Annotated in this window: 51 protein-coding genes, 2 tRNA genes and 1 riboswitch (2 of these 54 cut by a window edge); of the genes, 31 read left to right on the top strand and 22 right to left on the bottom strand. The window is 70.7% G+C overall.

Annotated elements, in window-relative coordinates; all coding sequences use genetic code 11:
- A protein-coding gene (nudC, locus tag ACGFWI_RS21995; protein ID WP_393907663.1) for an NAD(+) diphosphatase crosses the window boundary here: on the top strand, positions 1–659 show its 3' portion. It extends 277 nt beyond the left edge of the window; the window shows 659 of its 936 coding nt (coding positions 278–936); its start codon lies off the left edge, out of view; the stop codon is at positions 657–659.
- A gap of 283 nt (positions 660–942) precedes the next feature.
- On the opposite strand, the gene ACGFWI_RS21990 is transcribed toward nudC, so the two are convergent.
- Positions 943–1,185 (bottom strand): mycoredoxin, encoded by a 243-nt coding sequence (locus tag ACGFWI_RS21990; protein ID WP_030089449.1) that lies wholly within the window; start codon positions 1,183–1,185, stop codon positions 943–945.
- A gap of 230 nt (positions 1,186–1,415) precedes the next feature.
- Here ACGFWI_RS21990 and ACGFWI_RS21985 point away from each other — a divergent pair, with 230 nt between their 5' ends.
- The 5 genes from ACGFWI_RS21985 to ACGFWI_RS21965 all read left to right on the top strand — a co-directional run bounded on the left by ACGFWI_RS21985 (position 1,416) and on the right by ACGFWI_RS21965 (position 5,263).
- Positions 1,416–3,704: an ATP-dependent DNA helicase UvrD2 gene (locus ACGFWI_RS21985; RefSeq protein WP_393907662.1), complete on the top strand. Its 2,289-nt coding sequence runs from the start codon at positions 1,416–1,418 to the stop codon at positions 3,702–3,704.
- Positions 3,705–3,849: 145 nt separating this feature from the next.
- Complete coding sequence (locus ACGFWI_RS21980; protein WP_393907661.1) at positions 3,850–4,176, top strand: hypothetical protein; 327 nt, start codon at positions 3,850–3,852, stop codon at positions 4,174–4,176.
- 119 nt (positions 4,177–4,295) lie between these two features.
- Positions 4,296–4,649, top strand: a complete 354-nt coding sequence (locus ACGFWI_RS21975; protein WP_026169602.1) for a WhiB family transcriptional regulator — start codon at positions 4,296–4,298, stop codon at positions 4,647–4,649.
- Positions 4,646–4,963: a hypothetical protein gene (locus tag ACGFWI_RS21970; RefSeq protein ID WP_393907660.1), complete on the top strand. Its 318-nt coding sequence runs from the start codon at positions 4,646–4,648 to the stop codon at positions 4,961–4,963. The genes ACGFWI_RS21975 and ACGFWI_RS21970 overlap by 4 nt, the downstream gene beginning before the upstream one ends.
- Positions 4,964–5,065: 102 nt before the next feature.
- Complete coding sequence (locus tag ACGFWI_RS21965) at positions 5,066–5,263, top strand: hypothetical protein (RefSeq protein ID WP_393907659.1); 198 nt, start codon at positions 5,066–5,068, stop codon at positions 5,261–5,263.
- Positions 5,264–5,359: 96 nt separating this feature from the next.
- Here the strand turns inward: ACGFWI_RS21965 and ACGFWI_RS21960 are convergent, their stop codons facing one another.
- Together ACGFWI_RS21960 and ACGFWI_RS21955 are read right to left on the bottom strand one after the other, a co-directional pair.
- Positions 5,360–6,799: an ABC1 kinase family protein gene (locus ACGFWI_RS21960; RefSeq protein ID WP_393907658.1), complete on the bottom strand. Its 1,440-nt coding sequence runs from the start codon at positions 6,797–6,799 to the stop codon at positions 5,360–5,362.
- A 56-nt stretch (positions 6,800–6,855) separates the two neighbouring features.
- Positions 6,856–7,983 (bottom strand): ThiF family adenylyltransferase, encoded by a 1,128-nt coding sequence (locus tag ACGFWI_RS21955; RefSeq protein ID WP_393907657.1) that lies wholly within the window; start codon positions 7,981–7,983, stop codon positions 6,856–6,858.
- Between the two features lie 178 nt (positions 7,984–8,161).
- Between ACGFWI_RS21955 and ACGFWI_RS21950 the strand changes: the two genes are divergently transcribed.
- The 4 genes from ACGFWI_RS21950 (at position 8,162) to ACGFWI_RS21935 (ending at position 12,072) form a co-directional block, all read left to right on the top strand.
- Positions 8,162–8,785, top strand: coding sequence for a M48 family metallopeptidase (locus ACGFWI_RS21950; protein WP_393907656.1), 624 nt, complete (start codon positions 8,162–8,164; stop codon positions 8,783–8,785).
- A gap of 112 nt (positions 8,786–8,897) precedes the next feature.
- On the top strand, positions 8,898–10,598 hold the full coding sequence (locus tag ACGFWI_RS21945) for a TerD family protein (protein WP_393907655.1): 1,701 nt from the start codon (positions 8,898–8,900) through the stop codon (positions 10,596–10,598).
- A gap of 11 nt (positions 10,599–10,609) precedes the next feature.
- Positions 10,610–11,293, top strand: coding sequence for an AIM24 family protein (locus ACGFWI_RS21940; RefSeq protein WP_393907654.1), 684 nt, complete (start codon positions 10,610–10,612; stop codon positions 11,291–11,293).
- A gap of 20 nt (positions 11,294–11,313) precedes the next feature.
- Positions 11,314–12,072: an AIM24 family protein gene (locus ACGFWI_RS21935; RefSeq protein ID WP_393907653.1), complete on the top strand. Its 759-nt coding sequence runs from the start codon at positions 11,314–11,316 to the stop codon at positions 12,070–12,072.
- A gap of 84 nt (positions 12,073–12,156) precedes the next feature.
- Here the strand turns inward: ACGFWI_RS21935 and ACGFWI_RS21930 are convergent, their stop codons facing one another.
- Together ACGFWI_RS21930 and ACGFWI_RS21925 are read right to left on the bottom strand one after the other, a co-directional pair.
- The gene (locus ACGFWI_RS21930) at positions 12,157–12,687 is read right to left on the bottom strand and encodes an NUDIX hydrolase (protein WP_393907652.1); all 531 of its coding nucleotides are present in this window, start codon (positions 12,685–12,687) and stop codon (positions 12,157–12,159) included.
- Positions 12,684–14,147, bottom strand: a complete 1,464-nt coding sequence (locus tag ACGFWI_RS21925; RefSeq protein ID WP_393907651.1) for a zinc-dependent metalloprotease — start codon at positions 14,145–14,147, stop codon at positions 12,684–12,686. The genes ACGFWI_RS21930 and ACGFWI_RS21925 overlap by 4 nt, the downstream gene beginning before the upstream one ends.
- Positions 14,148–14,339: 192 nt before the next feature.
- On the opposite strand from ACGFWI_RS21925, the gene ACGFWI_RS21920 reads away from it, so the two are divergent.
- The 4 genes from ACGFWI_RS21920 (at position 14,340) to ACGFWI_RS21905 (ending at position 17,760) form a co-directional block, all read left to right on the top strand.
- Positions 14,340–15,491: an SDR family oxidoreductase gene (locus ACGFWI_RS21920; protein ID WP_393907650.1), complete on the top strand. Its 1,152-nt coding sequence runs from the start codon at positions 14,340–14,342 to the stop codon at positions 15,489–15,491.
- 103 nt (positions 15,492–15,594) lie between these two features.
- A complete protein-coding gene (locus ACGFWI_RS21915; protein ID WP_393907649.1) occupies positions 15,595–16,074 on the top strand; it encodes a molybdenum cofactor biosynthesis protein MoaE in 480 nt (159 codons plus the stop codon).
- A 279-nt stretch (positions 16,075–16,353) separates the two neighbouring features.
- Positions 16,354–16,536: a hypothetical protein gene (locus tag ACGFWI_RS21910; RefSeq protein WP_393907648.1), complete on the top strand. Its 183-nt coding sequence runs from the start codon at positions 16,354–16,356 to the stop codon at positions 16,534–16,536.
- Between the two features lie 126 nt (positions 16,537–16,662).
- Positions 16,663–17,760: a PDZ domain-containing protein gene (locus ACGFWI_RS21905; RefSeq protein WP_393907647.1), complete on the top strand. Its 1,098-nt coding sequence runs from the start codon at positions 16,663–16,665 to the stop codon at positions 17,758–17,760.
- A gap of 104 nt (positions 17,761–17,864) precedes the next feature.
- On the opposite strand, the gene ACGFWI_RS21900 is transcribed toward ACGFWI_RS21905, so the two are convergent.
- Positions 17,865–18,419, bottom strand: coding sequence for a PPA1309 family protein (locus ACGFWI_RS21900; RefSeq protein ID WP_393907646.1), 555 nt, complete (start codon positions 18,417–18,419; stop codon positions 17,865–17,867).
- Between the two features lie 136 nt (positions 18,420–18,555).
- Here ACGFWI_RS21900 and ACGFWI_RS21895 point away from each other — a divergent pair, with 136 nt between their 5' ends.
- From ACGFWI_RS21895 to ACGFWI_RS21880, 4 genes are all read left to right on the top strand, one after another.
- Positions 18,556–21,441 (top strand): UPF0182 family protein, encoded by a 2,886-nt coding sequence (locus tag ACGFWI_RS21895; protein ID WP_393907732.1) that lies wholly within the window; start codon positions 18,556–18,558, stop codon positions 21,439–21,441.
- A gap of 112 nt (positions 21,442–21,553) precedes the next feature.
- Positions 21,554–21,627, top strand: a tRNA-Met gene (locus tag ACGFWI_RS21890).
- Positions 21,628–21,834: 207 nt separating this feature from the next.
- Positions 21,835–23,685 carry a sel1 repeat family protein gene (locus ACGFWI_RS21885; protein ID WP_393907645.1) on the top strand — a complete coding sequence of 617 codons (1,851 nt, stop codon included), beginning with the start codon at positions 21,835–21,837 and terminating at the stop codon, positions 23,683–23,685.
- A 121-nt stretch (positions 23,686–23,806) separates the two neighbouring features.
- Positions 23,807–23,880: transfer RNA gene (locus ACGFWI_RS21880), tRNA-Met, on the top strand.
- Between the two features lie 49 nt (positions 23,881–23,929).
- Here ACGFWI_RS21880 and ACGFWI_RS21875 read toward each other — a convergent pair.
- The 4 genes from ACGFWI_RS21875 to ACGFWI_RS21860 all read right to left on the bottom strand — a co-directional run bounded on the left by ACGFWI_RS21875 (position 23,930) and on the right by ACGFWI_RS21860 (position 27,569).
- A complete protein-coding gene (locus ACGFWI_RS21875) occupies positions 23,930–25,063 on the bottom strand; it encodes an ABC transporter substrate-binding protein (protein ID WP_393907644.1) in 1,134 nt (377 codons plus the stop codon).
- Positions 25,064–25,111: 48 nt separating this feature from the next.
- On the bottom strand, positions 25,112–26,002 hold the full coding sequence (locus tag ACGFWI_RS21870; RefSeq protein WP_393907643.1) for an ABC transporter permease: 891 nt from the start codon (positions 26,000–26,002) through the stop codon (positions 25,112–25,114).
- Complete coding sequence (locus ACGFWI_RS21865; RefSeq protein ID WP_393907642.1) at positions 25,999–26,853, bottom strand: ABC transporter ATP-binding protein; 855 nt, start codon at positions 26,851–26,853, stop codon at positions 25,999–26,001. The genes ACGFWI_RS21870 and ACGFWI_RS21865 overlap by 4 nt, the downstream gene beginning before the upstream one ends.
- Positions 26,854–27,149: 296 nt before the next feature.
- Positions 27,150–27,569, bottom strand: coding sequence for a Fur family transcriptional regulator (locus ACGFWI_RS21860; RefSeq protein WP_393907641.1), 420 nt, complete (start codon positions 27,567–27,569; stop codon positions 27,150–27,152).
- A 161-nt stretch (positions 27,570–27,730) separates the two neighbouring features.
- On the opposite strand from ACGFWI_RS21860, the gene ACGFWI_RS21855 reads away from it, so the two are divergent.
- Positions 27,731–29,194, top strand: a complete 1,464-nt coding sequence (locus ACGFWI_RS21855; RefSeq protein ID WP_393907640.1) for a catalase — start codon at positions 27,731–27,733, stop codon at positions 29,192–29,194.
- 142 nt (positions 29,195–29,336) lie between these two features.
- Here the strand turns inward: ACGFWI_RS21855 and ACGFWI_RS21850 are convergent, their stop codons facing one another.
- Together ACGFWI_RS21850 and hisN are read right to left on the bottom strand one after the other, a co-directional pair.
- On the bottom strand, positions 29,337–29,738 hold the full coding sequence (locus ACGFWI_RS21850; protein ID WP_393907731.1) for a cyclic nucleotide-binding/CBS domain-containing protein: 402 nt from the start codon (positions 29,736–29,738) through the stop codon (positions 29,337–29,339).
- 151 nt (positions 29,739–29,889) lie between these two features.
- Positions 29,890–30,693: a histidinol-phosphatase gene (gene hisN / locus ACGFWI_RS21845; protein WP_393907639.1), complete on the bottom strand. Its 804-nt coding sequence runs from the start codon at positions 30,691–30,693 to the stop codon at positions 29,890–29,892.
- 176 nt (positions 30,694–30,869) lie between these two features.
- On the opposite strand from hisN, the gene ACGFWI_RS21840 reads away from it, so the two are divergent.
- A complete protein-coding gene (locus tag ACGFWI_RS21840) occupies positions 30,870–31,604 on the top strand; it encodes a TetR/AcrR family transcriptional regulator (RefSeq protein ID WP_393907638.1) in 735 nt (244 codons plus the stop codon).
- Between the two features lie 181 nt (positions 31,605–31,785).
- On the opposite strand, the gene ACGFWI_RS21835 is transcribed toward ACGFWI_RS21840, so the two are convergent.
- The 4 genes from ACGFWI_RS21835 to ACGFWI_RS21820 form a co-directional block, all read right to left on the bottom strand.
- Complete coding sequence (locus ACGFWI_RS21835; protein WP_393907637.1) at positions 31,786–32,109, bottom strand: DMT family transporter; 324 nt, start codon at positions 32,107–32,109, stop codon at positions 31,786–31,788.
- Between the two features lie 163 nt (positions 32,110–32,272).
- Entirely contained in the window at positions 32,273–33,280 is a 1,008-nt protein-coding gene (gene rsgA / locus ACGFWI_RS21830) for a ribosome small subunit-dependent GTPase A (protein ID WP_393907636.1), read from the bottom strand.
- Between the two features lie 14 nt (positions 33,281–33,294).
- Positions 33,295–34,659, bottom strand: coding sequence for a 3-phosphoshikimate 1-carboxyvinyltransferase (gene aroA, locus ACGFWI_RS21825; protein WP_393907635.1), 1,365 nt, complete (start codon positions 34,657–34,659; stop codon positions 33,295–33,297).
- A gap of 162 nt (positions 34,660–34,821) precedes the next feature.
- Positions 34,822–35,535, bottom strand: coding sequence for a M50 family metallopeptidase (locus tag ACGFWI_RS21820; protein ID WP_393907634.1), 714 nt, complete (start codon positions 35,533–35,535; stop codon positions 34,822–34,824).
- 35 nt (positions 35,536–35,570) lie between these two features.
- Between ACGFWI_RS21820 and ACGFWI_RS21815 the strand changes: the two genes are divergently transcribed.
- From ACGFWI_RS21815 to def, 8 genes are all read left to right on the top strand, one after another.
- Positions 35,571–36,404 (top strand): SOS response-associated peptidase, encoded by an 834-nt coding sequence (locus ACGFWI_RS21815; protein ID WP_393907633.1) that lies wholly within the window; start codon positions 35,571–35,573, stop codon positions 36,402–36,404.
- A gap of 81 nt (positions 36,405–36,485) precedes the next feature.
- A complete protein-coding gene (locus ACGFWI_RS21810) occupies positions 36,486–37,133 on the top strand; it encodes an alpha/beta family hydrolase (protein ID WP_393907632.1) in 648 nt (215 codons plus the stop codon).
- 471 nt (positions 37,134–37,604) lie between these two features.
- The gene (locus ACGFWI_RS21805) at positions 37,605–38,288 is read left to right on the top strand and encodes a sigma-70 family RNA polymerase sigma factor (RefSeq protein ID WP_393907730.1); all 684 of its coding nucleotides are present in this window, start codon (positions 37,605–37,607) and stop codon (positions 38,286–38,288) included.
- On the top strand, positions 38,285–38,686 hold the full coding sequence (gene rsrA / locus ACGFWI_RS21800; protein ID WP_393907631.1) for a mycothiol system anti-sigma-R factor: 402 nt from the start codon (positions 38,285–38,287) through the stop codon (positions 38,684–38,686). Before ACGFWI_RS21805 ends, rsrA begins: the two co-directional genes overlap by 4 nt.
- A 184-nt stretch (positions 38,687–38,870) precedes the next feature.
- Positions 38,871–40,391, top strand: a complete 1,521-nt coding sequence (locus ACGFWI_RS21795) for an HD-GYP domain-containing protein (protein ID WP_393907630.1) — start codon at positions 38,871–38,873, stop codon at positions 40,389–40,391.
- The gene (locus ACGFWI_RS21790; protein WP_393907629.1) at positions 40,388–41,728 is read left to right on the top strand and encodes an HD-GYP domain-containing protein; all 1,341 of its coding nucleotides are present in this window, start codon (positions 40,388–40,390) and stop codon (positions 41,726–41,728) included. The genes ACGFWI_RS21795 and ACGFWI_RS21790 overlap by 4 nt, the downstream gene beginning before the upstream one ends.
- Before the next feature lie 451 nt (positions 41,729–42,179).
- A complete protein-coding gene (locus tag ACGFWI_RS21785) occupies positions 42,180–43,175 on the top strand; it encodes a tetratricopeptide repeat protein (protein ID WP_393907628.1) in 996 nt (331 codons plus the stop codon).
- A gap of 68 nt (positions 43,176–43,243) precedes the next feature.
- Positions 43,244–43,888, top strand: coding sequence for a peptide deformylase (gene def, locus ACGFWI_RS21780; RefSeq protein WP_393907627.1), 645 nt, complete (start codon positions 43,244–43,246; stop codon positions 43,886–43,888).
- Between the two features lie 41 nt (positions 43,889–43,929).
- Here def and ACGFWI_RS21775 read toward each other — a convergent pair whose 3' ends face one another.
- From ACGFWI_RS21775 to ACGFWI_RS21750, 6 genes are all read right to left on the bottom strand, one after another.
- Complete coding sequence (locus tag ACGFWI_RS21775; RefSeq protein ID WP_393907626.1) at positions 43,930–45,888, bottom strand: transglycosylase domain-containing protein; 1,959 nt, start codon at positions 45,886–45,888, stop codon at positions 43,930–43,932.
- 95 nt (positions 45,889–45,983) lie between these two features.
- Positions 45,984–47,033, bottom strand: a complete 1,050-nt coding sequence (locus ACGFWI_RS21770) for a ribonucleotide-diphosphate reductase subunit beta (RefSeq protein ID WP_393907625.1) — start codon at positions 47,031–47,033, stop codon at positions 45,984–45,986.
- Positions 47,033–49,480: a ribonucleoside-diphosphate reductase subunit alpha gene (locus ACGFWI_RS21765; RefSeq protein WP_393907624.1), complete on the bottom strand. Its 2,448-nt coding sequence runs from the start codon at positions 49,478–49,480 to the stop codon at positions 47,033–47,035. Before ACGFWI_RS21765 ends, ACGFWI_RS21770 begins: the two co-directional genes overlap by 1 nt.
- Positions 49,481–49,641: 161 nt before the next feature.
- Positions 49,642–49,805: riboswitch (cobalamin riboswitch) on the bottom strand.
- 227 nt (positions 49,806–50,032) lie between these two features.
- Positions 50,033–51,658, bottom strand: coding sequence for a monocarboxylate uptake permease MctP (mctP, locus tag ACGFWI_RS21760; protein WP_393907729.1), 1,626 nt, complete (start codon positions 51,656–51,658; stop codon positions 50,033–50,035).
- Between the two features lie 59 nt (positions 51,659–51,717).
- Positions 51,718–51,978, bottom strand: a complete 261-nt coding sequence (locus tag ACGFWI_RS21755) for a DUF3311 domain-containing protein (protein ID WP_393907623.1) — start codon at positions 51,976–51,978, stop codon at positions 51,718–51,720.
- A 215-nt stretch (positions 51,979–52,193) separates the two neighbouring features.
- The gene (locus tag ACGFWI_RS21750; protein ID WP_393907728.1) at positions 52,194–52,955 is read right to left on the bottom strand and encodes a GntR family transcriptional regulator; all 762 of its coding nucleotides are present in this window, start codon (positions 52,953–52,955) and stop codon (positions 52,194–52,196) included.
- A gap of 241 nt (positions 52,956–53,196) precedes the next feature.
- Between ACGFWI_RS21750 and ACGFWI_RS21745 the strand changes: the two genes are divergently transcribed.
- From ACGFWI_RS21745 to ACGFWI_RS21735, 3 genes are all read left to right on the top strand, one after another.
- Positions 53,197–54,465, top strand: coding sequence for an extracellular solute-binding protein (locus ACGFWI_RS21745; RefSeq protein ID WP_393907622.1), 1,269 nt, complete (start codon positions 53,197–53,199; stop codon positions 54,463–54,465).
- 105 nt (positions 54,466–54,570) lie between these two features.
- Complete coding sequence (locus ACGFWI_RS21740; RefSeq protein WP_393907621.1) at positions 54,571–55,638, top strand: carbohydrate ABC transporter permease; 1,068 nt, start codon at positions 54,571–54,573, stop codon at positions 55,636–55,638.
- Positions 55,635–56,102: the 5' portion of a carbohydrate ABC transporter permease gene (locus ACGFWI_RS21735; RefSeq protein WP_393907620.1), read on the top strand. 372 nt of this gene lie beyond the right edge of the window; only the first 468 of its 840 coding nucleotides appear in the window; the start codon lies at positions 55,635–55,637; the stop codon falls past the right edge of the window. The genes ACGFWI_RS21740 and ACGFWI_RS21735 overlap by 4 nt, the downstream gene beginning before the upstream one ends.

Raw genomic sequence — 56,102 nt, 5'->3', positions numbered from 1 at the left:
TCGCCCTCCAGAAGGACTCGCTGCCCGGCCGGATGGACCAGTCCGCGCGCCCGGCGGGCCTGCGCGAGGCCGGTCTGCTGCTGTCCCCGCGCGACGCCGGTCTGCTCGTCCACGCCGTCGCCCTGGAGAACTGGCAGCGGCTGCACCGCTTCTGCTCACGCTGCGGCGAGCGCACCGTCATCGCCGCGGCGGGCCACATCCGCCGCTGCCCGGCGTGCGGCGCCGAGCACTACCCGCGCACCGACCCGGCCGTGATCATGCTCGTCACCGACGAGGAGGACCGCGCACTCCTGGGCCGCCAGGTCCACTGGCCCGAGGGCCGCTTCTCCACCCTCGCGGGCTTCGTCGAGCCGGGGGAGTCCATCGAGCAGTCGGTGGCCCGTGAGGTCTACGAGGAGGCCGGCGTCGTCGTCGGCGAGGTCGAATACATCGCCAGCCAGCCCTGGCCCTTCCCCTCCAGCCTGATGCTGGGCTTCATGGCGCGTGCCACCTCCTCCGAGATCCAGGTCGACGGCGAGGAGATCGAAGAGGCCCGCTGGTTCTCCCGCGAGGACCTGCGCGCCGCCTTCGAGTCCGGCGAGGTCCTCCCGCCGTACGGCATCTCCATCGCCGCCCGCCTCATCGAGCTCTGGTACGGCAAGCCGCTGCCCAGGCCGTGAGGGCCGGGCGGGCGAGCGGGCGGCTGTACGACGCCCGCAGGCCCGCCCCCTTGCGCGGCACGCAGCGGGCCGCCGGCCGGTCCACGTGATGGATCCGGTCGACGGCTCTGTGCGCACGTTCAGCGGCGGCGCGGGGCCGCTCACGCGGAACGGCACCGCTGCCGGGGAAGCCCCAGGGCCCTCCGGGACGCCGTGTCGCCGCCGAGGCGAAGCGCCCCGCAAAACTGGGCAGGCGAAGCGCCCCCGTCGAACCACACAGGCAAAGCCCCCCCCGGAGAAGCCGTCAGGCCCCGACCTTCTGCTTGACCTGCGCCAGGGACGGGTTGGTCAGCGTCGAACCGTCGGGGAAGAGCACGGTCGGCACCGTCTGGTTGCCGCCGTTGGCCTTCTCCACGAACGCCGCGGACTCCGGGTCGTGCTCGATGTTGATCTCGGTGTACGTGATGCCCTCGCGGTCCATCTGACCCTTCAGCCGACGGCAGTAGCCGCACCAGGTCGTGCTGTACATCGTCACAGTGCCCGCCATGCGTCCCGCGCTCCTTCGATAAGTCTTGATGCCATACAGCCCGACGCCGTACTCGGCCCGGCCAAGCAACACAACGAGCATCGGGCCCCGGCCATTCCCGGTTCCGGTGACCAGGCCCTTTCCGGCTCTCCTGCACGGTCCCGCCCGCTCGACCGCCGTGACACAGCACACCACGAGCCGCGGCCGCGCACCGTCCGTAATCCACAGTGGACGCGTCGTGTACGACCGGGATGCGGGGCTGTGGACAGCTTTCCCGGGCGGCTCTGCGGACCTGGCAGCATGGCGGGGTGACAGCAGCAACGGACTCCTCCCTCTTCCCACAGGTGCCTGACTCGGCCGACGGGGTGCTCGACGGGCTCGACCCCGAGCAGCGCGAGGTCGCCACGGCTCTGCACGGTCCCGTCTGCGTGCTGGCCGGCGCCGGCACGGGCAAGACCCGCGCGATCACCCACCGGATCGCCTACGGGGTACGGGCGGGGATCCTGCAGCCCGCGAGTGTGCTCGCGGTCACGTTCACGGCCCGCGCGGCCGGCGAGATGCGCGGCCGGCTGCGCCAGCTCGGCGCGGGCGGGGTCCAGGCCAGGACGTTCCACTCCGCGGCCCTGCGGCAGCTCCAGTTCTTCTGGCCGAAGGCCGTCGGCGGTGAGGTCCCGCGGTTGCTGGAGCGCAAGATCCAGCTCGTCGCCGAGGCCGCCGCGCGCTGCGGCATCCGGCTCGACCGCAATGAGCTGCGCGATGTCACGGCCGAGATCGAATGGTCCAAGGTCACCCAGACCGTGCCGGCCGACTATCCGGCCGCGGTCGCCAAGGCCGGCCGCGACGCCCCTCGTGACCCGGCCGAGATCGGTCAGATCTACCGCACGTACGAGCAGCTCAAGCGCGAGCGCGGCAGCATCGATTTCGAGGACGTGCTCCTGCTCACGGTCGGTGTGCTGCAGGACCGGCACGACATCGCCGAGCAGGTCCGTACCCAGTACCAGCACTTCGTCGTCGACGAGTACCAGGACGTCAGCCCGCTCCAGCAGCGGCTGCTCGAGCTGTGGCTGGGGGACCGCGACACCCTCTGCGTGGTCGGCGACGCCAGCCAGACGATCTACAGCTTCACCGGTGCCACCCCGGACCACCTCCTCAACTTCCGCACCCGCCATCCGAACGCGACGGTCGTCAAGCTCGTCCGCGACTACCGCTCCAGCCCCCAGGTCGTGCACCTCGCCAACGGTCTGCTCACCCAGGCCAAGGGGCGCGCCGCCGAACAGCGCCTGGAGCTGATCTCGCAGCGCGAGGCCGGCCCCGAGCCCGTGTACACGGAGTACACCGACGAGCCCGCCGAGGCCGAGGGCACCGCCCGCCGGATCCGTGACCTGATCGCCTCCGGGGTGTCGGCCGGCGAGATCGCCGTGCTCTTCCGTATCAACGCCCAGTCCGAGGTCTACGAACAGGCGCTGGCCGACGCCGGGGTGCCATACCAGCTGCGGGGCGCCGAGCGGTTCTTCGAGCGGCCGGAGGTGCGCGAGGCCGGCGTCAAGCTGCGCGGCGCCGCCCGCTTCGGTGGCAACGACGCGCTGCTCGACGACGCCGTGGACCTGCCGTCCGAGGTGCGGGCGGTGCTCAGCGACATGGGCTGGACGAGCAGGCCGCCGGCCGGCTCCGGGGCGGTGCGGGACCGCTGGGAGTCCCTGGCGGCTCTGGTGCGGCTCGCCGAGGACTTCGCCAAGGCCCGGCCCGCGGCCACCCTCGCCGACCTCGTCGCCGAGCTGGACGAGCGGGCCAACGCCCAGCACGCCCCCACGGTCGAAGGGGTGACTCTCGCCTCCCTGCATGCCGCCAAGGGCCTGGAGTGGGACGCCGTGTTCCTGGTCGGCCTCACCGAAGGCATGATGCCGATCACCTACGCCAAGACCGATGAGCAGCTGGAGGAGGAGCGCCGACTCCTCTATGTCGGCGTCACCCGCGCCCGGCTGCATCTGGGCCTGTCCTGGTCGCTGGCGCGCTCTCCCGGCGGGCGGGCCTCCCGGCGCGCCAGCCGCTTCCTCAGCGGGCTGCGGCCCGGCTCCGGGGCGGTGGCCGGTCGCCGTACGCCGGGCGCGCTCTCCGGGGGCGTCGAGCGCGGTGGGGAGGGCGCGGCCGCGGTGGCTCGGCGCCCCAAGCACCGCAGCCCCGCCCGCTGCCGGGTCTGCAACAGAACCCTCACGGACGCGGGCGAGATGAAGCTGATGCGGTGTGAGGACTGCCCCTCGGAGCTCGACGAGGCGCTCTATGAGCGGTTGTGCGAGTGGCGGGCCGAGCAGGCTGCGCGCTCCCGGCAGCCCGCCTACTGCGTCTTCACCGACAAGACCCTGATGGCGATCGCGGAGGCCGTTCCGGGAACCGAATCGGAGCTTGCGGTCATCTCAGGAGTGGGGCGGCGGAAGTTCGACCGCTACGGCAGTGACGTGCTGGCAATCTGTGCCGGCGAGGAGCTCGTGGGGGCCTCGGGAGACGGGTCCGAGGACGCCGCGGAAAACTCGTCGGAAAAATAGTTTGCGTGCGCGGAGCGCATCCCCATAGCCTTCGGAAGCAACGGAGACAACGGAAATCTTCCGAGATCCGATGGATCCGTGCTGTACTTGAACACCCTGGAACGGGATTCCCGGTCCACCGAGACGCCGAGAGGAGGCGAGCCCAGTGATCAGCATTATCGAGACCAACAAAATGACCGATCTCTCGGTCGTCGCCACCTGCCCGCTCGGCTCCTCGCTCCTTGGTACCGGTCTGTCCGGCTCCGGCCGTCTCTCCGGTATCGAGGTCGCGCGCCCCGAGTCCCTCACTGTGCTGACGCGCAGTGAGCGCACCGCGCGACCGACCGAGGCACCTGCGGTAGCAGCAACGGCGGCATCGGTGAATGCCTATGCCTTCGCGGCGGCCAACGGTGCCGAATCCCGGAAGCAGTACCAGAAGCAGCATGACATGTGGGCCTACCGCGGCCTCGAACCCTGGAGAGATCCAGCCTGATCGGCACGATCAGGTCGGCACCTTCCAGGGCCGCGGAACCCACACCGGGATCCGCGGCCCTTTTGTTTGCCCCACGCGCCCGCCACCAGCCGGGCCGAACAGACGAGGAACACACCACCGTGCAACTGCAGACGCACACCCCGTCCGTAGCAACCGACCTGATCCCTCCGCCCGACCCCCAGGAGAACTCCTTGCTTCCCCTCACCGAGCTCGACGACGAGATCGACCGCCTCGGCGCTGCCGTTCCGTGCCGCACCTATGACCCCGAGGTCTTCTTCGCCGAGTCCCCGGCCGACGTCGAGTACGCCAAGACGCTGTGCCAGACCTGTCCGGTCCGCGAGGCCTGTCTCGCCGGTGCCAAGGACCGCCGTGAGCCGTGGGGCGTCTGGGGTGGCGAGCTCTTCGTCCAGGGCGTCGTCGTGCCGCGGAAGCGTCCGCGTGGCCGTCCGCGCAAGAACCCGGTCGCGGCATGAACACCATCGGCACAGGAACGATCGACCGTCCCGTCACACGGGATCCCCAGAAGCAGGACTTCGCGATGAACCCCTCGCTCACCGACACCCCCGTCCCCGTGAACACCGACGCGATCGAGTCGCGTCAGAACAGGAACCTCGCCATGCAACTCATCCCAGAAGCCCTGGCGCGTGCGCATATGCACGAACGCCTTCAGGAGGCTGAATCGGAACGCAGGGCTCATCGGCTCGCCGCCGCGCGGCGTATGCAGCGGCGCGCCGAGCGCGCGTCGCTCCGCGCCCGCCGGGCGCTGGCGATGGCCGTGATGCAGTAAGGCGGCGCACCGATGCCGCCGGCCATGGGGTCCGTCCGACAGGGCGGGCCCCATGGTGCGTTGTATCCCGATTCGCGGGGTTGACGGGGATATCGTCGGCTGGTGGACCAGAAGACGCACGAACAGGCGGAGTTGGCCGACGGGAACACGGTGTGCGCCGGCTGTGGCGCGGTCGCCGAAGGCTCTCCGCCGACCTGGACCTGCTCCGTCGAGAACGGTGAGCGCCGCTACTTCTGCGACAGCTGCGCGCGGGAGAACATCCGGGCCATCGAAGGGCGCCTGGACTCGAGCTGGTGGTAAGACCGAGCACCACCGAGGCCGGAAGGCCTCAGGCCCTCCCGTCCGCTCCGGCCGGCGGAGCGAACGGAAGGGGCCGTGCGGCCCGGTGGGCCGGGCTCAGGCCGTGGTCTCCTCGACGGCCTCCTCGCCGAGGTCCGCACCGATCTCTTCGTCCATGACGCTGCTGATGCCCGTGATGTCCGGGCCGGCCGGCTCCTCCTCCGGCACAAAGCCGGGCAGCCACGCCTCCAGCTCGTCGCGCAGCCGTACCGTCGCCCCCAGCTGGCACAGCACCCCGATCGTGCTCAACGTCACACGGTGGATCAGGAGGTAGGCGGGCGGCAGATTGAGCTGCTTGCCCAACTGGTGGGCGGGGGAGCGCGGATCACCGACCCGGGCTGCCTGATGGCGCATCCAGCCCCGGGTGAAGGTGAACTCGTCCGCCTGGGCGGGTTCGATGATCGGCAGCAGATATTCCAGCACCGCGTCCGGATCCAGCTCGATGGACTCCTTGACGAAGCCTTCCTCGCACAGCAGCTGGTAGACGGCATCCGCCTCGCCGTCCAGCGTCATCCGCAGCGAGGTCCCGATCGTCGGCGGCAGCCCCTCGGGCAGCCGGTCGACGGTGCCGAAGTCCAGCACTCCCAGCCGCCACTCCTCGGCCGGGCCGTCCGGGAAGTCCCCGGCCAGCAGCCGGAAGTTGCCCGGGTGCGGGTCGGCGTGCAGCAGGCCGGTACGGGCGGGGCCGGAGAAGAGGAAGCGGGCCAAGAGCTGACCGGCCCGGTCCCGCTGCTCGTCGGTGCCGTCCGCGATCACCTCCGACAGCGGTACCCCGTCCATCCACTCCGTCACCAGCACCTCGTCGCACTGGTGCACCACAGCCGGCACCACCACATCCGGGTCGTCGGCGAACTCCTCGGCATGAGCCTGCTGTGCCGCTGCCTCCAGGGAGTAGTCCAGCTCCTCCGACACCCGGTCGCGCAGCTCGGTGATCAGTGGCTTGATGTCCATGCCCGGGATCAGCGGGCCCAGCAGCCGGGCGAACCGGCTCAGCTGGGCCAGGTCCGACAGCAGCGCCTGACCGGCACCCGGATACTGCACCTTGACGGCCACCTCACGGCCGTCGTGCCACACCGCACGGTGGACCTGCCCGATCGAGGCAGCCGCGGCCGGCTTTTCCTCGAACTCCTCGAACAGCTCCCGCCACTCCTCGCCGAGCCGCTCTGCCAGCACCGAGTGCACCGTGCTGGTCGGCATCGGGGGTGCCGCCTCCTGAAGCTTCGTCAGGGCGGCGCGGTAGGGGCCGGCGATCTCCTCGGGCAGTGCCGACTCGAAGACGGACAGTGCCTGCCCGAACTTCATCGCCCCGCCCTTCAGCTCACCGAGCACTTTGAAGAGCTGTTCCGCGGTGCGCTGTTGCAGCTCACGGCCGACGATTTCGGCGGATCTGCCGCCGATCCGCTTGCCGAGGCCCCAGGTGGCACGGCCGGCGAACCCCAGTGGCAGCGCGGCCAGCTTGGCGGTGCGGGTGACCGCCTTGCGGGGAAGATCAGACATGCGCCCCTCCAACTCACACTGTCCCCCAACCGGGGTTACTCCGTCATTGTGGCGTGTCACGGCCGAGGATCCGAGGCGCCTGCCGCACTCGGCGAGACGGCGGCGCCGCAGCCGCACTCCGGATGCGGCTCGATCCGCGCCGTCCGCACGCTTGCACACGGCGAGGCGAACTCCATCCGGGCACCTGTGCACGGCGGTAGTTCACCGTCGAGGAACGTCAGCGCCTGGACGGCGGCGACCCCCGCGACCGCAGTTGCCAACGCGGCATCGCAGGCCGGCACCGCGGGTGAACCACGACCCGACCGCCACTGCGCCAGCAGCCGCGGCCAGGCCGGCTCCGCGTCCGTACGGCGTAGTTCATCGCAGCGGGCACAGGCCGAACCTCCGGGCAGCACCAACGGACCCACCACACCCGTGCCCTCGATCACCCCCGCGTAAAGATGTGGGATTCCGGCGGTGAGCAGCGGCTCGGAGATCACGGGGTCGGGGGCGTACGCGCCGAGCCCGTCGCGCGGGGCGAGCACCACCAGGGACAGCCCGGGTTCGCCGGATTCGCTGACCGGGACCCGCGGCCGCGGGGTGCGGCCCCAGGGGGAAGACCGGTGGACCAGCCGTTGCGCGGCCGCGTCCCGCCGCTCGCCGATCCGCCCGGCCGGCAGCCCGCCGGGCATCACGTCCCACGGCTGGACCATGCCGCCGTCGAACACCTCCACCCGGCCGATCCCCGAGGCGGAGAGCAGCGCCGCGACCGCGGCGCCGACCCGCCCCGCCCCCTTGACCCGGGCCCGGACCGCCCGGCGCGCCCCCATCCGGCCCAGGGCGCCCGCGGGTTCCGGATGCCGCACCGAGAGGGACGCCAGGTCGGGCCGCAGCTGTTCGAAGGCGGCGTGGTCCGCCCGTACGGCCTCGGCCGGCGGGCCGCCGGCGGTGGGGGCCTCCAGCAGCCCGGCCGCGCCGAGCCGCTCCACCACACCCCGCACGTGCTCGGGCAGGAGGTCCAGTAACGCGGCCTCCTCGATCAGTCGCTCCATGGTGCGGGTGCCGTCGATCAGCGAGAGGAAGCTGCCGGTCGCCGTGTCGACCGGGCCGACCACCATCGCATGCGCTGGCGCCACGCCGAACCGCACGGTTTCCCTGTCCCGCCAGCCGCGCCGCAGCGCGGGCTTGAGCATCGGATGACTCATCTCCGCCCCCGTCCTTCGTCGTCCGGCTCTCAGCATGCGCCGTGCCGCGGATCCGTGCGGAAGTTATCCACAGGCAGTGGGCAACGGTCATACAAGCGGTGCACGCCATGGAGTGGTTCGGTGGCGAACCGTCCGCGGGGCGGGACTTACCGCACTGCCAGCGGGTAACGTCGGGCGCGTGCCCGCCGACCCTTCCCACGGCCCAGGGGAGACACCCTTGCGCCGCGCCGCTGACACATCGCGCAGGGCTGCCCCGAACCCGAAGGCCCGCGGGTCAGGCACCAGCGCCGTCGAAGTGCGCCGCAGCTCCCGGCGGCGCAGAACGGTCTCGGCGTACCGCGAGGGCGACCGCACGGTTGTCCTGATTCCGGCCCGTATGTCCGAGGCCGAGGAACGGCGTTGGGTCACCGTCATGCTGGACAAGCTCGCCGCCCAGGAAAGCAAGCGGATGCTGGGCGACGGGGAGCTGGCCGAGCGCGCCGAGCGCCTGTCCGGCCAGTATCTGGACGGCCGGGCCAGCCCCGCGTCGGTGCGCTGGGTGACCAACCAGAACACCCGCTGGGGATCGTGCACCCCCGCGGAGGGCAGCATCCGCCTGTCGCACCGCCTTCAGGGCATGCCGGAGTACGTCATCGACTACGTCCTGCTGCATGAACTCGCCCATCTGCTCGTCCCCGGCCACGGCCCCCGGTTCTGGCACCTCCTGGAGGCCTACCCCCGTACGGAGCGGGCCCGCGGCTACCTCGAAGGAGTGGTCGCGGCCGACCGGCTGCCCCATCTGCCCACCGCCCGCGGAGAGTGACCGCGGCATTGGATGAGATCCGCAGTGCCCCGGCATCGCCTGCTGTCGGCGCCAGCGGTTAGCCTGGCCGCGCAGAGCAACTCACAGCGGGAGCGGGGGACGGGCGTTACGTATGGCCAGGGAATTCCAGCGGGGCCACAAGGCCAAGATCGGTGATCTGACGGCGGGAACGGATCTGTACGTCGGTGTGCAGATCGCCGGGCCCGGCCTGACCTTCGACATCAGCTGCTTCGGTCTGGACGCCGACGAGCGGCTGTCCGACGACCGGTACTTCATCTTCTTCAACCAGCCCAAGTCGCCCGAGGAGTCGGTCCAGCTGCTCGGGGCGCAGGCCGGCGACAGCGAGTCGTTCCGGGTCACCCTCGACAAGATCCCGCCGCAGATCCAGAAGCTCTCCTTCACCGCCGCGCTCGACGGGGCGGGCCAGGTCTCGCAGATCGGACCCGGCTACCTCCGGATCGTGGCCGGCGGCGAGGAGGTCGCCCGCTACTCCTTCGACGGCAGCGAATTCAGCACCGAACGCGCCGTCATGCTCGGCGATTTCTACCTCAAGGACGTCTGGCGGTTCGCCGCGGTCGGCCAGGGCTTCGACGGCGGCCTCGACGCGCTGCTGAAGAACTTCGGCGGCGAGGTCGCCGAAGAGGCCGAGGCGCCGGCGCCGCCCGCAACGGCACAGGGCGCGCCCGGCTTCGCGCCGCCACCCGGAGCCGCGGCCCCCGCGCCGTCCTTCGGGGCGCCCGCCGCCGCGCCCGTACCGCAGCAGCCCGCGCCCGACTTCGGCCCGCCCCAGGGCGCGCCGCCGGCGCCGCCGCCGGCCCCCGCGCCGCAGCCCGCCGACCCGCAGGTGCACAGCGCACCCACCATCGCCGCCCCGCTGGCCCCGCCCGGTGTACCCGGGCCGCCCGGCCAGCAGCCGCCCGCCCCATATGGCCAGCCGGCGCCCGGTCAGGACCCGTACGGCCAGCCGCAGACCGCACCGGGCGGCTATCCCGGCCAGCAGGCCCCACAGGCCCCGCCCTACGGCCAGCCCGCCCCGCCGCCCGGCGGATACGGCGCCCCGCAGGGGCAGCCCGCCCCGTACGGGCAGCCGGGACCGCCCCCGGGTGCCCCGTATCCGGGTGGCCAGGCCCCGGCCGTGCCTCAGGGCGGCGGCCCCGGCCTCGGCGCTGTGCTGGACAAGTACAAGGAAGCCCCCACCGGCCAGCGCTGGACCCCGCAGAACAGCAAGCTGATCCGCGTCGACCTCGGCGTCGACGGCCAGCCGGTGCTCGCCCGCCAGGGCAGCATGGTGCTCTACCAGGGCAAGGTCGACTTCGGCTACAAGGGCGCCGGCTTCCGCGGCCGGATCGTCGGCAACGCCACCGGCCAGGAAATGCAGCTGATGCGCTGCACCGGCCAGGGCCAGGTCTTCTTCGCCGAGAACAGCGCCCATGTCCACCCCATCGAGCTGCAGGGCGACGCCATCTGTGTGTCCGCCGACAGCGTCCTCGCCTTCGACGAGTCGCTGCAGCACGAGGTCCGCCGGATCGAGGGCCACGGCATCCCCGGTGGCGCCCTGTTCACCATGCAGTTCCAGGGGACCGGCACCCTCGTCGTCAAGACCCAGGGCACTCCGGTCGTGCTGCCGGTCACCCCGACCACCTACGCCGATGCCAACGCCATCGTGGCCTGGTCCGCGGCCTCGCAGGTGATCATCTCCAGCCAGGTGAGCCTGCGCCGGCACGCCTTCCCCGGCCACTCCGGCGAGACCGTGAACCTCCAGTTCCGCGGCGCGCCCGGCAACTTCATCGTCGTCCAGCCCTACGAGGTCTGAGGGAGCCCGTCATGAACCAGCAGCAGCTGTCGGGCTACGCCCCGACCCCGCCCGCCGCCCGCATGGAGAACCACGGCAGTGCCATGGTGAAGATCGCCATGCAGAGCGGCCAGGACGTCTTCGCACGCACCGGCTCGATGGTCGCCTACGAAGGCTTCGTCCAGTACGAGCCGAACCCGCCCGCCGTCCGCCAGATGGCCTCCCAGTGGATCACCGGCGAAGGCGCACCCCTCATGAAGTGCTCCGGGGACGGCCTGCTCTACCTCGCCGACTACGGGGCCGACGTGGTCTGCATCAACCTCAACGGTGACTCGCTCTCCGTCAACGGCACCAACCTCCTCGCCTTCGACGCGCAGCTCCAGTGGGGCGTGCAGCGCGTCAAGGGCATGGCGAAGTTCGCCGGCCAGGGGCTCTTCAACGTCGGTATCTCCGGCACCGGCTGGGTCGCCCTGACCTCCCGGGGCACCCCCATCGTCGTCGACTGCGGCCGCGGTGAGGACGAGACGTATGTGGACCCGGACGCCCTGGTCGCCTGGTCGACCAATCTGAAGATGAAGGGCAAGCGCAGCTTCAAGGCGTCCTCGATGATCGGACGCGGCAGCGGCGAGGCATACCAACTGGGCTTCTCCGGCCAGGGGTTCGTCGTCGTCCAGCCCAGCGAGGACAGCACCGACCGGCTCCGGGCCCGGGGCTGAGGGGGAGGACCGAACACGCCATGCAGAGTCCGCTTTTCGCCTTCACCGAGGCACAGACCCAGGACCGCTACGCCCTGCAGAACAGCCAGCTGCTGCGCGTCGCCCTCCAGGGCCACGAGGACGTCCTCGCCCGCAAGGGTGCGATGGTCGCCTACCAGGGGCTGCTCGAATTCGACGGCAACTACCAGACGCCCGGCCAGCGGCGCGCCCGCGCGCACTCCGGTGAGGGCCTCGATCTGATGCGCGTCTCCGGGCAGGGCACGGTCTATCTGGCCAACCTCGCCCAGTACGTCCATGTCCTCGACGTCGACCACGACGGTCTGACCGTCGACAGCAGTTACGTCCTGGCCCTGGACTCCGGCCTCCACTGGGAGGTCGTCTCCGTCGACAGCCAGTACGGCATCTCCGGCACCGGCAAGTACCAGCTCAACATCTCCGGGCAGGGCAAGGTCGTTCTGATGACCTCCGGCCAGCCGCTGATGCTGCAGGTCACGCCCGACAAGTACGTCAACGCCGACGCCGACGCGGTGGTCGCCTGGTCCGCTTCGCTGCGTGTGCAGATGCAGGCACAGACCCACTCCTCCGGTGTGTGGCGCCGGCGCGGCAACACGGGCGAGGGCTGGGAACTCAGCTTCCTCGGCCAGGGCTACGCACTGGTCCAGCCCAGCGAGCTGCTGCCGCCGCAGAACGCCGTCATCGGCTCCGGTGCGGCCGCCCAGTTCGGTATGGGCCAGCAGGGCGCCCGGGGAATGAACCAGGGCAACATCTTCACCAACTGAGTGCCGCCGAGGCGCCGTTGACGTACTCCGGCGCCCGCCCCAGGAGGGGCGGGCGCCGGAATGCGTGCGCTGTCGGGCTGCCGTCTAGAGGAGCGCACGGGTGCGCTCGACCAGGCGCACCACCGACGCATCGGCGACGCCGGGCACCTCGTCGTACGCGAACCACCGCAGATCCAGCGACTCGTCGCTGATCGCCGCCACCGCGTCCTTGGGAGCCAGCGCCGCGTACTGGACGTCCAAATGCACCGCGCAGGGTGTGTGATGACGATCCAGCCGCACCGGGCCGCCGGACAGCAGCGTCAGCCCCTGCGTGATCCCCGACTCCTCGCGCGCCTCACGCAGCGCCGCATCGGCCGGCGAGGCGTCCTCCGGCTCGCAGTGGCCGCCCATCTGCAGCCACATCTCCAGCTTGCGGTGCAGGGTGAGCAGCACCCGGCCGCCGACCGGATCGATCACCAGCGCGCTGGCCGTGAGGTGTCCGTCTTTGCAGGGCTTCCACATGCCGTCCTGATGGGCGGCGAGGTGGTCCAGATACATCAGCCGCAGCTGCTCCTGGTCGGCCGACGGCGCGGGCCACTCCTTGAGCACCCGCGCCGCCTCCTCATGCAGACTCACGTGGCGTCGTCACCCTTGCCCTCACCGGGAGCCTCGTCCGGGCCGTCGTTTCCCCGGGCGGGCCCGCCCGGATCCGGCGTACCGCCGCTCGCGGCCTCGCCGAGCATCTTGTCGAGCTCGGAGAAGTCGGGCTGCTCGTGGTGCACGAACCCGTCCGGGTCGTCCAGGTCCGCCGCCGTCGGCAGCATGTCCGGGTGCTCCCACAGGCCGTCGCGGCCCTCCAGGCCCCGCGCGTCCGTCAGCGACGCCCACAGCCGCGAGGCGTCCCGCAGCCGCCGCGGCCGCAGCTGCAGACCGATCAGCGTCGAGAACGTCTGCTCGGCGGGGCCACCGCTGGCCCGGCGCCGCCGCAGCGTCTCCCGGAGCTTGTCCGCCGACGGCAGATGCGGCTTGGCGGCGGCGTGCACCACCGCGTCCACCCAGCCCTCGACGAGCGCCAGCGCGGTCTCCAGCCGGGCCAGTGCCGCCTTCTGCTCCGGGGTGTCCTCGGGCTGGAACATGCCCTGCTGAAGGGCGTTCTGCAGCTCCTCCGGGTGCTGCGGATCGATCTGGCCGACCACGTCCTCCAGCTTGCTCGTGTCGACCTTGATGCCGCGCGCGTAGCCCTCGACGGCACCGAACAGATGCGAGCGCAGCCACGGCACATGGGCGAAGAGCCGCTGGTGGGCGGCCTCACGCAGGGCCAGATACAGCCGCACTTCCTCTTCCGGCACGCCCAGGCCCTCGCCGAACCCCGCGATGTTCACGGGCAGCAGCGCGGCCTTGCCGGCCGGTCCCAGCGGAAGTCCGATGTCCGTCGAACCGACGACCTCACCGGCGAGCACGCCCAGCGCCTGGCCGATCTGGGTGCCGAACATCGCGCCGCCCATGGAGCGCATCATCCCGAGCAGCGGGCCCGCCATGGCCTGCATCTCCCCGGGCAGTACGTCGCCCATGGCCGCCCCGACACGCTCGGCGAGCGGATTGACCAGGTCCTGCCACACCGGGAGGGTCTCCTCGACCCACTCGGCGCGGCTCCAGGCCACCACCGAGCCGGAGCCCGACGGCAGCGACGTCACACCGTCCAGCCACAGGTCGGCGAGGCGCACGGCCTCCTCGATGGCGCTCCGCTCACCCGGCGACAGGCTCGCGTCCTTGCTGCCGTCCTCGGCGCCCTGCGCGACGGTCTGCCGCGCAATGTCCTTGGCCATGTCCCAGTTCACCGGGCCGCCCTCGTAGGAGAGCATCTGTCCGAGCTTCTGGAAGGCCGCTCCCAGGTCGCCAGGGTTCATTTCGCCGCCGGGGCCGCCCATGCCGCCGAAGAGCGCCGCGAACGGGTTGTCCGCGCCGCCGCTCCCGCCGCCGAACCCGAACGGGTCCGCGGGGTCCTGGCTACCTCCCTGGCCGCCCTTCTTCTTGCCGTTGTCGCCGTCCTCCGGCTCCTCCGGCGGAAGGCCGAATCCAAATGGGGTGTCACTCACGGGTTTCCTCGGCTCGTAAGGCCGCCGACCAGGTGGCCGACGGCGGCTGCCCGACATCACCTCCAGCGTAGACACCCGGACCGCTTCGGGGCTCGGTGCTTCGCTGACCCGGTGGCTGCGGCAGGATGGACGCCACCTGGTGCGGATGTATCAGCACGTGTCCGCACTGAAGACAACCGCTGGAGACGCCCGGTGAGTTCCCCAGATCCGACCGTTCGCGCAGCGCGAAACGCTGCGGCCCAGACCGAAAAGGCAGGCAACACCGCAGGCGGGGCCACGGACCGGCCGCTGCGCCGGCCCGTGGTCGCCGTCACCGGAGCCGCATCCGGAGTCGGTGCGCTGCTCACTCGTGCCCTGGTCGCATCCGACGAGGTCAAGGAGGTGGTGGCCATCGACGAGCGGCGCGGCGACGTCGCCGAGGCGCACTGGCACGTCCTCGACGTCCGGGACCCGGCCATCGCCGACAAGCTGCGCGGCGCCGATGTCGTCGTCCACCTCGCGCTCGACCTCGACCTGGAGACCGACGACGCGGCGCGCACCGCGTACAACGTGCGCGGCACCCAGACCGTGCTCACCGCCGCCGCGGCCGCCGGCATCCACCGGGTGGTGCTGTGCACCTCCGCCATGGTCTACGGGGCGCTGCCCGACAACGATGTTCCCCTGGCAGAGGACTCCGAGCTGCGGGCCACCGCGGACGCCACCGGTGTCGGCGACCTCCTGGAGATCGAGCACCTGGCGCACCGCGCACCCCGCGCGCACCCCGGCCTGAACGTCACCGTGCTGCGCCCCACCGTCCTGGTGGGCGGCACGGATACCGCACTGACCCGCTACTTCGAGTCGCCCCGCCTCCTGGTCGTCGCCGGATCCCGCCCCGCCTGGCAGTTCTGCCACGTCGAGGACCTGGTCAGCGCCCTGGAGTTCGCCGCGCTGGAGAAGGTCGACGGCGAGCTGGCGGTGGGCTGCGACGGCTGGCTGGAGCAGGAGGAGGTCGAGGAGCTCTCCGGCATCCGGCGCATGGAGCTGCCGTCCTCGGTGGCCCTGGGCGCCGCCGCCCGCCTGCACCGCATCGGCCTGACGCCGTCGCCCGCCGGGGACCTCGCGTACACGATGCATCCGTGGGTGGTCAGCGGCAGTCGGCTGCACGATGCGGGCTGGCGTCCCCGGTGGACGAACGAGGAGGTGCTCGCCGAGCTCCTGGAGGAGGTCGCCGGACGGCACACCGTCGCGGGCCGCAGGCTGGGCCGCAAGGACGCCACCGCCGCGGGTGCCGCCGGTGCCACCGTCGCCCTCCTGGGCACCGCCGCCCTGGTCCGGCGCGCCCGTAAGGCCCGCCGCCGGATCTGAGCGGAACCCGGCCCGCCGGGCTGGAGGAGTCTCCATACGGCGGCCGGGACGACCGGCGGAAACGGCCATTCCCCACCGTGCCCGCGTACGGCACGATGGGGGTATGTCTGGCATGCCTTCCCCCTCGACCCCCGGCCGCGACCACCCCGGTGAGCAGGCCGCACCGGACCCGATCCGGCTCCTGGGGATCCGCGACAGCGCGCTGTCCGTGGACGAGGTGTTCGCGGCCGTGGGGGACACGGCCGCCGGCGGCACGGCCCTGTTCGTCGGTACGGTCCGCTCGCACGACAACGGCGCCGACGTCGACGGCCTGGGCTACTCCGCGCACCCGACGGCCGAGGCGGAGATGCGCCGGATCGCCGAGAAGGTGATCGCCGACTTCCCCGTGCGGGCGCTGGCCGCCGTCCATCGAGTGGGCGATCTGCGCATCGGGGATCTGGCCGTGGTGGTCGCGGTGTCCTGCCCGCACCGTGGCGAGGCGTTCGAGGCCTGCCGCAAGATGATCGACGATCTCAAGCACGAGGCGCCGATCTGGAAGCATCAGACGTTCTCCGACGGCACCGAAGAGTGGGTGGGAGCGTAGCGCCGTTCCCGTGCGCGGAGGGCGGGGCGACGCGTCGTGCCGTCGTCCGGGGGCGGAGGCTCGACCCGGTGCGTAACGGCGCGATCCCGGGGCAGGCGACATGACAGACGCGGCGGGCTGTGGCCTGTAGCCACGGGGTGGTGGCCTCCGAACGTGAGGCCGAACCGGTGCCTTGTGTTCCGGTTGCGTAACCCGCCCCCTGGCGTGAGCGTTTATCCAGCAGATGGTTAATCTGCTTATTCGTCGATCGCGGTCGTGCAAGGGGTTGGGAGGTCGCTGATGGGTGCGCTCCTCTGGTTGCTGATTCCGGTTGGTGCCGGGCTGATTGCCGCGGTGTGGAGCAGCTGGGCCCTACGGAACCGCAAGGCCGGGGATGTGGCAGAGCTCGCGGGCTATGCACGATTCCGTGACGCCATGGAGAGAGAGCACTCCGTTCCCGACCCCGCCTCGGACCCAGTCTGACGTTCCCCGCCGGTTCGCGAAAGCAAGCAACACCCTTCGGGATGACGGCCGCTCACGGGCGGGTGTTCGACCTCGTACGGACGGCCCCGCGGGCCGGTTGTCATACCCGTCCCGTACTGTCGTTCCATGCCACGCCGCACCGCGACGCTGCTCGCCTCGACCCTGATGCTGATCGCGCTGCTCTGCGCCGGGGTACTGATCCCCGTGCCGTACTCCGAGATGTCTCCGGGGCCGACGGTCAACACCCTTGGTGATCACGGCGGCGAGCCGGTGCTGCAGATCTCCGGACGCAAGACGTTCCCGACGACCGGTCATCTCAACATGACCACCGTCCGGGTCACCGGCCCCGACTACCGCATGAACCTTTTCGAGGCGGTGTACGGCTGGCTCGACCACGACAACGCCGTGGTGCCGCACAAGACGCTCTACCCCGAGGGGCAGACGGCCGAGCAGGCCGACCAGGAGAACGCCGAGGAGTTCAGCCAGTCCCAGGAGAGCGCCAAGGTCTCCGCCCTCAACCAGCTGCACGTCCCGGTCGCCACCCAGACCGTCGTCGGTTCCGTCGTCAAGAACAAGCCGGCCAACGGGCGGCTGCACGCGGGCGATGTGATCAAGGCGGTGGACGGCACGGAGGTCAAGCAGGCCGGTGACGTCGCCAAGCTCGTCACCCGGCACAAGCCGGGCGAGAAGGTCACCTTCACGATCATCCCCGCCAAGGACGCCGCCGCGGCGGAGAAGCGGGGCAAGAAGCCCGGGACCGGCGCGAAGCAGATCACGATCACCACGCAGAAGGCGGAAGACGGCCGCGCCATCGTGGGCATCCAGGCCGGGGTGGATCACATCTTCCCGTTCCCCATCGACGTCAAGCTGGCCGATGTCGGCGGCCCGAGCGCCGGGCTGATGTTCGCGCTCGGCATCGTCGACAAGCTCACGCCCGGGGACATGACGGGCGGCAAGTTCGTGGCCGGTACGGGCACCATCGACGACAAGGGCAAGGTCGGCCCGATCGGTGGCATCTCGATGAAGACGGTCGGCGCGCACGACAAGGGCGCTCAGTACTTCCTGACGCCCAAGGAGAACTGCGCCGCAGCGGCCAAGGACACCCCGCAGGGGCTCACCCTGGTCAAGGTCGGCACCATAGGCGACGCCGTCAAGGCGCTGGAGAAGATCCGCAAGGGCGACACCGCGGGCCTGCCGAGCTGCAGCCCCGCGGGCCGCTCCTAGGCTCCTGGGGCCTGTCCGACGGTTCCGGGCCGGACCGGCCCGCAGCGGGAATCCGCCCGGCCCGACGCGCACGCCGGCCCGGGCGTCAGCTCAGCAGGCGGCGCTCAGCCCTCGAACGTCGCCGCCAGTGCTTCCGCGAGGCCCGGCACCAGCGCCGAGCCGGTGAGCACCTCGGACGTGGAGTCCTTCTCGCGCAGCCGCAGTGCCGACTCACGCCGTCCGTCCCGCAGCACGGCCACCGTCATCCGGACTTCCTGGCGGTCCGGGTGCTTGGCGACCCACTTGGCGAGCTGCGCCTCGTCCATGCCCTCGGGCTCGGAGTCCTCGGCGGACGGCGGCAGCATCAGCCGCTCCACGGTCAGCGCGCAGCCCGCGACGGCGTCCGGCCAGGCAATGGTGGCCAGGAACTCGTCCAGCGGGACGCCCGCCGGGATCTCATCCTGTTCCACGGGGGTCAGGGACGTGGTGGTGGAGTCGTCGATGCCGAGCTGGGCGGCGAGCGAGGGCTCCTGCGCACGCAGCTTGGCGGTGTCGACGAGGGCGAACAGTCGGGCGGGCTGATCCCAGCCGAGCCCGGCGCTGTACTCGTCGATTTCGAGCACCGCGCGGGTCAGGGGGTCGGCGGCGAGGGGGGTGCCGTCAACGGGGAGGTTGGTCATGCTCAACATCGTGCCTTGTGTACCCCGGAAAGCGGGAACTGAGTAAAGCCTTCGTAAGTTGCATCGGTGGGTCCTACTATCGCCGGGCCTGCTCCACACGACAGCGAACTTCGAGGTGCGCACCTTGGCTTTCCAGATGCCGGACCGCGGCGGAGGCCCGACAGGGCCACGGATCAGAGTCGGCCGACCATCGCGGCGGATCCGGACCCTGCTCATGACATTGGGTGTGCTGGCCGTATTGGCCATGCTCTTTGTGATGTTTGCGGGGTTCTGGACCGATTGGCTCTGGTACCGCTCCGTCAAGTACTCCTCGGTCTTCACCACCACCCTGTGGACCAAGATCGGTCTGTTCTTCTCCTTCGGCGTTCTGATGGCCGTGGCCGTCGGCGTCAACGTCTGGCTGGCGCACCGGCTGCGGCCGCCGCTGAGCGCGATGTCCGTGGAGCAGCAGAGCCTGGACCGCTACCGGATGGGCATCGCGCCGTTCAAGAAGTGGGCGCTGATCGCGATCACCGCGGTGATCGGCCTGATCGCCGGTGCCTCCGCCTCGGGCGAGTGGCGGACCTGGCTGCAGTGGGTCAACGGCGTGCCGTTCGGCAAGACGGACCCGCAGTTCGGCATGGACATCGCCTTCTACACCTTCGATCTGCCCTGGTACCGCTTCCTGTTGAGCTTCGGCTTCGCCTGTGCGGTGCTGTGTCTGGTCGCCGCGGCGCTGACGCACTACCTGTACGGCGGGCTGCGGCTGACCAGCCCCGGCTCGCGGGCGACCGCGGCGGCCACCGGCCATCTGTCGGTGCTGCTGGGTATTTTCGTCTCGCTCAAGGCGATCGCGTACTGGCTCGACCGGTACGGCCTGGCGGTCAAGTCCAGCGGCCTGAAGTCGGCCGACAACTGGACGGGCCTGCGGTATGTCGATGCCAACGCCTATCTCCCGGCGAAGACGATCCTGTTCTTCATCGCGGCGATCTGTGCGGTGCTGTTCTTCGCCACCCTCTGGCGGCGGACGTGGCAGCTGCCGGTGATCGGCTTCGGTCTGATGGTGCTCTCGGCGATCCTCATCGGCGGGCTGTACCCGGCGATCGTGCAGAAGTTCCAGGTCCAGCCGAACGAGCAGGCCAAGGAAGCGCCGTACATCAAGCAGAACATCAAGGCGACCCGGGATGCGTACGACATCCAGGACTCCGCGGTCACGCCGTACAAGGGCAACTACAAGCCCGCCGACAAGGCGGAGAGCCAGCGGCTGCGCGATGACGCCGACACCACGGCCAGCATGCGGCTGCTCGACCCGAATGTGGTCTCGCCGGCCTTCCAGCAACAGCAGCAGGTGCGCGGGTACTATCAGTTCCCCTCCACCCTCGACGTCGACCGGTACAAGGGCACGGACGGTGCCGAGCAGGACACCGTCATCGGTCTGCGCGAGCTGAACATCGCCGGTATCCCCGAACGCAACTGGATCAACGACCACTTCAAGTACACCCACGGCTACGGCGCGGTCGCCGCCAAGGGGACCGAGCCCGCCGACGGCGGTGGTCCGAAGTACACCGAGTCGGATCTGCCGGCCAAGGGGCAGCTCGGCTCGTACCAGCAGCGGGTGTACTACGGCGAGAAGACCTCGCAGTACTCCATCGTCGGCGGTCCGCAGAAGGAACTGGACTACTCCGACGACAGCGGCGAGAAGAGCTACAGCTACAAGGGCAGCAGCGGCGTCAACCTCGCGAACCCGGTCAACCGCGCCGCATACGCGGTGGCGTTCGGGGAGCCGCAGATCCTCTACTCCGGAGCGATCGGCAAGGGCTCGCGGATCCTGTACAACCGCACGCCCAAGGAGCGCGTCGAAGCCGTCGCCCCCTGGCTGACCATCGACGGCGACGCCTACCCGGCGGTCATCAACCACCGGGTCAAGTGGATCGTGGACGCCTACACCACCAGCAACGGCTATCCGTACGCCTCGCGCACCACGCTCGGGGACAGCACGGCGGATTCGCTCACCGACGGCCAGCGCGCTGTGGTGGCCCAGCAGAACCAGGTCAACTACATCCGTAACTCCGTCAAGGCGACGGTGGATGCCTACGACGGTTCGGTGAAGCTCTACCAGTGGGACGACAAGGACCCGGTCCTCAAGACCTGGATGAAGTCGTTCCCCGGCACGGTCGAGAAGAAGAGCGCCATAAGCCCGGCGCTCAAGGAGCACCTGCGCTACCCGCAGGACCTCTTCAAGGTGCAGCGCCAGCTGCTGACCACGTACCACGTCACGGACCCCGGCACCTTCTACACCGGCTCCGAGCGCTGGCAGATCCCGAACGACCCGACGACCAAGTCGGGCAACGCGGTACCGCCGTACTACCTGAGCATGAAGATGCCGGACCAGAAGAACCGGGCGTTCTCGCTGACGACGACCTTCACGCCCAACAAGCGCGACAACCTCGGTGCGTTCATGGCCGTTGACGCCAATGCGACCAGCGGCGACTACGGCAAGATCAGACTGCTGAAACTGCCCTCACAGACGCCGGTGCCCGGACCGCAGCTGGTGCAGTCGAAGTTCAACTCCGATCCGAACATCGCCAATGAGCTCAACATCCTCAAGAAACTCGGCGACTCGGAGATCGAGTACGGCAATCTGCTGACCGTGCCACTGGACGGCGGACTGCTCTACGTCGAACCGGTGTATCTGCGCGGTGCCAACACCAACTACCCGCTCCTGAAGAAGGTGCTGGTCAGTTACGGCGACAACAAGCCCGTCCTGGAGAACTCCCTCAAGGACGCGCTGGATGTGGTCTTCGGCAAGAAGGCGCCCAGTACGGGTTCGGAGAACCCGCCGGGCGGCGACACCAGCCAGCCGCCCCCGTCGGGCCAGACGGTGCAGCAGGCGCTGGGCGACGCGCAGAAGGCCTACGAGGAGGGCGAGAAGGCGCGCGCCTCGGGCGACTGGGCCGGTTACGGCGAGGCCCAGAAGAAGCTGAAGGCGGCCCTGGACCGGGCGGCGAAGGCGTCCGAGAAGAGCGGCAAGCGGGGCAGCTGAGCCGGTCGGCCGTATGCCCCCCGGCCCTGTGGCCACCGATACGAACCGGTGGTCACAGGGCCGCGGTGGTGCGGGACCGTCCCGCCGTCGTGATACCTTGAGAACACAACGGCGCGGGGTGGAGCAGCTCGGTAGCTCGCTGGGCTCATAACCCAGAGGTCGCAGGTTCAAATCCTGTCCCCGCTACTGCAAGACGAAGGCCCGGATCCTCAAGGATCCGGGCCTTCGTCTTGTGTTCAGGTCGATTCCGTTCAAAGCCGGGTCGCGCGGCCGATGTGGGGAAGGCGTGTGCTTGAGTTTGCCAAGTCGTCGTGTCGGGAAGTCGACAAACCGCTGAAGTGACCTCACTGGCTGCGGTATACCAGGTGTACGCGGGTTACAGGTGATGCGACGATGGGTCTTATGGGGGACAAGGCAAGGTTGTTGGAGACGGACCGGTTTGTGCATGCGCCCGACGACGGGCGCGAATCCGAGCTGCAGATGGACGCGATGGAGGTCGTGGAGGCCGCCGAAGCGTCCGATGCCGTGACCGAGTCCGGCCACCGCCGGGCCGCCGAGGCGGGCGACACCGCCGCCATGAGCGCGCTCGGCGCGATGCTGCTGCGCCGCGGTGACCTCGACGGCGCCGAGTCGCATCTGCGCTCCGCCGCCGCCGCCGGTGACCGCGCCGCGGCCAACAACCTCGGCGTGCTGCTTCACCAGCGGGGCTACGGGGACGAGGCGGCCGGCTGGTGGCGTATCGCAGCGGTCGCCGGCTCCGCCGCCGCCGCGCACGCCCTCGGGCGCCACTACCGCGAGCGCGGCGACGAGCCGGCCGCCGAGTACTGGCTGCGCCAGTCCGCCGAGTCCGGCCATTGCCTGGGCGCGTACGCACTCGCCGATCTGCTGGAGCACCGCGGCGACATCGGTGCCGAGCGCTGGTTCCGTACGGCCGCCGAGCGCGGCCACCGTGAGGCCGCTTACCGGCTGGCCCGGCTCATCGAGGACGGCCGCGACGCGGAGCGGCGTGCGGTGCCCGCGTACGGCGAGCTGACCCAGCAGGAGGAGGCCGAGCAGTGGTACCGGCAGGCCGCCGCGCGCGGTCACCGGCGGGCCGCGCTGCAGCTGGGTGCGCTGCTGGAGGACCGCGGTGACGTCCAGGAGGCGGGCCGTTGGTATCTGTCCGCCGCCAAGGACGGTGAGGCGCGCGCGGCCTGTGCGCTGGGCTTCCTGCTGCGCGACGCGGGGGACGAGGAGAGCGCTGCGGAGTGGTGGCGGCGGGCGGCCCAGGACGGCGATGGCAACGCTGCCAATGCGCTGGGTGCGCTGCACGCCGACCGGGGTGAACTGCAGACCGCGGAGCGGTGGTACCGCGTCGCGCTGGACGCCGGGGACGTGAACGGCGCCTACAACATCGGGCTGCTCTGCGCCGAGCAGGGCCGGGAGGGGCGCGGTGAGCAGTGGTATCGCCGGGCCGCCTATGCCGGGCACCGCGAGGCCGCCAACGCGCTGGCCATCCTGCTGCTGCAGCGGGGCGACGCCTCGGGGGCCGAGCCGTGGTTCTCCAAGGCGGCCGAGGCGGGCAGCGTGGACGCCGCGTTCAACCTCGGCATCCTGTTCACCGGGCGCGGTGCGGAGCGTACGGCGCACACCTGGTACGAGCGGGCGGCCGCGGCCGGGCACACGGAGGCGGCGCTCCAGGTCGCCATCGTGCAGCTGCGGGACGGTGAGCTGCAGGACGCGGAGCGCAATCTGCGCTGTGCGGCCGGTGGCGGCAGCGCCGAGGCGGCCTTCCGGCTCGCGGACCTCCTCGACCGCAGGGCGGTCGCCGCGGGCGAGGGGGCGGCGGACGGCGAGCGCACGGCGGACGACGAGAGCGTGCAGTGGTACGAGCGAGCCGCCCGCCAGGGTCACCGCCGCGCCCAGGTCCGGGTTGGCATGTTTGCGGCCGCTCGCGGGGATGCCGGAGAGGCCGCGAACTGGTACCGCGCGGCGGCCGAGGCCGGCAGCCGTAACGGCGCCTTCAACCTCGGGTTGCTGCTGGCCCGCGAGGGCAGCCTTCCCGAGGCCGCCCTGTGGTGGCAGCGCGCCGCCGAGACCGGCCATGGCCGGGCGGCGCTGCGGCTGGCGCTGCTCGCCGCACGGCGCGGTGCGCTGGCGGAGGCGCAGAGCTGGTGCGCGCGCGCCGTCGAGCTGGGGCCGCCGGAGGTGGCGGAGCGCGCGGCGCGGCTGCGGACGGCGCTCCAGGAGGAGCTCAGCGCGTAGCGGGCGTACCGGAGGCACCGAAGGCCCGGGGCCGGGGCCGGGTCCACAGGGCCGGGCCCTGGGCCTCGCGGAAGGGATTTGCGCTGGTCGTCGGCCCGGGGTTAAAGTAAGGCAACAACGGCGCGGGGTGGAGCAGCTCGGTAGCTCGCTGGGCTCATAACCCAGAGGTCGCAGGTTCAAATCCTGTCCCCGCTACTGCAAGACGAAGGCCCGGATTCCCAAGGAATCCGGGCCTTCGTCGTGTCTACCGCTGCAGTCGGTGGCCGACCGCCTCCGCGTACAGGCTGCGGTCGACGAGCCGGTTCTCCGGCAGTGGTGCCCCCTTGGTGACGCCGGTGTCCCGGTAGGCCTTCTGGAGCCGGGCCGCGGTGCCCTTTCGGATCTCCCAGTCCATCCGGAGCGACGGGACCGAGGCGAGGATCTTCCCGTCGACCTTCAGCAGCCCGGCGAGCTCGGCGACGAACGCCTTGTCGGCCTTGTAGTCGCCGGCGAAGTACGTATTGACCGTGCGGATGTAGGCCCGCAGGAAGGCGACCCCGGCGTCCGGGTCCCGCTGGAGCAGGTTCGGGCCGTACAGGGCGCCGCCGAGCGGTTCGCCCTGGGGCTGGCCGCCCAGGAAGGCGTACTTCTTGTCGCCGTCGACCCGTCGCCAGACCGGGTCGAGCAGCCAGGCGGAGTCCACCCCGCCGCCGGTCAGGGCGGTCAGTACGTCGGAGGAGCCGAGCTGCTGGAAGGTGACGGAGTGGATGTCGGCGCCGTGCCCGGCGAAGGATGTGGCCATCGGGTACATGATCACGGAGCCTTTCCCGATCATGGTGCCCATCCTCGATCCCTTGAGGGAGACCGAAGTGGCGCTCTCCCCGTTCTTCAGGCGCACCCACAGGCCGCTCTTGGAACTCGGGTCGGGGGAGAAGTTGCCGGCCACCCAGCGGATGTCGAAGCCGCCGTTGATGCCGTTGACGACGGCGGCCTCGGGGGCCGCCCACAGGGCGTCCAGATCGCCCTTGGCCAGCAGCGGCAGTGCCTCGGGGGTGGGCAGGACCTTCAGCCGGACGTCCAGGCCCTCTTTCCGGAACTCACCCCTGGCGAGGGCCAGCCGCAGCGGGGCCACGTACTCGGCGTTGAGGGTGCCGGTGGCGATCGTGAGGGTGCGGCGCTTCGTCAGGGGGCGGGGGGCCGGGGCGCCCTTGTCGCAGCGCGCCGGCGTGCGGCCGGGGGCGAGGTCGGCCGGGTCGGTCCAGGAGGCCTTGCCGCAGCCCGGTACGGGCCTGATGGTGCGGGGTCCGGTGGCGGCGGCGCCGTCCTTGGGGGCGGCGCAGCCCGCGCCGAGGGCGAGCGCGGTGAGGAGCGTGGCGACGGTGGTGGTGCGGAAACGCATGGGACCTCCGTGCGGGCGGCGTCGAGGCGGACGAGGCGGTGCGGTGGATCAGCTCCGGGACCGGCCGCGGTCGCGGGGCGCCCAGGGGGTGAGGAGGCGCCCGGCCAGCCGTACCAGCTCGGAGAAGAGCACGCCGAGGACGGCCACGCAGACGATGCCGACGCACATCACGTCGTTCTGGAACAGGGCGCGGGAGTCGAAGATCAGATGCCCGAGGCCGTCGGTGGCGGCGATCTGTTCCGAGGCGACGATGACCAGGACGGCCACGCCGGCGGCGATCCGGGCGCCCACCAGGACGGCGGGCAGGGAGGCGGGCAGCAGGACGTGCCGGAACATCTGCCAGGGGCTCGCGCCGAACACCTGGCCGGCGTCGCGATGCCCGGAGGGGATCGCCAGCACCGCCGCCATGGTGGAGATCCAGACGAAGAAGAAGACGGTGGCGGCGACGAGGGCGACCTGCGGTCCTTCGCCGAGCCCGAACATATTGAGGAAGACCGGCAGCAGGGCGAGCTTGGGGACGACGTACAGGGCGTCCAAGAGGGGTTCGAGGGCGGCGCGTACGAGCGGCAGCGAGCCCATCAGCAGGCCCAGGAGGTAGCCGGAGACGGTGCCGACGGCGTAGCCGGCCAGGACGCGCCGGAGCGTGGCCCACACGTCCGGCCACAGGTCACCGGCCAGGGCGCGGTCCCAGCCGTCGGCCAGGATCGTGGACGGCGCGGGGTAGATGCGGGCGTCGATCCAGGCCTGGCCGGCGGCCAGCTGCCACAGCAGGACGAGCACCAGCGGGACCGCGACGGCGAGGGAGATCTCCAGGGTGCGCCGGCGGCGGTGGGTGCGCCGGGGACGCAGTTCCCGGGGACCGGGGCGGCGGACGAGGAGCCGGCCGGCCGCGGCGGGCGGCCCGTCCTCGTGGCCGGGCGGCTGGAGGGCGGTGGTCATACGGGGAGCACCCCCTTGGCGGCCGGGTCTGCCGGGCCGGCGCCGTCGACCTCGCCGCGCAGCAGCTGCCACAACTCGGCCTTCAGGGCGGTGAATTCGGGGGTGTCCCGGACCGCGCCGGTGCGGGGGCGGCCGAACGGCGGGCGGCGTTCGGCGATGATCCGGCCGGGCCGGGCGGACATCACCAGGACCCGGTCACCGAGCACCAGGGCCTCTTCGAGGCTGTGGGTGATGAAGAGGGTGGTGGTGCGAGTGGTCTGGGTGAGGTCGAGCAACTCGTCCTGGAGGATGGTGCGCAGCTGGGCGTCGAGGGCCGCGAACGGCTCGTCCATCAGCAGCATCCCGGGCTCGACGGCGAGCGCACGGGCGATGGCGACGCGCTGGCGCATGCCGCCGGAGAGCGCGGCCGGGTAGGCGCCGGCGAAGTCGGCGAGCCCCATCCGGGCGAGCCAGGAGCGGGCCCGTTCGTCGGCCTCCTTACGGGGCACGCGCTGGATGTCGAGGCCGAAGCGGACATTGGCCAGCACGGTCTTCCAGTCGTAGATGCCGTAGTCCTGGAAGATCATCGCGGTCGGCCGGTCGGTGCCCGCCCGGATTTCCAACTCGCCCTCGCTGGGGCGCAGCAGGCCGGCGGCGATCCGCAGCAGCGTCGACTTCCCGCAGCCGGACGGGCCGACCAGGCAGACGAATTCGCCCGGGGCGATCTCGGTGTCGAGGGGTCCGAGGGCGGCCAGCGCCGTGCCGCCGCGGCCGAACGAGCGGGCCAGGGCGCGGGCGCGCAGGGCCGGTGGGCGGGGGGACGGGTCGGCGGGTGGGCGGTGCGCTGCGGGTGAAGGGTGCGGCTCTCCCACGGGGTGCTCCTTGCGGAGTGCGGACAGGGTGCCGCCGTGGTGCGGGGCCCGGGTCCGGTCGGGCCCGGTGGCCGGAAAGCGCGGCGCGCCGACGATATGACGGTGCGTCAGGTCCGGGCAAGGGGCGTGCGGGCATGGTTGTGCGGCGGGGGAGAGGTGACGGTGCGGCGCCGGGGGGTGATCGGTGGGCGGGCGGGGCACGCGAAGGAGCCCGCGGCCGGAGGGACGCGGGCTCGGTCAGGCGTACGGCGTGACGCGGTGCGGAGGCGGCCCGGAGGGGGCCGGCCTCCCTGGCGTCAGGACGGGGCGTTGCAGTTGGGGCAGATGCCCCGGTAGGTCACGGTGACCTCGGAGACCTGGAAGCCGTAGCGCTCCGGCTCGGGCAGAGCGGAGAGCGGGTCGCCCTGGACGTGGACGTCGCGGATCGTGCCGCACCGCGAGCAGACCAGATGCTGGTGGTCGTGGTGGGCGTTGGGGTCGTAGCGCTTGGCCCGGCCGTCCGTGCTCACCTCGATCACCTCACCGAGGGAGACCAGTTCGCCCAGGGTGTTGTAGACGGTGGCGCGGGAGATCTCGGGGAGCCGGTCGGATGCCAGCGCATGCACCTCGTCGGCGGTGTAGTGGACGTGGTCCCCGTCGAGGACCTCGGCGACAACGCGTCGCTGCGCGGTCAGCCGCCAGCCGCGTCCCCGGAGCCGTTCCAGCAGGTCACTCATGCCAATCACCTATCAGTCAGATAGAACCAGGGTAGCAGTGGCAGGTCCATCGCCGGATCGAGTACGACTTTCGGCTCCTTCTTGACTTAGACATTGTCCAATGTAGGATCGTGATCGGCGCAAGCCAAGGGCAGGTGGAGAAGACTTTTCAGGAGGCGCACGTGTCGGTAGAGAGCACCACTGGACCGCTGACCACGGAGTCCGGCGCTCCGGTCGGGGACAACCAGAACAGCGAGACGGCCGGCATCGGCGGTCCCGGACTCATCCAGGACCAGCTCCTGATCGAGAAGCTCGCGCACTTCAACCGCGAGCGCATCCCGGAGCGCATCGTGCACGCCCGTGGCGCCGGTGCGTACGGCACGTTCACGGTGACCGCGGATCTGACCAAGTACACCCGCGCCAACTTCCTCTCCGAGGTCGGCAAGCAGACCGAGACCTTCCTGCGCTTCTCGACCGTCGCGGGCAACCTCGGCTCGGCCGACGCGGTGCGTGACCCGCGCGGCTTCGCGCTGAAGTTCTACACCGAAGAGGGCAACTACGACCTCGTCGGCAACAACACCCCGGTGTTCTTCATCAAGGACGCCATCAAGTTCCCCGACTTCATCCACACCCAGAAGCGCGACCCGTACACCGGCTCACAGGAGGCGGACAACGTCTGGGACTTCTGGGGTCTGTCGCCCGAGTCCACCCACCAGGTCACCTGGCTGTTCGGCGACCGCGGCATCCCCGCCACGCTCCGCCACATGAACGGCTACGGCTCGCACACCTTCCAGTGGAACAACGCCGCCGGTGAGGTCTTCTGGGTCAAGTACCACTTCAAGACCGACCAGGGCATCAAGAACCTCACCCAGGCCGAGGCCGACAAGCTCGCCGGTGAGGACGCCGACAGCCACCAGCGCGACCTGCGCACCTCGATCGAGCGCGGTGACTTCCCGAGCTGGACCGTCCAGGTGCAGATCATGCCCGCGGCCGAGGCGGCCGGCTACCGCTTCAACCCGTTCGACCTGACCAAGGTCTGGCCGCACGAGGACTACCCGCCGATCGAGATCGGCAAGCTGGAACTCAACCGCAACCCGCAGAACATCTTCGCCGAGGTCGAGCAGTCGATCTTCTCCCCGCACCACTTCGTGCCGGGCATCGGCCCGTCCCCCGACAAGATGCTCCAGGGCCGTCTCTTCGCCTACGGCGACGCCCACCGCTACCGCGTCGGCATCAACGCCGACCACCTCCCGGTGAACCGCCCGCACGCCACCGAGGCGCGCAGCCACGGCCGGGACGGCGCGCTGTACGACGGCCGGCACGCGGGGCAGAAGAACTACGAGCCCAACAGCTTCGGCGGCCCGGCCGAGACCGGTCGGCCGCTGTGGCAGCAGGCGGACGTGAGCGGCGCCACCGGCGAGCACGCGGCGCCCTCGCATGCCGAGGACGACGACTTCGTCCAGGCCGGCACCCTCTACCGCCTGATGTCGGAGGACGAGAGGGAGCGCCTGATCAACAACCTGGCGGGCTTCATCTCCCAGGTCTCCCGTGACGACATCGCCCAGCGGGCGATCGAGAACTTCCGCAAGGCGGACGCGGACTACGGCAAGCGGCTGGAAGCCGCGGTCCAGGCCCTGCGCGGCTGAGCGGCGGTCCTTGCGGCTGACCGCCGCCGCTCGCGCGGAAGCGGTTGCCCGCCGTAGGGGTTGCCCGGATGTCGCTTGCCGTACCAGCCGAAGAGGCCGGATGCCATGGGGCTCCGGCCTCTTCGTGCGTCCGGCCGCCGTGTCAGGCCGGTACGGCGTCGACCCGCTCCGTGACGGCCGACCGGCAGCGGATGATGTCGCGTACGGACACCACGCCGACCGGTTCATGGTCGTTGAGCACGATCAGATGGCGGAAGCCGCCGCGCACCATGGCGTCCGCGGCATCGTCCAGGGTCCAGTCCGGAGCGGCGAAGACCACGTCCGAAGTGGTGTGGGTCTGGGCGGTTTCCCAGTCGGGGTTCTCGCCCGCGCCGAGGGAATTGAGGATGTCGCGCTCGGTGAGAATGCCGATGCCGCTGTTGTCGTTGTCGAGGACCACGGCCGCGCCGATGCGGCGGGCCGCCATCAGTTGCGCCGCCTGACGGAGGGTGTGAGCGGGCCCGATGGTGAGGACCACCGTGCTCATGGCGTCTTTGACGTGCATGGGCATGGAGTGGAGCCACCTCCTTGGTGAATGTGCCTTGCGAAAGGATTCACAAGTTCACAAAGTGGGGGATTCTCATGTTCACATGCCTACGCCGATGCAACAAGGGGCAAGTGCGGGACGGGTGTCCGAATACCCGTCCCGTCGCAGGTCAGCGCGAGGAGTCGCCGAGGTAACTCAGCAGATCCTCGTGCAGCAGACCGTTGGAGGCCGCCGCGTTGCCGCTGTGCGGGCCCGGCCTGCCGTCCAGTCCGGTGAACTGCCCGCCGGCCTCCTTCACGACCACCGCGCACGCCGCCATGTCCCACAGCGAGAGCTCCGGCTCCGCGCAGATGTCCACCGAACCCTCGGCGATCATCATGTACGGCCAGAAGTCGCCATAGCCGCGGGTGCGCCAGCAGTCCCGGCTCAGATCGAGGAAACCGGGCAGCTTGCCGCGCTCCTCCCAGCCGGTCAGCGAGGAGTAGGCGAACGAGGCGTCCTGGATGCGGCCGACCTTCGAGACCTGCAGCCGGCTCGCGGAGGTCAGACTGCGGCCCGTGAAGGCTCCCAGACCGTCGGCGGCCCACCAACGGCGGTTCAGCGCCGGCGCGGAGACGATGCCGACCACGGGGCGGTCGCCGCCCGCACCGCGCTCCATCAGCGCGATCAGCGTGGCCCAGACCGGCACCCCGCGGACGTAGTTCTTCGTGCCGTCGATCGGGTCGATGATCCAGCGACGCGGTCCCGCGCCCTCGCTGCCGAACTCCTCGCCGAGCACCGCATCCCGTGGCCGGGCCCGCTGGAGCTGGCCGCGGATGATCTCCTCGGCGCCCTTGTCCGCCTCGCTCACCGGTGTCATGTCCGGTTTGGTCTCGACCTTGAGGTCGAGTGCCTTGAAGCGCTCCATGGTGGCGGCGTCCGCGGCGTCCGCGAGAACATGGCCGAGGCGAAGATCATCGTGATAGTCGGGCATGTGCGAACAGTATCGATTGGTATGGGCAGGAGCCACACGGCTGTGCGCCGCCGGGCGTGTGGCGGCGCCGGGCCATGCCGGTGAGCGCGTGCTGCGACGACCCTTGACAGCATCTGGCGCCGCGTCAATTCTGTGCGCACACCGGCCACCTGAGCCGGCGGCCGGGGAGGCGACGGATGCCCGCAGCGCGTGAATCCCTGCTCGATGCCGCCTACACGGCGCTGACGAAACGGGCCTGGACGGCCGTGCGGATGGTTGATGTCGCGGCCGCTGCCGGGGTCTCCCGGCAGACGCTCTACAACGAGTTCGGCAGCAAGGAAGGGCTGGCCCGCGCCCTGGTCCGCCGGGAGACCGAGAAGTACCTCGCCGGGGTCGCACGGGCGCTGTCCCGGGGAGCCTCGGCCGCCGGGACGCGGGGCGACGCGGCGGGCCGGGTGGTGGCAGCGGCCGCCTGGACGCTGCGTACCGCCCGCGCCAACCCCCTGGTCAGGGCCGCGCTGACCGGCTGCTGGGGCGACCGGCTGCCGACCCCTGCGCCGGTGCCCGCCGCCCCCGCGCCGGTACGGGCCGCCTGGTACGGCGTCCCCGTACAGCGTGCCGCGACGACCGTCGAGGGGCCGCTGCCGGGGCCCGCGGAGCTCGTCGGCCGCTTCTGCGACCAGGCGGTCGCGGCGCTGGAGCCCGACTGGCCCGCGGAGGAGCTGCCCGCCCTGGGCACCGCCTGCGAGACCGCGGCGCGGCTGACCCTGGCCTGTGTCGTCGCCCCGGTGGCTCCCGTTGTGGCGCAGGCCCCCGGACGCATACCGGCCCAGCGGTCGCGCAGGGAGCTGGAGACGGAGGCGGTGTCCCGACTCGTGCGCGGTGCCTTCGCCCGGACGCTGGCCGGCATGCCGTCGGCAGACCGGGGGTGACGGGGCGTCACGGCCGCGGGGGCGGTCGGGTGTCACGCGTGGACGAGTCGACGGGCGTCACGCGCGAACGAGTCGACGGGCGTCACGCGCGGACGAGTTGACGGGCGTCACACGCGGACGAGTTGACGGACGTGGTGCCCGCAGGGCCCCCGCGCCGCTCGCCGCGCGGACACGCTCCGGGTCAGTGTGCCGACCCCGACAACTGCAGCCCGATCACGCCGGCGATGACCAAGGTGATGGAGACGATCTTGAGGGTGGAGACCACATCGCCGAGGAAGACCATGCCGTAGATCGCCGTACCGGCCGCACCGATACCGGTCCACACCGCATACGCCGGGCCGACGTCGAGCTTGCGCAGCGCCAGTGTCAGCAGACCGAAGCTGCCGAGGGCGAAGGCCGCGAAGGCGGCGGTGGGGAAGAGGCGGGTGAAGCCGTGCGAGAGCTTGAGGCAGACCGCGAAGCCGGTCTCCAGGATCCCCGCCACCACGACCAGCAGCCACGCCATGTCCCCTTGCCTCCGTCAGCTTGGGCCTGTCCTACGTGAGCAACGACGGGACATCACATTCACTCGTTCGGGCCCCGTTCGGCGACCGGGTCTGTTTGACCACTACGCCGGGCTTGGCGTGATTATGCATTTACCTCGGACGGGCGGCAGCAAACGTCGGCGGTCAGTCGCCTTCGCGTCGTTCGCGGGTGGCCAGGAGACGGCGCAGGGAGTAGAGACGGGCCGGGTCGGCGTGGCCGTCGGCGACCCACGCGTCCAGCGCGCAGTCCGGTTCGTCGTGGCTGCAGGCACGCGGGCAGCCGGCGGTGCCGGGCTCCAGATCCGGGAAGGCCTGGATGACCCGGGACGGGTCGACATGATGCAGCCCGAAGGACCGTACGCCCGGGGTGTCGATGACCCAGCCCGAGTCGTCGGGCAGCGGGAGTGCCAGCGCGGAGGTGGTGGTGTGCCGACCGCGGCCGGTGACCGCGTTGACATGGCCGATGGCCCGACGGCGTTCCGGGACCAGGGAGTTGACCAGAGTGGTCTTGCCCACCCCGGAGTGTCCGACGAACGCCGTCATACGGCCCGTCAGCGCGGCCCTGACCCGGTCGGCGGCGCTGCCGTCGGCGAGTTCGTCGCGGTTGGTGACGAGGTAGGGGACACCGAGGTCGCCGTAGGCCTCCAACAGGGTGTCCGCGGACGCCAGATCGGACTTGGTCAGCACCAGCAGCGGGTCGAGGCCCGCGTCGAAGGCGGCGACCAGACAGCGGTCGATGAGCCGGGGGCGCGGCTCGGGGTCGGCGAGCGCGGTGACGATCGCGAGCTGGTCGGCGTTGGCGACCACGACCCGCTCGAACGGGTCGTCATCGTCGGCCGTACGGCGCAGTGTCGAGGATCGCGGCTCGACCCGGACGATCCGGGCGAGGGTGTCCTTGGCGCCCGTCAGATCGCCGACGACGGCGACCCGGTCGCCGACCACCGCGCTCTTGCGGCCCAGTTCGCGGGCCTTCATCGCGGTGACCGTACGGTCCTCGATGAGGCAGGTCAGACGGCCGCGGTCGACGGTCAGCACCAGGCCCTCGCCGGCGTCCTCGTGCTTGGGGCGGATGTTCGTCCGGGGACGGTTGCCCTTGGGGTTGGGGCGGACGCGGATGTCGTCCTCGTCGGGGTTCTTGCCGTAGCGGCGCATGGCGGCGGTATCCCTCAGACTCTCCGGGCGGTGACGGACGCCGGATCGAGCATGTCCGTCCACATCGCGGGGAAGTCGGGCAGGGTCTTGGCGGTGGTGGCGACGTTCTCCACCTCCACGCCGTCGACCGCCAGGCCGATGACCGCCGCTGCGGTGGCCAGCCGGTGGTCCTCGTAGGTGCGGAAGATCCCGCCGTGCAGGGGGCGCGGCCGGATGTGCAGCCCGTCCGCGGTCTCGGTGACATCGCCGCCGAGTTCGTTGAGCTCCTTGGTGAGCGCCGCCAGCCGGTCGGTCTCGTGCAGTCGCAGATGCGCCACACCGCGCAGTGTGGAGGGGGAGTCGGCCAGGGCGGCGACCGCGGCGATGCCCGGGGTCAGCTCGCCGACCTCGCTCAGGTCGACGTCGATGCCGTGGATACGGCCGCTGCCGGTGAAGGTCAGCCCGCGGTCGGTCAGCTCGCAGGAACCGCCCATGGTGGTGAAGATCTCGCGCAGCGCGTCGCCGGGCTGGGTGGTGTGCTCGGGCCAGTCCGGGATGGTGATCCGGCCGCCGGTGACCAGCGCCGCGGCCAGGAACGGCTGGGCGTTGGACAGATCCGGCTCGACGACCAGATCACGGCCGAGCAGGGCGCCGGGAGTGACCCGCCAGACGTTCGGCTCGCCGCCCGCCTCCGGGGTGTCCACCTGCGCGCCGACGCTGCGCAGCATGTCGACGGTCATTCGGATGTGCGGCATGGAGGGCAGCGCCGCGCCCACGTGCCGGACCTCGACGCCCTGGTTGAAGCGCGGGGCGGACAGCAGCAGGGCGCTGACGAACTGGGAGGACGAGGAGGCGTCGATCTCGACCGGGCCGCCGTCCAGGGCGCCGCTGCCGAAGACCGTCATCGGCAGCGCGCCGCGGCTGTCGTCGTCGATCCGGGCGCCCAGGGTGCGCAGCGCGTCGATCACGCCGCCGAGCGGGCGCTCGTAGGAGCGGGGGTCGCCGTCGAAGCGGATCGGGCCGTCGGCGAGTGCGGCGACCGGGGGGAGGAAGCGCATGACCGTGCCGGCGTTGCCGACGTCGATGGTGGCCGGGCCGTGCAGGCCCGCCGGGATGATCCGCCAGGCCTCACCGCCGCCGGGCTGTACGGCGGAGCCGGCGGAGCTGGAGGACGCGGTCTCCTCGATGCCGACGCCCAGGGTGCGCAGCGCCTCGGCCATCAGGAGGGTGTCCCGGGAGCGCAGCGGCCGGCGCAGCCAGCCGGGCTCGGAGGAGAGGGCGGCCAGGACCAGGCCGCGGTTGGTGACCGATTTCGAGCCGGGCACGGTGACGGTGGCATCGACGGCCCCGGCGGCGAGGGGGGCGGGCCATGGGGCGGGGTGTGCGGGGCTCTCGGTCATGCCCTTACTTTAATGGCTGGGCAAGGGTGCCGATCTTGATCAAAAGTGGCGCAACCCATCCGAAACGCGGCACTGATATGCGCTCGCGGGCCGGGGGCGGGGATGCGGCGGACACACCGGGCGTGGCGGTACGGGAGCGGCCGCCGGCCGAGGCGGGCGGCGTCAGAGCCCGAGCAGCCAGCGCCCGCCGCCTATCAGGGAGCACAGCGTCACCACATGGAACAGGCCGAGCCAGAGGGCCGCCGGAACGTGGGTCAGGCGCGCCAGCTGGTCCGGATCGGAGTCCGCCGCACCGCCGCCCCGCCGCTTGCCCATCAGCTCGAACGGCGGCCGCACCCCGCCCAGCAGCAGGAACCACACCGCGGCATAGGCGAAAGCGGCCTGCACATCCGCCGTTGTCAGCCAGGAGACCAGCACGAACGCGGCGCCGGTCAGCACGACCGTGAGCACGCCGTAGGCGTTCCGGATCATGATCAGCATCGCCAGCAGCAGCGCGGTCGCGCCCCACAGCAGCGCCGTGATGTGTCCCGCGGCGAGCAGTGCGGCGCCCGCGAGTCCCAGCAGGGACGGTGCGATATAGCCGGCCGCGGCGGTCAGCACCATGCCCAGACCGGTCGGCTTGCCACGCGAAACGGTCAGACCCGAGGTGTCCGAGTGCAGCCGGATGCCGTCCAGGCGGCGACCGGTGAGCAGGGCGATCAGTCCGTGCCCGCCCTCGTGGGCGATGGTGACGGCGTTCCGCGACAGCCGCCAGGCGGTGTGCGGGACGATGGCGCCCAGTGCGAGCACCGCCGTGATGATCACCAGCCAGAGCGACGGGGCGGGTTGGGTCCCGAAGACTCGGCTCCATATGTCGGTGAGGTGGTCGGTGTCCATGTCTCCCCTTCGTGTGGCATGGCAGTGTGGCATGCATGTGCGGTAGGTATGCGGCGAGTCGTCGTCCCGAGGACCTGGTGGGGATCTTCGGCGTTCAGCAGTGGGAGCCGACGGAGACCTTGGCGCCCAGTTGGAATGTCGCGCCGACGGACCAGGTGCACGCGGTGCTCGAACGCCCCCTCAAGGGCGCGGCGGCCGACGCCTTCGAGCCGGACGGCCCGGTGCGCCAGTTGCGGACGCTCAAGTGGGGCCTGGTCCCGTCGTGGTCGAAATCACCCGAGGCCGCCGCGAAGATGATCAATGCGCGGGCCGAGACGGTGCACGAGAAGCCGTCCTTCCGGCAGGCGTTCGCGACCCGGCGGTGCCTGCTCCCCGGGGACGGGTATTTCGAGTGGGTCACCGAAGCCGCGGAGCGGCAGCTGGAGGAGCAGGGCAAGAAGAAGCGGCCCCGTAAGCAGCCGTATTTCGTGACGCCCGCGGACGGCTCCGCGATGGCGATGGCCGGGCTGTACGAATTCTGGCGGGACCGGACGCTGCCCGGCGATCACCCGCTGGCCTGGTGGGTGACCTGCACGGTCGTCACCACGGAGGCCGAGACCACCCCGCTGGCCGGGGCCTCCGGCGGCGCGGGACCGCAGTCGCTGGCCGATATCCACCCCCGGATGCCGCTGGTGCTGACCCCCGACCGCTGGGACGCCTGGCTCGACCCGGCCCGCACCGAACCCGACGAGGTGCGTGAACTGCTGGCGCCGCCGCCGGCCGGGCTGATGCGCGCCCATCCCGTCCCGACCGATGTCAGCAACGTCCGTAACAACGGACCCGAGCTGGTCGCCGAGCTCGACGGTCCCGAGGTGGGCACGCTGTTCTGACCCGTGGGGTGGCCCGGCACCGGGCGCCCGCGTCGGCGTGCTGCGGTGACCTTCCGGGTGCGGCAGGGGCAGGATGGGCGTATGAGCACTGGGGCGACGGAGACCGAGACGGTCGTGACACCGGCGGGCGACGCCCGGATCACCTGGCACCGCGACGCCACACCGGCGCGGGCCGTGGTGGCAGTGAGCCACGGCGCCGGCGGTGGCATCGAGGCACGCGATCTACGGGCCCTGGCGGCCGCGCTGCCGGCCCGCGGGTACACCGTGGCGCTGGTCGAGCAGCCGTGGCGGGTGGCGGGCAAGAAGCTGGCGCCCTCGCCGAAGACGCTGGACTCCGGATGGACCGCGCTGTGGCCGGCGCTGGAGAAGCCGGGGCTGCCGGTGGTCGCCGGCGGCCGCAGCGCCGGTGCCCGGGTGGCCTGCCGTACGGCGCGTGACCTGGGTGCGCAGGCCGTACTGGCGCTCAGCTTCCCGCTGCATCCGCCGGGCCGGCCGGAGAAGTCCCGGGCGGACGAGCTGACCGGTGCCGGGGTGCCGACGCTGGTCGTCCAGGGCGGCCGCGATCCGTTCGGCCGGCCGGAGGAGTTCCCGCCGGGTACGGAGATCACCGAGGTGGCGCACGGTGACCACGGCTTCGCGGTGCCGAAGAAGGCGGGCGTCGAGGAGGCGGAGTCGATGGCCGTGATCACGGACGCCGCGGCGGCCTGGCTGGACGGGATGTTCGGCTGACCGTCCCCTGCTCCCTCGCTCGCTTGCCGAAGCGGCAAGCGGGTTTGCCAACTGTTGCCGGTCTGCCAGGTGTGCCAAGTCTGCCGGTCCGCCGGAGGGCCGTCGGGAAGCCGTACGGAGGTCTGCCCGGCCGTCCGCCCGTATCCCGTCCGACCCCGGCCCCGGAATACTGCCCGCGCTCCGTCCGGAACCCGGCCCCCGGAACCCCGTCCTTGACCGCGGGCGCCGGGAATGCCGCGCCGCATGTCGCTGTTGTGCCAGGCGTAGTACGCGAATACGTCCGGTGAAGTACGAGGAATGGGAGCCCGCCGCATGGGAATCGCTTGCCCGGCCCGCCCGGCCGCCGACCTGCCGTGGTCGCAGATGCAGGTGACGCAGCCCGCCCTGGCTGGAGCGGCGGCGGCACCGGATCGTCGTCTATTCTCCGAATCGGGTGGGTCCGCATCGGGATCCATGACGGTGTTGGAGGAGGTGGGTCCGGTCACAGGGACCGACGGCACGGCTGAGGACAAGGCTCAGGAGAGCGCTGCCGAGCGCAATGCGCGCTTCGAGCGGGATGCGCTGACGTTCCTGGACCAGATGTACTCCGCCGCGCTGCGCATGACGCGCAACCCGGCGGACGCGGAAGACCTGGTGCAGGAGACCTACGCAAAGGCGTATGCGTCCTTCCACCAGTTCCGGGAGGGCACCAACCTCAAGGCGTGGCTGTACCGCATCCTGACGAACACCTTCATCAACTCCTACCGCAAGAAGCAGCGTGAGCCCCAGCGCAGCGCCGCCGAGGAGATCGAGGACTGGCAGCTGGCGCGCGCCGAGTCGCATATGTCGACGGGACTGCGCTCGGCCGAGTCGCAGGCGCTCGACCACCTCCCCGACTCCGATGTGAAGGCCGCGCTCCAGGAGATTCCCGAGGAGTTCCGTATCGCGGTCTACCTGGCGGATGTCGAAGGGTTTGCGTACAAGGAGATCGCGGACATCATGGGGACACCCATCGGCACGGTGATGTCCCGTCTGCACCGCGGCCGGCGCCAACTGCGCGGCATGCTGGAGGACTACGCCCGTGAGCGCGGGCTGGTCCCGGCGGGGGCGGCGACCGCGGACCCGGAGTCCGCGCGCACGTCGGAGTCGCACGACCGGAAAGGCTCGGGATCATGAGCTGCGGAGAGCCGCACGAGAAGGACTGCTCAGAGGTCCTTGACCACCTCTACGAGTATCTCGACCGGGAGATGCCCGAAGGGGAGTGCGCAGATTTCCAGGTGCATCTCGACGAATGCTCGCCGTGCCTGGAGAAGTACGGCCTGGAGCAGGCGGTCAAGAAGCTCGTCAAGCGCTGCTGCGGCCATGACGACGTCCCCAGCGATCTGCGCTCCAAGGTCATGGGCCGGATCGACCTCATCCGGGCCGGGGAGACCGTGCCCGAGGTGAGCGTGCTCGAACAGGCCAAGAAGGAACAGGCACAGCGCGAGCAGGCGGCCGCCTCCGAGAAGGGGACCGGTCCGTCCGAGGCGACCGGTTCCACCGATGCACGGAGCGAGACCGCGCGGGCCGAATAACGCGGCACATCACCCTAAGGGGTGAGGGGCGGGGCGATTCGTCCTGCCCGATCCGCTGATGCACCTTCCCCGGCGGCCCAGCCCCTCTATTCTCACCGGACCCCAGCGCACTGCGGAGGCAGGGCGGGGCCCTCTGCTCCTCACGAGCGTGGGGGCGAGCGGTGGGCACGGTGAGGAGGGCGCGATGCGGGGACTTCCGGCGGCCGCGCGAGGGTATATCGGCTGCGCCGCGCTGGCCGCGGCGCTGTGTGCCGCCCCGGCGTTACGGCTCGGCGCCGACGCCCCCTGGAGCAGCACCCTGGCCCTGGCCGTCCTGTACGCGCTGTGCGAACAGCTGCACCGCTGCCCGCTGGTGAGCGGCCGGGTGCCGTACGGCGGGGGTTCCGCCGGGGCGTCCGGGGGCTCCATCGCCGGCTGGGCCAGCCCCGTACTTCTCGCCGGGGTCTTTCTGCTGCCGCCGCCGCTGGCCGCACTGGCCGCCGTCCCCGGGGCGCTGACCGGGCCGGCCGAGGCGCGCTCGGCCGGCGCCCGCAGGCTCTGGCACGCCGCCGAGCTGGCGCTGGCCTGCTGCGCGGCCGCCCAGGTCTTCCGGACCATCGGCCACCACCCGCTGTCCGCACCGCAGTTCCCCGTTCTGCTGCTGCCGGCCGCGGCCGCCGCCGCCACCTTCTGCGCGGTACTCGCGGCGCTCGACGGCGGCGTGCTGGTCGCCGCCGAGCGGCACCCCCTGCGCACCGCCTGGCGCGGCGCGCTGCCCGGTTCGCTGGGGCCGCACCTGGTGCACGGCCTGGCCGGGCTGATGATGGCGGTCCTGTGGCGCAGTTCGTACGGCCCGGCTGCGGCACTGCTGGTGCTGTTGCCGATGTGCCTGTCGTGCTGGGTCTTCGTCCAGTACCACCGTGAACGCACCGCCCATCAGGCCACCATCCGCGCCCTCGTGCAGGCCGTGGACATCAAGGACCGCTACACCCGCGGGCACAGCGAGCGGGTCGGGCGCGCCTCGGTGATGATCGCCCGGGAGCTGGGCATGGCGGAGGACCGGGTGGAGGTGCTGCGGTTCGCCGGCATCCTGCACGACGTCGGCAAACTCGGCGTGCCCACCCGGCTGTTGCGCAAGGACGGACCGCTGACGCCGCAGGAGCGCCGGGTCATCGAACTGCATCCCGAGTACGGGCACGAGATCGTGCGGGGTATCGGCTTCCTGGGGGAGGCGCGGGCGGCGATCCTGCACCACCACGAGCGGCTGGACGGGCGCGGCTATCCCTACGGACTGATAGGGCATCAGATCCCCGAATTCGCCCGGGTGGTGGCGGTCGCGGACGCCTTCGACGCGATGACCTCGACCCGCTCCTACCGCCGGGCACGGCCGGTGCCGGTGGCGGTGGCGGAGCTGCGGAAGTGCGCCGGGGAGCAGTTCGACCCGCGGATGGTGCGGGCGTTGGCGGCGTCGCTCGACCGGTACGGCTGGCACCCGGACCTGGTGACGGCGGCGGACGCGGAGCCCGATGCGGTGCGGGAGGGGAAGGGAGCGGACGCACCACAGGGAGCCGACGCACCACAGGGAACAGTCACACCTCAGGGAACGGTCACATCGCAGGGAGCCGTCACGCCGCACGGGGCCGGGGAACCGGCCGTCGGCGGGTGGCGACCGGCTCGGCGGCCCGCGCTGCGTCCCGAAGGGGCCGGGCGGGACGGCACGCGATGAGCGGCGCCCAGGAGGGCCCCCGGCCGCCCGGGAGCCGGGCGGCGGACGGCCGTGCCCCCCGCATCGGCGTGCCTGCCACACGGGGAAGCACGGTGATCGCCGCGGTCTACGCCCCGGCCGGCGCGCTGGCGTGCTGGTCGCTCGGCCGGACGCTCTGGGAGGGCCTGGCCGAGCCCGGGATCGCGCTGGCCTTCGGGGTGCTGATCGCGGTGGGCGAGCTGGTGGGCCGGGGGCCCGCACCGGCGGCCGGGGGGCGGGTGCCGGGAGAGCGGGAGGGCGCCCCGCTCGGTGCGGCCGGCGCCCTCGCGTACGCCCTGCTCGGTGAGGCCGGCGGACGGCCGACGACCCATGGCGTACCGCAGACCGTGGCCGTGGTCCTGGCGGCCGGGCTGGTCGGACTCGTCCCGCAGATCGCCCGTGGCCGGGGACCGGCCCTCGACCATCTCGCGCGCCGGATGCTGACCATCGGCTTCGCCGCCACCTGCTTCCAGCCCCTCTACAACACCGGGACGTTGAACACCTGGGTGGCCGCCGGACCGGTCTACCCGCTGTTCATGATCGGCCTGATGGCGCTGACCGCGCTGTGCGACGCGGTGCTGGCGGCCGTGCTCGCCCGCGCCCGCACCGGCTGGCCGTACGCGCCGCTGCTGCGCGACGAGTTGCGGGCGCTGCCCGGCATCGGCTCGGCGATCTGTGCCACCGGAGTGGTGATCTCGCTGGCCACCGCGGTCGCCGGGCTGTGGGCGCTGCCGGTCTTCTGTCTGCCCTTGTTGCTGACCCAGTTCGCCTTCCGCCGGTTCGCGGCCGTCCGTACCACCTACCGCCAGACCATCGCCTCGCTGGCCCGCTCCACCGAGATCGCCGGCTACACCCCGCACGGCCACGCCCGCCGGGTGGCCGCGCTCAGCCGCGCCGTGGGCCGTGAACTCGGCCTGAACGAACCGGACCTGGACGTACTCGAATACGCCGCGCTGATGCACGACATCGGCCAGCTCTCGCTCCTGGACCCGGTGCCGGACGGCGCCACCGCGCCGCTGCCGCCCGCCGAACAGCGCCGTATCGCGCTGCTGGGCGGCGCCGTGGTCCGGCAGACCGGGGTGCCCACGGAGGTCGCGATGATCGTCGAGCGGCAGGCCGATCCGTACCGGGACCAGCCGGTCACGGCGCGTATCGTCCGCACGGTCAACGCCTACGACGATCTGTCGGGGGAGTCGGCGGGACCGGGCGGCTCGCTGCGCGCACTGGAGCGGCTGCGGCTGGCCACCGCGCAGGACCACGAGCCCCGGGTCGTCGAGGCGCTGGCCCGGGTGCTGGCGTGCGGTGGCCGGGCGGTGTGAGATGACCGACTGCTTCTGGCGGCGGGGGACGGGCGGTGCCCGGCCTCCCGGCGTACGCCACCCCGCCCTGGATGCGTATGCCCCGGTAGGGCAGGTAAGGGTCCACGGCCGGTGCAGGAGTCGGTCCACGGCCGGTCGACCGCCGCCTTTGGGGGCCGTCTCGCCGCTCCGGCTCCCGTATCCGGGCCGTTGAGCCCGTAGCGAGCGCCCGATGTCATGGAACCCATGGGTAATGAGCGCCCTCCGAGATGGGCATGGTTGGATGCGAAGGAAGCCCCTTTCAGGGGGTTCAGGGGGTCGGCGAAGGGCAAGGAGCCGCAGGGGGACCAGCAAACCAGGCTGAGCCCGACGGCAATCTGTGGCAGGTTGTCGAGTGGGCCCCTCAGAAGGCCCCGGACGCCGCTCGGGACCCCATCCCAGCGGCATCAAGAGCAACCAGCAGGCGGGAATCGTGAGGATCTTCGGCAAGGTACGGCATCGGCCCTCCGCCTCGTGGCGGCAGGCGACCGACCGCGCTTTCACGCTGATCGGCGACGGCCGTTACGAGGACGCGGGAGCGCTGCTGACCCGCGCCGCGGACATGGAGCCGTGGCTGTCGGAGTCCTGGTTCAACCTCGCGCTGCTGCACAAGTTCCGGCACGACTGGGAGCAGGCCAGGGCCGCCGGTCTGCGCGCCGTCGCGCTGCTGGACCGCGAGAGCGGGGCGCCCGACTGGTGGAACGTCGGCATCGCCGCCACCGCCCTGCAGGACTGGCCGCTGGCCCGCCGGTCCTGGCAGGCCTACGGCCTCAAGGTCCCCAGCGAGGGCTCGCCGTCCGGCGAACCGCTCGGTATGGCCCTGGGCAGCGCCGCCGTCCGCCTCTCCCCGGAGGGCGAGGCCGAGGTGGTCTGGGGCCGCCGGCTGGACCCGGCCCGTATCGAGGTGCTCTCGATCCCGCTGCCGTCCTCCGGGCGGCGCTGGGGCGAGGTGGTGCTGCACGACGGCGTCCCGCACGGCGAGCGGACCATCGCGGCGGGTGCCGACGGTGCCACCCGGGCGTATCCGGTCTTCGACGAGATCGAGCTGTGGGCGCCCTCTCCGGTCCCCACCTGGGTGGTGCTCCTGGAGGCCGCCACGGAGGCCGACCGGGACGCCCTGGAGCGGCTGGCGGCCGATGCGGGCTTCGCCGCCGAGGACTGGTCCTCGTCCGTGCGGCTGCTGTGCCGTACGTGCTCGGAGAGCCGGATGCCCAGCGACGAGGGCGACGGCGAGCATCTGGACCCGCACGACCACAGTGAGCCGGGCCACCCCGGGCCGCTGGGACACCGGACCGCGGGCTCGCTGTGGGTGCCGGAGCGCGAGTGCGGTATCGCGGCGCCGTCCGCCCTGGTGCGCGGCCTGCTGGACGGCTGGGTCGCGGACAGCCCGGACACCCGGGAATGGCGGGATCTTGAAGAGGTCTGCTGAGAGCCCGAGCGGGCCCCCGTAGGCTGTAGGGCGACTACTCAGGGTTTTCAGGAAGGCGTACGGCGGAGATGGCCCAGCAGCCTGTGTTTGATCAAGATGGTGACCAGCGCGTGGACGAAGTATTCAGCGACGACGTCACGGACGCGGAGGAGCGGGAGACCGCGCACCGTGAGCGCGGCACCTCGCGGCCGATCACGGTCGTCGGCAATCCCGTGCTCCACAAGGAGTGCAAGAACGTCACGGAGTTCGACGACCAGCTCGCCCAGCTCATCGACGACATGTTCGCCAGCCAGCGCACCGCCGAGGGCGTGGGCCTGGCCGCGAACCAGATCGGTGTGGATCTGAAGGTCTTCGTCTACGACTGCCTGGACGACCAGGGCGTGCGGCACGTCGGCGCGATCTGCAACCCGGTGCTGGACGAGCTGCCGTCCGAGCGCCGGATCCTGGACGACTCCAACGAGGGCTGTCTGTCCGTGCCCGGCGCCTACGCCTCGCTGGCCCGCCCCGACTACGCCGTGGTCCGCGGCCAGGACGCCAAGGGCGAGCCGATCGCGGTCGAGGGCACCGGCTACTTCGCGCGCTGCCTGCAGCACGAGACCGATCACCTCTACGGCTACCTCTACATCGACCGGCTCAGCAAGCGGGACCGCAAGGACGCGCTGAAGCAGATGGCCGAGCTGGAGCCGCGCTACCCCGTCGTCGCCAACGACTGAGGCGAACGGGCGGGCGCCCGGCCGACGGCCGGGCGCCTCGCTCACAACCCCTGCTGGTAGGCGCGCCAGATCTTCGGCGGGATGTCGGTCCCCAGCTCGGTACTGGACCCGCCGACGCCCTGCATCGGCAGCAGCTCGGGCGCTCCGGGCTTGTTGCGGAACATGGTGACGGCGGTGGTCGGCTCATTTCCCACCGCGGCGCCGGGCGCCCGGTCGGGGCGGACACCGCCCGCGTTGCCCGATCCGGTGCCGGGCACGGAACCGAACTCCGGGCCGAGGGCAGACGGGCTGCCGATGAACCACGCCGACTTCATCCGGTCGCCCGGCTCCGTGCGGCCGGCCGCGACCGGCTGCTGGGGCTTCGCGTCGTCCGGCTGCCCCAGGGTGCGCCAGCCGACTCCCTCCAGGGCGCTGGACACCTGCTGGGCGACCCCGGCGTCGAGGATCTGCACGGGCTCGGGGCGGTGGAAGCCGGATACCTTCTTGCCGTTGTGGGTCATCCCGGACACCGCGTACGGGTCGGTGTGCAGCCCGCCGTCGGCGAAGGTGGTGTAGGCGCTCGCCATCCGTATCGCGCTGGGGGCGGAGGTGCCCAGCGGGAAGGTCTGCTCCAGGCGGGCCATGCTCTCCTTGCGCAGCCCCGCGGCCACCGCGAGATCACGGATCCGCTCCAGCCCGATACGCTGCCCGGCCTGGACGAACGGCGGGCTCTCGGCCTTCATCAGCGCCTCGGACAGATCCTCGAACCCGGTCTTGTGGTCCACCGGCTGTGCCGTGGTGGCCGCGGGCTCGTCGTCCGGCCGCTGGAGTGCGGCCGCCAGCACGAACGGCTTGAAGGCGGAGCCGGCCGGGACTGCCGTGGTGTCCGCGTTGTTGCTGAAGTGCCGGGTGGCGTCCGCGCCGCCGTAGAGCGCGACGATCGCCCCGTCCTTGGGGCGTACGGAGGCCGCGCCGAATTCCACATAGTTGTCGGCCGCGCGCTGCGTCGGATCGATGGTGTCCCGGCGGACGTCCTGCACGGCCTTTTCCAGCCGGTGGGTGCGCTGTTTGTCGAAGGTGGTGTGAATGCGATAGCCGCCGCGCGCCAGATCCTTGTCGGTCAGACCGGTCTCGGCCTTGATGAACTTGTTGGCGACATCGACGAGATAGCCGGTCTGGCCAGCCTGGCTGGTGGGTTTGGACTGCCCCCGGGGCTCGGGGAAGGTGCGGTATTTCGCCCGCTCCTCCTTGCTCATCTTCCCGGTGGCGACCTGCCGGTCGAGTATCCATTTCCAGCGTGCCACGGCCCGCGCGTGATTGGCCTCGCTCAGCCCCGGGTCGTACTGTTCCGACCCCTTCAGCAAGGCGGCCAGCACGGCGCCCCGGCTGGGATCGAGGTCCTTGGCGTCAATGCCGTAATACGCATGGGCGGCGGCCTGGATGCCGTACGAACCACGGCCGAACCAGCTGGTGTTGAGATATCCCCGCAGAATCTCCTGCTTGGACTTCTGGTTGCTCACCTTCAGCGAGATGATGAATTCCCGCACCTTGCGGGTGACCGTCTGGTCCTGCGAGAGATAGGTGTTCTTCACATACTGCTGGGTGATGGTGGAGCCGCCCTGGGTCTCCTCGCCGGAGACCATGTTGACCAGGGCGCGGCCGATGCCCTGGAGGGAGACTCCGGCGTCGCTGTAGAAGGTGGCGTTCTCCGCCGCGATCACGGAATTCTCGACGGAGTCGGGAACCTTGTCGAGGGTGACGTTCTGCCGGTTGACGGCGCCCACGCTCACCATCTGGCTGCCGTCCGCCCAGTAATAGACGGTGGCCTCCTGGCCGGCCAGCGCATTCTCGTTCGGCACATCGATCGTCGCGTAGACCGCGGCGAACAGCCCGGCCAGGCCGACGATGCCGAGCGAGAGGGTGCCGAGCCACTGGCGCCATGACGGCAGCCAGCGGCGCGGACCCTCCCGTCCCTGCCGCGGATAGTCGATGAACCGGCGACGCCCCTTCGTGCGCTTCATGCCCAGCTAGATGCGGCGGCTCTGACTCCGGTTGCCGAGGTAACAGAACGCTCACAATGGCAGGTGGGCGGGCCGAAGGGGGCCGCGGTGGGTTCCTAGAAGTCGTCGTCGAAGGAGACCGAACCCTCGACGGCGACCTGGTAGGCGGACGCCCGGCGCTCGAAGAAGTTGGTCAGCTCCTGGACGTTCTGCAGCTCCATGAAGGAGAACGGGTTCTCCGAGCCGTAGACCGGCGCGAAGCCGAGCCGCTGCAGCCGCTGGTCGGCGACGCACTGGAGGTACTCGCGCATCGAGTCGGTGTTCATGCCCGGCAGGCCGTCACCGCACAGATCGCGGCCGAACTGCAGCTCCGCCTCGACGGCCTCCTTGAGCATCTCGGTGACCTGCTGCTCCAGCTTGTCGTCGAAGAGGTCGGGCTCCTCCTGGCGGACGGTGTCCACCACCGAGAACGCGAACTCCATGTGCATGGACTCGTCGCGGAAGACCCAGTTGGTGCCGGTGGCCAGCCCGTGCAGCAGGCCCCGCGAGCGGAACCAGTACACGTAGGCGAAGGCGCCGTAGAAGAACAGCCCCTCGATGCAGGCCGCGAAGCAGATCAGGTTCAGCAGGAAGCGGCGCCGGTCGGCCCTGGACTCCAGGCGGTCGATGCTCTCGACCGAGTCCATCCACTTGAAGCAGAACTCGGCCTTCTCCCGGATGGACGGGATGTTCTCCACGGCCGCAAAGGCGGCGGCGCGGTCGTCCGGGTTGGGGAGATAGGTGTCCAGCAGCGTCAGATAGAACTGGACGTGCACGGCCTCCTCGAAGAGCTGACGGCTCAAGTACAGCCGCGCCTCGGGGGAGTTGATGTGCTTGTAGAGCGTCAGCACCAGGTTGTTGGAGACGATCGAGTCACCGGTCGCGAAGAACGCGACCAGCCGGCCGATCATGTGCTGCTCGCCCGGCGAGAGCTTGGCGAGGTCGGCGACGTCGGAGTGGAGGTCGACCTCCTCCACGGTCCAGGTGTTCTTGATCGCGTCGCGGTAGCGGTCGTAGAAGTCCGGGTACCGCATCGGGCGCAGCGTCAGCTCGAAGCCCGGGTCCAGGAGGTTCTTGGTGCCGGTGGTGGCGGTGTGCGCGGCCGCGGCGTTGGTCTCGGTGGTCATTACTGGCAGGCCTCGCAGGACTCGGGGTTTTCCAGGGAGCAGGCGACCGCCTCGGGGTCGGTGGCCTGCTGCGGTACGGGGGCGGTGGTGGCGGCGCCGCCGCGCGCGGACTGCGCGATCCGGGTCGCCGGGCGGGAGCGCAGGTAGTACGTCGTCTTGATGCCGCGCTTCCAGGCGTAGGCGTACATCGAGCTGAGCTTGCCGATGGTCGGCGACGCCATGAAGAGGTTCAGCGACTGGCTCTGGTCGAGGTAGGGCGTACGGGCCGCGGCCATGTCGATCAGGGCGCGCTGCGGGATCTCCCACGCCGTGCGGTACAGCGCACGGATCTCCGCCGGGATCCAGCTGACGTCCTGCACCGAGCCGCTGGCCTCGCGCAGTGCGTCCCGGGTCCGCGCGTCCCACAGCCCCAGCGCCTTGAGCTCCTCGATCAGATAGGCGTTGACCTGGAGGAACTCGCCGGAGAGCGTCTCGCGCTTGAAGAGGTTGGAGACCTGCGGCTCGATGCACTCGTACACGCCCGCGATCGAGGCGATGGTCGCGGTCGGCGCGATCGCCAGCAGCAGGGAGTTGCGCATGCCGGTCACGGCGATACGGGAGCGCAGCGCCGCCCAGCGGTCGGCCCAGCCGGGCTCGGCGTTCGGGTAGTGGTCCGGGTGCAGCACACCACGGGCGGTGCGGGTCGCGGACCACGCCGGGTGCGGGCCGTGCCGCTCGGCGAGGTCGGCGGACGCCTCGTAGGCGGCGAGCATGATGCGCTCGGAGATCCGGGTCGACAGCTCCCGCGCCTCCGGCGAGTCGAAGGGCAGCCGCAGCCGGAAGAACACGTCCTGCAGGCCCATCAGTCCCAGACCCACCGGGCGCCAGCGGGAGTTGGAGGTCCCGGCCTGCTCGGTCGGGTAGAAGTTGATGTCCACCACACGGTCGAGGAAGGTGACGGCGGTACGGACCGTGGCGTCCAGCCGCTCCCAGTCCATCGCCTCCTCCCAGCCGGCGGCCTCGTCGCCCAGGTGCGCGGCGAGGTTCACCGATCCCAGGTTGCAGACCGCGGTCTCCCCGTCGTTCGTCACCTCCAGGATCTCGGTGCACAGGTTGGAGGAGTGCACGACCTGGCCGGGCTCGGCGGTCTGGTTGGCGGTGCGGTTGGCGGCGTCCTTGAACGTCATCCAGCCGTTGCCGGTCTGCGCCAGGGTGCGCATCATGCGGGAGTACAGCACCCGGGCCGGGATCTGCTTGAGCGCCCGGCCCTCGGCCTCGGCCTTGCGGTAGGCGGCGTCGAACGCGTCGCCCCACAGGTCCACCAGCTCCGGGGCGTCCGAGGGCGAGAACAGCGACCAGTCGGCGTCCGCCTCCACGCGGCGCATGAACTCGTCCGGGATCCAGTGGGCGATGTTCAGGTTGTGCGTACGGCGGGCCTCCTCACCGGTGTTGTCGCGCAGCTCCAGGAACTCCTCGATGTCGGCGTGCCAGGTCTCCAGGTAGACACAGGCGGCGCCCTTGCGCCGGCCGCCCTGGTTCACGGCCGCGACCGAGGCGTCCAGGGTGCGCAGGAACGGCACGATGCCGTTGGAGTGCCCGTTGGTGCCGCGGATCAGCGAACCGCGGGCGCGGATGCGGGAGTAGGAGAGGCCGATGCCGCCCGCGTGCTTCGAGAGCCGCGCGACCTGGTGGTAGCGGTCGTAGATCGAGTCCAGCTCGTCCAGCGGCGAGTCCAGCAGATAGCAGGACGACATCTGCGGGTGGCGGGTACCGGAGTTGAAGAGGGTGGGGGAGGAGGGGAGGTAGGACAGCGAGCTGGTGAGGCGGTAGAGCTCGGCGACCTCGTCCAGCGCGCGCTCGCTGTGGTCCTCGGCGAGGCCGCAGGCCACCCGCAGCAGGAAGTGCTGGGGGGTCTCGATGACCTGACGGGTGGTGGGGTGGCGCAGGAGGTAGCGCGAGTGCAGGGTGCGCAGTCCGAAGTAGCCGAACCGGTCATCGGCACCGTCGGCCAGCGCCTTGTCGACCAGCGCGTCCAGACGGGCCGCGTGGGTCCGTACGAACTCCGCGGTCTCATCGGCGATCAGGCCCTCGCGGTGGCCGGTTTCGACGGAGGCGGAGAAGGCGACCGCCCCCTGTCCGGCCGCCTCCTCCGCGATGGCAAGGGTGAGCAGACGCGCGGCGAGCTTGGAGTACTGCGGCTCGTCACCGATCAGACCGGCGGCGGCGTCCGTGGCCAGCGACCGCAGTTCGGCCTCGTCGGAGCCCGCGTGCCGGCCGCGCAGGGCGGCGGCGGCCACCTTGCCGGGGTCGGTCGCGGTCAGGTCCGCGGTCAGGTCGGTCAGGGTGCGCAACAGGGCGACGCCCGGACCGTCCTCGCCCGGTCCGCCGTCGGCGGGACCGGCAGGCGTGGCCACCGCGGGCGGCACGACCTCGGCGTCTGACGCGGGCTCCGTTGGCGCGATGGTCACGTGGTGCTCTCCCTCACTCGGCGGGGGCCAGGAGGAGAGGGACGCGACGGGCGCACGCGGGCATGCGGCACCCCGTGTTGGTCAGGGGTGCGCGGGCACACCGCGCGGCGTCCACCGGCCCAACCCTCGGGGCCCGGACGTATCGACGTCCGCACCCATGGCGGTGCGGGCGTACCGTCGGCAGGTCTTCGGACTTCACGGGCGCGTGCCAGGGCCGTTGTTCGGCCGACCGAGCCCGCTCCAACACCGTTGCGGGACAGTTCCGGATTCCCACCGGATTCCCCTGCGGCGACAGCGAGGTCGAGCATACATGTGGTGGCGCCTCTTCACTTGCACCACCACATCTAGTGTGTCGTGAGTGATCACACAGTGCCTGTCAGTGGCTTCCCCCCTGGCCTGCGGCACGCAACCCGGCCCGTCCGGCGCAGCAGGGGAGGGCTCCATGACCGCGCTCGCCGGCCCGCCACGGGCCGCGCCTTGGGGCAGGAAACGGCTACGGGCCGCCGCGCCCCGGGGGACGTGGCGGCCCGTAGCCGTGTGCGGGCCGGTGGTTCAGTGGCCGGCCGGTGCGCCTGCCGTGGCGGGGGGCAGTTCGGCGGCGACGCCCTCGTCGCCGGCGTCTGCCGCATAGTCGGCGGGGCTGGTTTCGTCGGTGCCTTCGGGGGCGTTGACGGCCTTGAGGACGATGGTCAGGACGACCGTCACGACGACGTTCAGGACGAAGGCGGTCAGGCCGATGTAGCCGATTTCACCGATGCCCGGGATCTCCTTGCTGGAGCCGCCGAAGTGGGCCTGGGTCGGACTGGCGACGCCGTATGCCGCGAGCGTGCCGTAGAGCATGCCGACCGCCCAGCCGCCCAGCAGTGCCCAGCGGTGGAACCAGCGGGTGAACAGGCCACCGACCAGGGACGGCATGGTCTGCAGGATCCAGATGCCGCCCAGCAGCTGGAAGTTGATCGCGATCGTCTTGTCCATGGTGAGGACGAAGACCAGCGCGCCGACCTTCACCAGCAGCGAGACCAGCTTGGCGACCTTGTGCTCCTGCTCGGGAGTGGCGTCCTGTTTGAGGAAGTCCTTGTAGACGTTGCGGGTGAAGAGGTTGGCCGCGGCGATGGACATGATGGCCGCGGGCACCAGCGCGCCGATGCCGATCGCGGCGAACGCCACGCCGGAGAACCAGCTCGGGAACATGTCCTCGAAGAGCTGCGGGATGGCCAGCTGCGGGTTGCCCTGGATGTCCGTGCCGGCCTTGATCGCCATGAAGCCGAGCAGCGCCAGCAGGCCCAGCATGAGGGAGTACAGCGGCAGGATGGTGGTGTTGCGGCGGATCACATTGCGGCTGCGCGAGGACAGCGTCGCGGTGATCGAGTGCGGGTACATGAAGAGCGCCAGCGCCGAGCCGAGCGCCAAGGTCGCATACCCCCATTGGGCGTTGGGGCCGCTGATCAGCTCGCCACGCGGTTTGCCGGCGACCGGGCCGGGCTGGGCGAGCGCCTTGCCGGCCGTGTCGAAGATCGCGTCGAAGCCGCCCAGCTTGATCGGGATGTAGATGATCGCGACGGTGATGACGAGGTAGATCAGCCCGTCCTTGACGAACGCGATCAGCGCCGGTGCCCGCAGACCCGAGGAGTAGGTGTACGCGGCCAGCACGGCGAAGGCGATCAGCAGCGGCAGGTCCTTGACGAACCAGTTGGTGTGCTCGCCGCCGCCGATGCCCATCACGTCCAGGACGGCCTGGATGCCGACCAGTTGGAGCGCGATGTACGGCATCGTGGCGAGGATGCCGGTGAGCGCCACGGCCAGCGACAGGCCCTTGGAGTCGAAGCGGCCGCGCACGAAGTCGGAGGTGGTGACGTAGCCGTGCTTGTGCGAGACCGACCAGAGGCGGGGGAGGAAGGTGAAGATGAGGGGGTACACCAGGATGGTGTACGGCACGGCGAAGAAGCCGGCCGCTCCCGCCGCGTAGATCGCCGCCGGGACGGCCACGAAGGTGTACGCGGTGTAGAGGTCACCGCCCAGCAGGAACCATGTCACCCAGGTGCCGAAGCTGCGGCCGCCCAGCCCCCATTCGTCGAGGCTGGCGGACTGGTCGGCCTTGCGCCAGCGGGCGGCCAGGAACCCCATGACCGTCACGGCGAGGAAGAAGAAGATGAAGACGGCGAGGGCCACGCCGTTGATGCCCTTGGTCGAGGAGGCGGCGAGAGCCTCGGAGGTGCTCGCCGCTGTCGTGGTGAGATTCACCGGCCCACACCGCCCTTGCGGGCGCGCTGCTCACGCTGCACCAGCTTGTACGCGATCACCGTGAGCACGGTCGAGATCAGCACCCACGTCATCTGGTACCAGTAGAAGAACGGGATCCCGATGAGCTTCGGCTCGATCCTGGCGTACGAGCTCACCCACAGCATCGCCACGAACGGAGCGATCAGGCAGACTCCGGCGATCACCCGCGTGGGTGTGACCACCTGTCTGCGATCCGGTGATTCGACCGACTGTGTCATGACCGCGGCTCCGTCCCCTGGCTGCTGCCTGTGTAATCGGCTGGAAATCTATGGCAGGGGCGTGGCGCGCGTCACTAGCTGTCCGCATATCGGTATGAAGAATCCACCCGGAGGCACCCCCGCTGCGCGGTCAATTGCCTGGTTCATCCCGGTTTAGGGCAGGCGGTGACGGAAGCGGGGGCGTCGAGGGGCGCGCCGTACCCCGGGGTGGCGGGTCAGTCCGTGGGGCGGCGCAGTCTGGCGACGAACTTGTAGCGGTCGCCCCGGTAGACCGAGCGCACCCACTCCACCGGCTGCCCCTGTGCGTCGAGCGAGTGCCGGGAGAGCATCAGCATCGGCAGGCCGACGTCCGTGCCCAGCAGACCGGCCTCGCGCGGGGTGGCGAGCGAGGTCTCGATGGTCTCCTCGGCCTCCGCCAGGCGGACGTCGTAGACCTCGGCGAGCGCGGTGTAGAGGGAGGCGTATTTGACGAGGTTGCGGCGGAGCGCGGGAAAGCGCTTCGCCGACAGATGGGTGATCTCGATGGCCATCGGCTCGCCGCTGGCCAGTCGCAGCCGTTCGATGCGCAGCACCCGGCCGCCGGTGGTGATGTCGAGCAGGCCGGCGAGCCGGTCGTCGGCGGTGACATAGCCGATGTCCAGCAGCTGGGAGGTGGGCTCCAGCCCCTGGGCCCGCATGTCCTCCGTATAGGACGTCAGTTGCAGTGCCTGGGACACCTTGGGCTTGGCGACAAAGGTGCCCTTGCCCTGGATGCGTTCCAATCGGCCCTCGACGACCAGCTCCTGCAGGGCCTGACGCACCGTCGTGCGCGAGGTGTCGAACTCCGCGGCGAGGGTGCGCTCGGGCGGGACCGGGGTGCCGGGCGGCAGGGTCTCGGTGATCTCCAGCAAGTGCCGCTTGAGGCGGTAGTACTTGGGTACCCGCGCGGTGCGCGTGCCGCCCCCGCTGCCGGCACCGTTGCCCCCGTCCGTCTCCATGCCCCGCCTCTCCGACTCCTGTGGTGCTGCCGTCACCGGCTCCTCCGTACGTAGCGGCTCACATCGTGGCACGGGTGGGTTTCCCGCGCTCCCTTGCAGGTCCCGGCTCGCCAGATGTCGGTCCGGTAACGGACCTGACAGCGACTCTTATACACCCTTGACACCCCAAAAGGTCTAGGCCAAGCTGCGGGCACTGGTCTAAACCATTAAAGACCACACCCGGCCTTTGGGGGAGAGCGCAATGAAGCGTGGGCTCATAGCAGCGACGGCGGTCGCGGGAATGCTGGTGAGTGTCGCTGCCTGTGGGTCCAGCGACGGCAACAAGGCGGGCGCGGATGGCTTCAAGGGCCAGAAGCTGACCGTTTGGGTGATGAGTGGTTCGAATCCGGCGCAGTGGACCAAACAGGTCTCCGCGCAGTTCAAGAAGAAGACCGGCGCCACCGTCGAGTTCAAGGTCCAGCAGTGGAACGGCATTCAGCAGAAGCTGAGCACCGCCCTTTCCGAGGACACCCCGCCGGACGTCGTCGAAATCGGCAACACCCAGACCGCCGCCTACGCCAAGGCGGGTGCCCTGGCCGATCTCGGCGATCTGAAGAAGGAGATCGGCTCCGACTGGAACGACGCCTTCAACAAGGCCTCGCTCGTGGACGGAAAGCAGTACGCACTGCCGTGGTACGCCGGAAACCGCGTGGTGATGTACAACAAGAAGATCTGGGACCGGGCCGGTCTCAAGGGCACCCCCAAGACGCGCAATGAGCTCTTCAAGGCCTTTGACACCATCAAGAAGAAGACCGGCGCCGAGCCGCTGTATCTCCCCGGCCAGAACTGGTACTTCTTCGACGGCCTGACCATCGGCACCGGCGCCGACCTGGTGAAGAAGCAGGGCGGCAAGTGGGTCTCCAACCTCGGCGACCCCAAGGTCTCCAAGGCCATGGACATCTACAAGCAGTACCAGGCCTTCAGCACCGCCCCCAAGAACAAGGACGAGGCCACTCCGCAGCAGGCCGAGGTCTTCGCCAAGGGCAAGACCGGCGCCGTTATCGCCATGGGCTACGAGGCCGCCACCGCCATCAAGGCCAACCCGGAAATCAAGAACGACATCGGCTTCTTCACCATCCCCGGTGAGACCGCGGCCAAGCCCGAGGGCGTATTCCTCGGCGGCTCCAACTTCGCCGTCGCCGGTATGGGCAAGAACCAGGAACTCGCCAAGGAATTCCTGAAGGTTGCCCTGTCGAAGCAGAACGACGGACAGATGGTCAAGGAGGTCGGCTGGACTCCGAAGTCCGCCGACCTGGCCGGTGCCGCACAGGAGAACCCGGCCGCGGCGGCCGCTGCGCCCGCGGCGGAGAAGTCCGGCGGCACCACTCCGCTGATTCCCCAGTGGGCCGCGGTGGAGAACGTACCGAACCCGATCAAGAGCTATATGACGGCCGTTCTGGGCGGTAAGTCCCCGGCCGATGCCGCCAAGGACATCGAATCCGAGATCAACGCGCGGCTCGCCAAGCAGTAACCGCCGGCCGCCTGCGGGGCCGGCCGTCCCCGGCCCCGTAGGTGCGTGATGTGTGTGGCAGCAGGTGCACCGAGGTTTCACGGCAACAAGGGGGAGCAGGGGCCCATGGCAGTGCAGCTCGACGACGGTGTGGACAAGCCCGCGCCGCAGACCGGCAAGGGGGGCGCCCCGCCTACACGGGGCGACGGGGGCGGCGCCCCTTCCCCCGTCCGCGGCGCCCCTCATGCCCCCACCCGCCGCGCTCCTCTTGCCCCCGCCCGCCGCGCTCCTCTTGCCCCCGCCCGCCGCGCCCCGTATCTCCTGCTGCTGCCCGCCCTGCTCGCGACCGCGGTCCTCCTGGGCTGGCCCATGGTCCGCAACCTGCTGCTCTCCTTCCAGAACCTCAATATGAAGGAGCTGATCCAGCACCTCACCGACTGGCGTGGGACCGGCAACTACCAAGAGATCCTGGGCAGCGAGCAGTTCTGGCGGGTCACCCTCCGCACCCTCGTCTTCACCGCGGTCAATGTCGTCCTGATCATGGTCCTCGGCGTGCTGATCGGACTGCTGCTGGCCCGGCTCGGCAAGAAGATGCGCCTCACGCTGTCCCTCGCGCTGGTGCTGGCCTGGGCCATGCCGGTGATCGCCGCCACCACCGTCTTCCAGTGGCTCTTCGACTCCCGCTACGGCGTCGTCAACTGGCTGCTGGACAAGGCCGGCTGGCACGCCATGGCCCACTACGACTGGGTCGGCACCCAGCTGTCGACGTTCTTCGTCATCACCGTACTCATCGTCTGGCAGTCACTGCCCTTCGTGGCCCTCAACCTCTACGCCGCCACCACGACCATCCCCAGGGAGCTCTACGAAGCGGCCCGGATGGACGGCGCCGGCACCTGGCAGGTGTTCACGTCGGTCACCTTCCCCTTCCTCAAGCCGTTCTTCCTCGCCACGACGTTCCTGGAGATCATCTGGGTCTTCAAGGCGTTCCCGCAGATCTTCGCGATCAACGAGGGCGGCCCCGACCGGCTCACCGAGACACTGCCGATCTACGCCTTCACCGAGGGCGTCGGCAACCTCCACTTCGGCATGGGCGCCGCGATCTCCCTGCTGACGATCGTGGTGCTGCTCGCGATGACCGCGTACTACCTGCGACTGACGCTCAGGCAGGAACAGCAAGAGGAGAACGAGCGGTGAAGCGCACTGCTTTTGCGACGGCCGGCCGCATCTGGCCCAACGCCACGGCGATCGTGCTCGCCCTCGGCTTCGTCTTCCCCGTCTACTGGATGTTCAGTACGGCCTTCAAGCCGACCCGGGACATCATCACCGAAGAGCCCGTGTGGTTTCCCTTCCACGGCACCTTCGAGCACTTCGCGACGGCGGTGAACGCCCCCCACTTCTGGACCCTGGCCGGGAACTCGGTCGTGGTGACCGTGCTCGCCGTGGGCCTCTCGCTGGTGATCGCGCTCTGCGGGGCCTTCGCCCTGACCCGTATGCGCTTCAAGGGCCGCAGGGGCATCCTGCTGACCTTCATGATCGCCCAGATGGCGCCCTGGGAGGTCATGGTGATCTCCATCTACCTGATCGTCCGGGACGCGGATCTGCTCAACAGCCTGGTGCCGCTCACCTGCTTCTACATGCTGATGGTGCTGCCCTTCACC

The organism is Streptomyces sp. NPDC048434 (assembly GCF_043200375.1).
GTDB lineage: Bacteria > Actinomycetota > Actinomycetes > Streptomycetales > Streptomycetaceae > Streptomyces.
This window is presented reverse-complemented; position numbering and strand designations above follow the sequence as displayed.

Excerpts from the sequence above, each read along its gene's own strand:
- ACGFWI_RS21790 (WP_393907629.1), top strand. The coding sequence starts at position 40,388 with ATGAGCGGCGCCCAGGAGGGCCCCCGGCCGCCCGGGAGCCGGGCGGCG.
- ACGFWI_RS21875 (WP_393907644.1), bottom strand. The coding sequence starts at position 25,063 with ATGCGTTTCCGCACCACCACCGTCGCCACGCTCCTCACCGCGCTCGCC.
- hisN (WP_393907639.1), bottom strand. The coding sequence starts at position 30,693 with ATGCCCGACTATCACGATGATCTTCGCCTCGGCCATGTTCTCGCGGAC.
- rsrA (WP_393907631.1), top strand. The coding sequence starts at position 38,285 with ATGAGCTGCGGAGAGCCGCACGAGAAGGACTGCTCAGAGGTCCTTGAC.
- ACGFWI_RS21885 (WP_393907645.1), top strand. The coding sequence starts at position 21,835 with ATGGGTCTTATGGGGGACAAGGCAAGGTTGTTGGAGACGGACCGGTTT.
- ACGFWI_RS21870 (WP_393907643.1), bottom strand. The coding sequence starts at position 26,002 with ATGACCACCGCCCTCCAGCCGCCCGGCCACGAGGACGGGCCGCCCGCC.
- ACGFWI_RS21860 (WP_393907641.1), bottom strand. The coding sequence starts at position 27,569 with ATGAGTGACCTGCTGGAACGGCTCCGGGGACGCGGCTGGCGGCTGACC.
- ACGFWI_RS21750 (WP_393907728.1), bottom strand. The coding sequence starts at position 52,955 with ATGGAGACGGACGGGGGCAACGGTGCCGGCAGCGGGGGCGGCACGCGC.
- ACGFWI_RS21755 (WP_393907623.1), bottom strand. The coding sequence starts at position 51,978 with ATGACACAGTCGGTCGAATCACCGGATCGCAGACAGGTGGTCACACCC.
- ACGFWI_RS21910 (WP_393907648.1), top strand. The coding sequence starts at position 16,354 with ATGGGTGCGCTCCTCTGGTTGCTGATTCCGGTTGGTGCCGGGCTGATT.
- ACGFWI_RS21835 (WP_393907637.1), bottom strand. The coding sequence starts at position 32,109 with ATGGCGTGGCTGCTGGTCGTGGTGGCGGGGATCCTGGAGACCGGCTTC.
- ACGFWI_RS21905 (WP_393907647.1), top strand. The coding sequence starts at position 16,663 with ATGCCACGCCGCACCGCGACGCTGCTCGCCTCGACCCTGATGCTGATC.
- ACGFWI_RS21935 (WP_393907653.1), top strand. The coding sequence starts at position 11,314 with ATGCAGAGTCCGCTTTTCGCCTTCACCGAGGCACAGACCCAGGACCGC.
- ACGFWI_RS21970 (WP_393907660.1), top strand. The coding sequence starts at position 4,646 with ATGAACACCATCGGCACAGGAACGATCGACCGTCCCGTCACACGGGAT.
- ACGFWI_RS21940 (WP_393907654.1), top strand. The coding sequence starts at position 10,610 with ATGAACCAGCAGCAGCTGTCGGGCTACGCCCCGACCCCGCCCGCCGCC.
- ACGFWI_RS21900 (WP_393907646.1), bottom strand. The coding sequence starts at position 18,419 with ATGACCAACCTCCCCGTTGACGGCACCCCCCTCGCCGCCGACCCCCTG.
- ACGFWI_RS21990 (WP_030089449.1), bottom strand. The coding sequence starts at position 1,185 with ATGGCGGGCACTGTGACGATGTACAGCACGACCTGGTGCGGCTACTGC.
- ACGFWI_RS21795 (WP_393907630.1), top strand. The coding sequence starts at position 38,871 with ATGCGGGGACTTCCGGCGGCCGCGCGAGGGTATATCGGCTGCGCCGCG.
- aroA (WP_393907635.1), bottom strand. The coding sequence starts at position 34,659 with ATGACCGAGAGCCCCGCACACCCCGCCCCATGGCCCGCCCCCCTCGCC.
- ACGFWI_RS21915 (WP_393907649.1), top strand. The coding sequence starts at position 15,595 with ATGTCTGGCATGCCTTCCCCCTCGACCCCCGGCCGCGACCACCCCGGT.
- ACGFWI_RS21895 (WP_393907732.1), top strand. The coding sequence starts at position 18,556 with ATGCCGGACCGCGGCGGAGGCCCGACAGGGCCACGGATCAGAGTCGGC.
- ACGFWI_RS21820 (WP_393907634.1), bottom strand. The coding sequence starts at position 35,535 with ATGGACACCGACCACCTCACCGACATATGGAGCCGAGTCTTCGGGACC.
- ACGFWI_RS21955 (WP_393907657.1), bottom strand. The coding sequence starts at position 7,983 with ATGAGTCATCCGATGCTCAAGCCCGCGCTGCGGCGCGGCTGGCGGGAC.
- ACGFWI_RS21745 (WP_393907622.1), top strand. The coding sequence starts at position 53,197 with ATGAAGCGTGGGCTCATAGCAGCGACGGCGGTCGCGGGAATGCTGGTG.
- ACGFWI_RS21985 (WP_393907662.1), top strand. The coding sequence starts at position 1,416 with ATGCGGGGCTGTGGACAGCTTTCCCGGGCGGCTCTGCGGACCTGGCAG.
- ACGFWI_RS21840 (WP_393907638.1), top strand. The coding sequence starts at position 30,870 with ATGCCCGCAGCGCGTGAATCCCTGCTCGATGCCGCCTACACGGCGCTG.
- ACGFWI_RS21770 (WP_393907625.1), bottom strand. The coding sequence starts at position 47,033 with ATGACCACCGAGACCAACGCCGCGGCCGCGCACACCGCCACCACCGGC.
- ACGFWI_RS21775 (WP_393907626.1), bottom strand. The coding sequence starts at position 45,888 with ATGAAGCGCACGAAGGGGCGTCGCCGGTTCATCGACTATCCGCGGCAG.
- ACGFWI_RS21960 (WP_393907658.1), bottom strand. The coding sequence starts at position 6,799 with ATGTCTGATCTTCCCCGCAAGGCGGTCACCCGCACCGCCAAGCTGGCC.
- def (WP_393907627.1), top strand. The coding sequence starts at position 43,244 with ATGGCCCAGCAGCCTGTGTTTGATCAAGATGGTGACCAGCGCGTGGAC.
- ACGFWI_RS21810 (WP_393907632.1), top strand. The coding sequence starts at position 36,486 with ATGAGCACTGGGGCGACGGAGACCGAGACGGTCGTGACACCGGCGGGC.
- ACGFWI_RS21945 (WP_393907655.1), top strand. The coding sequence starts at position 8,898 with ATGGCCAGGGAATTCCAGCGGGGCCACAAGGCCAAGATCGGTGATCTG.
- ACGFWI_RS21815 (WP_393907633.1), top strand. The coding sequence starts at position 35,571 with ATGTGCGGTAGGTATGCGGCGAGTCGTCGTCCCGAGGACCTGGTGGGG.
- ACGFWI_RS21850 (WP_393907731.1), bottom strand. The coding sequence starts at position 29,738 with ATGCACGTCAAAGACGCCATGAGCACGGTGGTCCTCACCATCGGGCCC.
- rsgA (WP_393907636.1), bottom strand. The coding sequence starts at position 33,280 with ATGCGCCGCTACGGCAAGAACCCCGACGAGGACGACATCCGCGTCCGC.
- ACGFWI_RS21740 (WP_393907621.1), top strand. The coding sequence starts at position 54,571 with ATGGCAGTGCAGCTCGACGACGGTGTGGACAAGCCCGCGCCGCAGACC.